Source organism: Variovorax sp. 05N34 (assembly GCF_056397405.1).
In genome coordinates this window covers 840,606-893,282 of record NZ_JBFTNI010000001.1, presented here as the reverse complement: position 1 = coordinate 893,282, position 52,677 = coordinate 840,606, and the positions used below count along the sequence as shown (strand labels likewise).

Below are 52,677 nucleotides of genomic sequence, written 5' to 3'. Positions count from 1 at the left end.
TTTCGCGCGGACCCCGCCTGAAGCGAGCACCGCAGGTTGCCCGAAGCGAAGCGCAGGGACGCGCACAGTGGGGTCGCCTTTCTTTTGCTTACTTTTCTTTGGCGACCCAAAGAAAAGTAAGTCGCCCGCCGGGGCGAGTCCCGGCCAACAGCCCAACCATTGACCACATTCACCATAAAGCCAGCACCTCCAAACACCGCCTCCGATGCCCTTCCCCCATAGAAGGCGCAACAACCACCCCGCCAACACGAACCCCGTACTCCACCCCCAGCCGATCAGCCATCAAAACCCAAGCACAAACCCGAGAAACCCGCCCCTCCAAATCAGCCACCCCCGCATGTTGCGCATCCAGCCAAAGCTCCTGCCTCTGCGCCTGCTGCGTATCCCGGCTCACCAACTCATCGGACCCCGCAGCCTGCGCCCGAGCCGCCCGCTTCCAGACAACCAGCTTCAACGAATCCCCCCGTCGATACCCGCGAACCCCGTCATATTCCCCCGCCACATGCGTCCGCACCAAAGCAGACGCAGCCTGCCCCGCAATCGGCTCCCCCACAGGCAGCGGCGGCGGATTCACTTCAGGCGCCGGATAAACCAGCACCTTCGACGCCGGCCGCCACACCGTCCAGACCCGAAACGTCCCCAGCGGAAATCGCGTTTCCGCCGTCAACGTCGGCACCTCGTGCAACCCACGCCGCTCAGGCCTGAACGCCACTTCCACAGTCGCAGTGCCTTGCGCAGGCACATCGCTCCAGGACCATTGCCCACTGCGATGAACCGCCAGCCCGATGCCATAACGCGTGCTGCGTCGCGTGTTGTGCAAGACCACACGGAACACAGCCGCCGACCCGGCGTACTGCGCCTCGGGTGGCATGAGGTGCATCGCAAGGCCTCGCAAGGTCCCGTGGCACACATGCATGCCGACGGCCACGCACCCCGCCAGCAGGAAAGTCAGCAGATAGCCAAGGTTGAGCTGATAGTTGATCGACGCGACCAGAAGCAGCAGCAGCGTCGCAGCCAACATCCACCCCGCCACTGTCGGCACGATGTAGACATTCCGCTGCGTCAGCTCGAGCGTGTCCGAAGGCGGACGACGCGACACGAACCACCGGTCGATACGGGAACGGAGCGGCGCAAAGGAGCGCGCGACTCCGACACGAGCCGGCGCAGACTGCTTCACGGCAGTGGCACCGCCGCAAGCATCGCGCGCACTTGCTCGACCGCGCCGCGGCCGGCGTCACCCACCGGCGTGAGCCGGTGCGCGATGGTCTGCGGCAGAACGGCCTGGACGTCATCCGGCGCGACGTAGTCCCGATTGGCCAGCAGCGCCTGCGCCTTGGCGGCGCGGAGCACGGCAATGCCCGCGCGCGGCGAAAGTCCCTGCAGAAACCAGCGCCCGGAACGCGTGGCGGCGATCAGGTCCTGAACATAGTTCAACAAGGGTTCGGACGCATGGACCTGCAGCACGCGCTGCTGCAAGGCGGTCAGTTCGCCCGCGGTCAGAAGTGCCGGAAGGCTGGCGAGCAGGTCACGCCGGTCGGCGCCGGCAAGCAACTCGCGCTCCGCGGCGCGATCCGGATAGCCGAGCGAGATGCGCATCAGGAAGCGGTCGAGTTGCGACTCAGGCAGCGCGAAGGTGCCGAGTTGCTCATGGGGGTTCTGGGTGGCGATGACGAAGAAGGGCGTCGGCAGGGGGCGGGTCTCGCCTTCGACGGTGACCTGCTTTTCTTCCATCGCTTCGAGAAGGGCGCTTTGCGTCTTGGGGCTTGCACGGTTGATCTCGTCGGCCAGCAAGACCTGGGCAAAGATCGGCCCGGGATGGAAGACGAAAGCCTGCTGGCCGCGGTCATAGATCGCCACGCCGGACAGGTCGCCCGGCATCAGGTCCGCCGTGAATTGAACGCGCGAAAACTGCAGGCCGAAGGTGTGAGAGAGAGCGTGCGCCAAGGTCGTCTTGCCGACGCCCGGCACGTCCTCGATGAGCAGGTGCCCGCCCGCAAGCAGACAGGCCACGCAATCGCGTACCTGCGCCTCTTTGCCCACGATCACCGTGGTAAGCTGACCGAGCAAACTGGCGAGCTTCGCGGCAACGTCCATTTTTGTATCCATATGCAAACAATACCTTAAGCCTCGTGGCATGGGCAAAACCGGCTATTTCACACACCGCGACTGCTGGAAACACGACATGGGGCGCGGCCATCCCGAATGCCCCGGGAGGCTCGATGCCATCGAGGATCGGCTGCTCGTCACCGGCGTTGGCGATGCACTGCAAAAGGGCGATGTTCCACTCGCTACATTGCCTCAGATCACGCGCGCGCACAGCGTCGCGCACATGGAGCACCTCGAAACGCTGAGCCAAAGGCTTGTCGAGGACGCGCCGGCCGGCGGTCCGGACCATGCGCAGATCGATCCGGATACCTCTCTCAATCGCTTTACCCTGCTCGCCGCGCGACGCGCCGCCGGCGCAGCCATCGCAGCCACCGACGCCGTGATCGCAGGCGAAGTCGACAACGCCTTCTGCGCCGTGCGGCCTCCAGGACACCACGCCTGCCGCGACAAGGCGATGGGCTTCTGTTTCTTCAACAACGTTGCCATCGCCGCTCGCCACGCGATCGAACAGCACGGGCTCGAACGCGTCGCCATCGTCGATTTCGACGTGCACCACGGCAACGGCACGGAAGACATTCTGAGCAACGACCCCCGCGTGCTGATGGTCGGGATCTTCCAGCATCCGTTCTATCCATACAGCGGCACGGAGCACCCGGCACCGAACATGCTCAACCTGCCGGTGCCCGCCTATACCAAGGGGATGGACGTGCGCGAGCTGATCGAGGCGTGCTGGATGCCGCGGCTCGAAGAATTCCGGCCGCAGATGATCTTCGTGAGCGCCGGTTTCGACGCCCATCGCGACGACGATCTCGGCCAGCTCAGGCTCAACGAACACGACTTCGGCTGGATCACCGGGCGAATCGTCGATGTGGCCCGCCGCCATGCCGGTGGGCGCATCGTCTCCATGCTCGAAGGTGGCTACAACCTCGACGCCCTCGCACGCAGTGTCGAAGAGCATCTGCGGGTGCTCGCTGATTTATAGCGTCGGCTTCGACTGATGGATTTCAGCGCTTTCAACGAGACGCTCGGGCAGGTTCATGCGCAAAACGTGTGGATCCAGCTTGGCGTGCTGGCAGGCTGCATCGTCTTGGCGTGGGCCGTCTGCAAATGGTTCGGGCGCGATCAGCCCAAGGGCTCGATCTGGTTCGGCGACCGCATCTTCGACGGACTGTTGTTCCCGTTGCTGGCGCTGATGCTGGCCGAGATCGCCAGGCGCGCGGCGCTCGCGCTGGGCTTCCAGCCTGCCTTGGTGTTGCGGATCGCGGTTTCCGTGTTCGTCTCGCTCGCGGTGATCCGTTTTTTCGCTCGGGTGTTGCGCGCCGTGTTTCCGGCTTCGGCGATGGCCCGTCTGGTCGAGCGCACGATTTCGTGGATCGCATGGATCGGCGCGATCCTCTGGATCGTCGGGCTCTTGCCGCCAGTGCTTGCGGAACTCGATCAGATCACGCTGGCATTCGGGCGCACGCGCGTCAGTTTGCGAACCATCCTCGACGGCCTGCTGTCGGCGGGGCTGGTGCTTGTGATCGCGCTGTGGATTTCATCGACCATCGAAAAGCGCATCCTGCGCGAGGCCGTGCACGATTTGTCGATGCGCAAGGTCGCGTCGAATGCCGTGCGCGCATTCCTGCTGTTGATTGGCCTGCTGTTTGCGTTGTCGGCAGTCGGGGTCGATCTGACGGCGCTCTCGGTTCTCGGCGGCGCGGTAGGCGTCGGGCTGGGCTTCGGGCTTCAGAAGCTGGCGGCCAACTACATCAGTGGTTTCGTGATTTTGCTGGAGCGGTCCATACGCATCGGCGACAACGTCAAGGTCGATGGTTTCGAAGGCCGCATCACGGACATCAAGACGCGCTACACGCTCGTGAGGGCGGGCAACGGTCGCGAGTCGATCGTGCCGAACGAATCGCTCATCACGAGCCGTGTCGAGAATCTGTCGCTGGCGGATCTGAAGTTCGGCATCTCGACGAACATCATCGTCGGCTACGAAAGCGATGTGTCACAGGTGCAGGCGATCTTGTGCAACGCAGCGGTAGCGCAAGCTCGCGTGATGACCGATCCGGCGCCAATTGCTTTTTTGCTCAACTTCGTTCCCGACGGCCTGGAGTTCAGCCTCAACTTCTGGGTGTCCGATCCTGAGAAGGGGCGGGACAATCTTCGCTCAGCGATCAACATCGCGATTCTCGAAGGCTTGCGCAGTGCGGGCATTGTCATCGCCAATCCGCAGCGTGTCGTCCGTGTTGAATCGTTACCTTCTGGCATTGGGCCAGCGGATGTCGCTCATCTATAATCTCGAAAAAGCACGACCGTTCGTTTTTGCACTTCAAAGACGGACGCTCCCTGATTGAAATGGACAGTTCGCGCGGAGGCCGGCGCCTAAAATCCCCGGCAGTTCTGCATACCCCCGGTTTCGCAAATCAATGGAGTCAAGCCAATGAAGATTCTGGTCCCCGTCAAGCGGGTCGTCGACTACAACGTCAAGGTCCGCGTCAAGTCTGACGGCACGGGCGTTGACATCGCCAACGTCAAGATGAGCATGAACCCCTTCGACGAGATCGCCGTCGAAGAGGCGGTTCGGTTGAAGGAGAAGGGTGCTGCCACGGAAATCATCGCCGTGTCCTGCGGCGATGCGAAGTGCCAGGAAACGCTGCGTACCGCGATGGCCATCGGTGCCGATCGCGGCATCCTGGTCGAGACGACCGAAGAGCTGCAGCCGCTCGCGGTGGCCAAGCTGCTCAAGGCGCTGGTCGACAAGGAGCAGCCCCAGCTCATCATCCTTGGCAAGCAAGCCATCGATGACGACGCCAATCAAACGGGACAGATGCTCGCAGCATTGGCCGATCTTCCCCAGGCGACCTTCGCCAGCAAGGTCGAAATCGCAGGTGACAAGGTCAACGTGACCCGCGAAGTCGACGGCGGCCTGGAAACCATCTCGCTGAGCCTCCCGGCAGTCATCACCACCGACCTGCGCCTGAACGAGCCACGTTACGTCACCTTGCCCAACATCATGAAGGCCAAGAAGAAGCAGCTCGACGTGGTCAAGCCCGAAGACATCGGCGTGGACGTCAAGCCGCGCCTGAAGACCCTGAAAGTGGTCGAGCCCCCGAAGCGCGGCGCCGGCATCAAGGTGCCCGATGTCGCCACGCTGGTGGACAAGCTGAAGAACGAAGCGAAGGTGATCTGATCATGACCGTACTTGTTATTGCCGAACACGACCACGCCACCCTCAAGCCGGCGACCCTGAATACCGTGACCGCAGGCATCGCCTGTGCAAGCGGCGATGTCCATGTGCTGGTAGCGGGCGCCAATGCTGCCGAAGCGGGCAAGGCTGCGAGCCAAGTCGCTGGTGTTGCCAAGGTCATTGTGGCCGACAGCCCGAGCCTTGCGGACAATCTCGCGGAGAACGTCGCCGCGCAGATCCTGGCCATCGCCAAGAACTACAGCCACATCCTGTTCCCGGCCACGGCCAACGGCAAGAACGTCGCGCCTCGCGTGGCTGCCAAGCTCGACGTCGCCCAGATCAGCGACATCACCAAGGTCGACAGCCCCGACACCTTCGAGCGTCCGATCTACGCAGGCAATGCGATCGCGACCGTGCAGAGCGCCGATGCCATCAAGGTGATCACCGTGCGCACGACGGGGTTCGATGCCGCAGCGGCCACTGGCGGCAGCGCAGCGGTCGAGAACGCCGAAGGCGTGGCCGACAGCGGCAAGTCCAGCTTCGTGGGCCGCGAAGTCACCAAGAGCGAGCGCCCTGAACTCACTGCCGCGAAGATCATCGTGTCGGGCGGCCGCGCCCTGGGCAGTGCAGAGAAGTTCCAGGAAGTGATGGCCCCCCTGGCCGACAAGCTCAATGCAGGCCTCGGTGCCAGCCGCGCCGCTGTGGATGCCGGCTACGCCCCGAACGACTGGCAAGTGGGCCAGACGGGCAAGATCGTCGCACCGCAGCTCTACATCGCAGCAGGCATCTCCGGCGCGATCCAGCATCTGGCCGGCATGAAGGACTCCAAGGTGATCGTCGCGATCAACAAGGACGAAGAAGCGCCCATCTTCTCGGTGGCCGACTACGGCCTCGTCGCCGACTTGTTCGTGGCTGTGCCTGAACTCGTCAAGGCGCTCTGATCGGCGCATCTTTCGATGATTGAGCCAAAGGGCATCGTTCGCGATGCCCTTTTTCACATCGGTTCACATCAGGCCGCAACGGCCCACAGGAGACTCTCATGAGCTACACCGCCCCCATCAAGGACATGCTGTTCGACATGGAACATCTCGCGAACATTTCGCAGGTGTCCCAAATGCCGGGCCTCGAAGAGGCCGGACTCGAAACCGCGCAAGCCGTGCTCGAAGAGTGCGCGCGATTCAACCAGGACGTCATCGCTCCTCTCAATGTGGCCGGCGATCGCGAGCCGTCTTCGTTCAAGGATGGCGAAGTTACGACCACGCCCGGGTTCAAGCAAGCCTTCGCGCAATACGTGGCGGGTGGCTGGCAAGGACTGCAGCATCCTGCCGAATTCGGTGGCCAAGGACTGCCGAAAGTCATTGGCGCTGCCTGTGTCGAAATGCTGAACTCGGCCAACATGAGCTTTGCGCTGTGCCCGCTCCTGACCGATGGGGCGACCGAGGCATTGCTGACCGCGGGTTCCGACGAGCTCAAGGCCGTCTACCTCGAAAAGCTCGTGAGCGGCCAATGGACTGGCACGATGAACCTGACGGAACCGCAAGCCGGGAGCGATCTGTCGCTGGTGCGCAGCCGCGCCGAACCGCAAGCCGACGGCACCTACAAGGTCTTCGGCACCAAGATCTTCATCACCTACGGTGAGCACGACATGGCCGAGAACATCGTGCATCTCGTGCTGGCGCGCGTGACCGGCGCGCCCGAAGGCGTAAAGGGCATCAGCTTGTTCGTGGTGCCGAAGTTCCTCGTCAACAAGGACGGATCACTGGGCGAGCGCAATGACGTGCATTGCGTGAGCATCGAGCACAAGCTCGGCATCAAGGCCAGTCCGACCGCCGTCCTGCAATACGGCGACCATGGCGGTGCGGTGGGTTACCTGGTCGGCCAGGAGAACCGCGGCCTCGAATACATGTTCATCATGATGAACTCGGCCCGCTATGCCGTGGGCATGCAGGGCATCGCGATTGCCGAGCGCGCCTATCAGCACGCAGTCGCCTATGCCAAGGACCGCGTGCAGAGCCGACCGGTCGATGGATCGATGAACGCCAGCGCGCCGATCATTCATCACCCGGACGTGAAGCGCATGCTGATGATGATGCGCGCATACACCGAAGGCTGCCGCGCGATGGCAACGGTCGCAGCGGCCGCTTACGACGCCGCGCACCATCATGCGGATGCGGACACCCGCAAGCAGAACCAGGCTTTCTACGAATTCATGGTGCCGCTGGTCAAGGGCTACAGCACGGAGATGAGCCTGGAAGTGGCTTCTCTGGGGGTGCAGGTGCATGGCGGCATGGGCTTCATCGAGGAAACCGGTGCGGCCCAGTACCTGCGCGACGCCAAGATCCTCACGATCTACGAAGGCACGACGGCCATCCAGGCCAATGACCTGGTCGGGCGCAAGACCGCGCGCGATGGCGGCCAGACTGCCAAGGCAGTGGCTGCCCAGATAGAGGCGACCGAAGCTGAACTCGCAAAGCGGGACAGTGCCGAAGCGCAGGCCGTCTGCAAGCGCCTGAAGGCCGCCCGCGAAGCGTTCGTCGACGTGGTCGAATTCGTTGCCGGGCAGACCAAGGCGTCGCCCAACGCGGTCTTCGCGGGCAGCGTGCCTTATCTGATGCTCGCAGGCAATGTGGTCGCGGGCTGGCAGCTTGCACGCTCGTTGCTGATCGCTGAAGACTTGGCGAAGGCGGGTACCGATGTGGCGTTCATGAAGGCCAAGATCGCGACGGCGCGCTTTTACGCGGAGCACATCCTGAACAAGGCGCCAGGGATTCGCGACAGCATCGTCGAAGGCGCCGACAGCGTGACGGCCCTCGCTGTTGAAGCTTTTTGAGCCCCCAGGCTGGCTCACTTCTTATCTTTAATGTTTCGGAGATCTCATGTCCAAGTTACCTTCCGTGCTTGCCAACCTGCCGCTGCCCATCATCGGCTCGCCGCTGTTCATCATCAGCAATCCCAAGCTGGTGATCGCGCAGTGCAAGGCTGGTGTCGTCGGTGCGATGCCCGCACTCAACGCGCGGCCCGCAGCGCAGCTCGAAGACTGGCTGGCGGAGATCACCGAGGAGCTGGCCGCCTACAACAAGGCCAATCCCGACAAGCCGGCCGCGCCCTTTGCCATCAACCAGATCGTGCACAAGAGCAATGACCGGCTGGAGCACGACATGGAAATGGTCGTGAAATACAAGGTGCCGATCGTGATCACTTCGCTGGGCGCGCGCACCGATGTCAACGACGCGGTACACAGCTATGGCGGCGTGACGCTGCACGACATCATCAACAACGCCTTTGCACGAAAGGCCGTCGAAAAGGGCGCTGACGGGATCATTGCCGTGGCTGCAGGGGCGGGCGGGCATGCGGGCGTGAAAAGCCCGTTCGCGCTCATCCAGGAAATTCGCCAGTGGTTCGATGGGCCCATTGCGCTCTCGGGTTCGATTGCCACCGGCGGTGCGGTGCTCGCCGCACAGGCGATGGGCGCGGACTTCGCCTACATCGGCACGGCTTTCATCGCGACCGAAGAGGCGCGGGCGAGCGACGAGTACAAGCGGGCCATCGTCGACGGCACTTCGGACGACATCGTCTATTCGAATCTGTTCACCGGCGTACACGGCAACTACCTCGCTCCGAGCATCGTCGCGGCGGGGATGGACCCTGCCAATCTGCCCCAAGGCGACCTGAAGACGATGAACTTCGGCGGTGGCGAAGGCAGCAAGGCCAAGGCGTGGAAGGACATCTGGGGCTCGGGCCAGGGCATCGGTGCCGTGACCGAGGTCGCGACGGCCGCAGCCTTCATCGAGAAACTCAAGCGCGAGTACCAGGAAGCGCGCGCCCGCCTTGCCCTCTGAGAGCTTGACCGCAGGAACTGCAAGCACTGCGGCGCCGGCCTCGGTCGGTCGCCTGCCGTTGTTCGATGCGGTGAAGGGTGTCGCCTGCCTGTTGATCGTTGGCCATCACCTCTCGCGCTACGGGCCGCTTCCGGCGGGTGCTTCTTCGCTCGCGCCCGAAATCTTCGATTGGCTTTCGCAGAACGGACGGCTCGCGGTGCAGGTGTTCCTGGTGCTGGCCGGTTTTCTGGCTGCGGGGAGTCTCGCGCCCGACGGCATCCTGCGCATCGACCGGCCCTTGGCGCGGATTTTCCAGCGCTACGGCCGGCTGGTCATGCCGTATCTTGCGGCGTTGACTTTCAGCATCGTCGTAGCGGCGCTGGTGAGGCCATGGCTCGACGACGAAGCCGTGCCGGGGCCACCGGGGCTGGCGCAATTGCTCGCGCACGGGCTGCTGTTGCAGGACCTGCTCGGCTACGATGCGCTCTCGACCGGTGTCTGGTATGTGGCGATCGACTTCCAGCTCTTCGTGCTTGCCTTCGCTGCGATCGGGCTGTCCGAACTGATGCAGCGGCGCTGGTCAGTCCGTCCTGAAAAGTCTCGGTGGGTGATGCTGGCGCTCGTGCTGACGCTGGTTGTCTCTTCGCTGATCGTGTTCAATCGCAACGCCGAACTCGACACGACGGCGCTGTATTTCTTCGGCTCATATGGCCTCGGCTTGCTGGTTTTCTGGATCGGGCGTGCCACGCGCACCAGCACATGGCGCTTTGCGGTATTGATGCTCCTGTTGATGGGCGGTGCCGCTCTGGCGGTCGAGTGGCGCAGCCGCATCGCAATCGCGCTGGTCACCGCGGTAGCCGTCGCGGTCATTCAGCATTTCAATGGATTGAAGCCGGCCGCATGGCCCGCGGTCGGCGAGCCGTTGGTGCGCTTGGGGCGGATTTCCTATTCGCTGTTCCTCATCCACTTTCCGGTGCTGCTGCTGGTGAGCGCCGTCGTGAGCCATTTCATGCCGGACACGCCCTGGATTGACCTGATGGGCCTGGCGCTGACCGTCGCTCTGTCGATCGCGGCAGCGATGCTGCTGCACCGATGGGTCGAATCGCGTCCGGCCACCTGGCGTGCGGTGCTGGGGCTCTTCGCGGGTTTGCTGGTGTGCGGACTGATCGTCTCGGCCTAGGAAGGCCGGCGCTTGTAGATTTCGGTGTATTTCAGGCCCAGCACCTGGGATGAGTTGACGGCCCGGTGAAATTTGAAGAAGCGGCGGCCTTCTTCGGCAACCGCCGCCGGGTCGGCGAACCAGGCCGCCAGCGCTTCGGCCAACGCGCCGGCGTCGCCGTAGGGCAGGCCGTTCGGGAGTTGGCGCTCCTGGGGCAGGCAATCGCGCGATCCGTCCACGTCGGTCAGCAACGAGGCACGCCCTGCAGCGGCGGCTTCGATCGTGACGATGCCTTGACCTTCGATGGAACTGACGAGCACTGCAAACAACGACCGTGCGTATTCCCCGGCGACGTCGGCCACGTAGCCACGGAACACGACCCGATCACCGAGCCCCAGCGCCTTGCACTGCTGCTCGAGCGTCTCGCGAAGCGGGCCTTCGCCGATCAGCACGAGTTCGGCATCGATGCCGCGATCCCGCAACAGGCCCCAAGCCTCGATCAGCGTCTGGTGCCCTTTGACCGGCACCAACCGCGCGACGCAAACGGCGCGCCGGCTGACTTGCGCGAGGTCTATACCGGGACATTGATCGGGAAAAGGCGTCGGGTTGCCGAGGATCTCGACGTCGCGCGTGCGGGTGGTGGAAAGAATGTTGTCCCTGACAGAAGGCGTGACCGCGATGGCGCGGCGCGGGCTCATCAGCCAGAACGGAGCGGAAAAGCCGTAGGTGAGATTGCCCGAATAGAGCACCGGCCGCCGCAGCAAGGGCTGGAGCGCGCTCAGCACCATCGACAGCCGTCGGTGGTGCACATGGATCATGTCGATGTTCCATTGATCGAGCAGCCGCTTGAGTTGACGGACGCTCCGCCAGAAGACCAGCGGATGCGCCGACATCAGGTTCAGGCGTCGTAGTCGATCGGGCGATATCCACGACACATCTTCTTCCTCGTCGCCATAGCCACAGCTGATGAAGCTGTTCCGGACGCCATGGGGCTGGACTGCCTCATGGATGCGCCGGATGGCCACGGTGACGCCGCTACTGCGGTAGTAGTTAGGGTTGATGACGCAGATGTTCATGGACTGGGCGAGCCTAGTGCCGCAGCCAGGCGCGCCCGTGAAGTCTATGGCGCCGATCCGTTGCCAGACGTCGGCCAACGCCTACGGATCTATCTCCAGGGCGTGGGCGCCGGGACTTCGCAGGCCGGTTCGACGTCGATGCTCTTGAAGTCCGCGGGCGAGACGATTTCCAGGTACTCCATGTCCGGCGAATAGTCGAAGAGGTAGTGCCGGATGCCCGGGCGCTGGTGGACGACGTCGCCGGCTTCCACGAGAGTTTCCTTGTCCTCATACATGAAGCGCGCCCAGCCCTTCACCATGATGACGATCTGGAAATCCGCCTCATGGCGGTGCCAGCCGGTGCCCGTTTCCGGTGCCATGTTGGCCTTGACCAGGTGCGCGATCACCTTCCCATGCGTGGCGTCGGCAATGCCGAGATCGCGATAGAGGAAGAAGTCGCGCAATCCGCCGGAGACGTACCCGGTGTCCGCCGGCTTGACGTGGGAAAACTTGGTGTCGGTTCGATCCAGCATGTGCGTTCCTGTCAGGTTGGGAGTGGCTGAAGAGCGATGCTGCGGCGCAGCATGCAGGAAACAAGCCAACCCCCAGCCTTGCCCACTGCGTGTGGCTTCTGCACCCCCTTTGCTAGGGGGCAACACCGGCGGGCCGGCGGAGCCGGACCCGCGGTGTTCGCGGGGCGGCGGATAATGCGGCGCCATGAGCGGCAATACTTTTGGCACCCTTTTCGCAGTCACCAACTTTGGCGAGTCTCATGGGCCGGCGATCGGGTGCGTCATCGACGGCTGCCCGCCGGGCTTGGCGCTCAGCGAAGCGGACATTCAGGGGGACCTGGATCGGCGTCGGCCGGGGACCAGCCGGCACGTGACGCAGCGCAACGAGCCCGATGCCGTTCAGATCCTGAGCGGGGTTTATGAAGGCAAAACCACCGGCACGCCCATTGCGCTGCTGATCCAGAACACCGACCAGCGCAGCAAGGACTACGGGCAGATCGCCCAGCAGTTTCGGCCGGGGCACGCCGACTTCACTTATTGGAAGAAGTACGGCATTCGCGACCCGCGCGGTGGGGGAAGGTCGTCCGCCCGTCTGACGGCTCCGATGGTTGCCGCCGGCGCCGTCGCCAAGAAATGGCTGTTCGAGAAGTACGGCACCGTCTTTCGCGGTTGCATGACCCAGATCGGGGAGATGGCCGTTCCGTTCGAAGGCTGGGAGCACGTGCCGAACAACCCGTTCTTTGCACCGGTCGCTGACGTCTCGCAACTCGAGGCGTACATGGACGCGCTGCGCAAGGCGGGCGATTCTTGTGGCGCGCGCATCCGGGTGACGGCGTCGAACGTCCCCGTGGGCCTTGGCGAGCCACTCTTCGACAAGATGGACGCCGACATTGCTTGGGCGATGATGGGCATCAACGCCGTCAAGGGCGTGGAGATCGGCGCTGGATTTGCCAGCGTCACCCAGCGCGGCACCACGCACGGCGATTCGATCACGCCTGAAGGATTCCTCAGCAACAACGCCGGTGGCGTGCTCGGCGGCATCACGACGGGGCAGGACCTGGAAGTGAGCATTGCGATCAAACCGACCAGTTCGATCATCAGCCCGCGGCAGTCGATCGACGTGAACAACCAGCCGGTCGAGGTCGTCACCAAGGGGCGGCACGACCCCTGCGTCGGCATTCGCGCAACGCCGATCGCCGAGGCGATGCTGGCGCTGGTGGTGATGGAGCACGCCTTGCGGCATCGCGCGCAATGCTGCGACGTGCTGAAGAGCGAAGCGGCCACCGCAGCCGCAGCCGCGGCCGCTGCGGAGTCGCCGAAGGCGTCCTTCCTCTAGCTCCCTTCGGCCGTATTCAGTCGAGTTCGGCGCGCCGAGGCATGTCCGCCCCGCGGCGCGAACATGTGACGGCCGCTGCGCGGGCTGCAAACCCGAGCAATGTGTCGAGCGCCGTCGAATCGAGCTTTGCCAGCGCTTCAGGCGTCAGCGCGTCATGCTCGTCGAGCCATGTCAGCAACGCCGCCTGAAACGTGTCGCCCGCGCCAACCGTGTCGATGACCTGAATGTCGGGTGAGGGCACAGTCGCCTGGCCACTGCGCGTCCATGCGCTCGCGCCGTGCCGGCCGCGCGTCACCGCAACCAGCGCGGCGCCCTGCGCGAGCCAGCGCGAAGCCACCTGCTCGGGCGTTTCGGCCGCATAGAGCAGGCCAAGGTCCTCGTCGCTCACCTTCACCAGATGCGCGATCGACACCATCTGCTCCACGATGGCCCGCCAGTGCGCCAGATCGGGCTCGACATTGAGGCGCACGTTGGGGTCGTAGGCGATCAGCCGCCGGTCCCGCTCGCGCGCCGCCAATGCACGCAGCGCACTGCCGACCGGCTCGACCGCCAAGGCATAAGAGCCGAACTGAAGCACGCGCGCAGCCGGCGGCAGGGCGGGAAGGGTGTCGTGCGTGATCTGGCGGTCAGCCGCGCCGTTGCCATGGAAGGCATAGCGAGGTACCCCGCTCGCGTCCAGGCTCACGACGCTAAGCGTGCTCGGCGCGTCGCTGCGCAGGATCAGCGAAGTGTCGACGCCTTCCGCCCGCAGCGACGCCAGCAATCGCTCGCCGAGCGCATCCGTCGACAGCCCGGTCAGGAACGCGGCTGGCCGGCCCAGCCTGGCGAGGCCTTGCGCGACGTTGAGCGGCGACCCGCCGATGCGTGCATCGAGCGTCATGCCCGCGGGCGTGGCTTCGCCCATGTAGACGTCCATCAGGGCTTCGCCGCAGACCACGAACATGACAGTTCTCCTCTTCGGAATCAGCGCGGTGCTTGCCAGCCCTTGTAATCCTTGACGTTCGCTCGCGTGATCAACGTCGAAGGCAGCAGCGTCATGGTTGCTTCGGGCTTCTTGCCGTTCAGGATCTCATGTCCGATCTCCACTGCCTTCTGCGCGATCATGTACGGGTCCTGGCTCGCGGACGCCTGCACCTGCGTGTCGCTCTTGAGCGCGGTTTCGATGTCGGGCGCACCGTCGACCGAAGTGATGACGATGTTCTTGCGATTGAGCTGCTTGGCTGCGAGATCGGCGCCGATGGCTTGCGGATCGTTGATGGCGAACACCGCGTCGATTTTTGGAAAGCGCGTCAGGTGGTTCTGCATGACGTTCAGTCCGCCTTCGCGAGAACCCTTCGCGTCCTGGTCGTCTGAGAGCACCTTGATGTCGGGGCTCTTCTTGAGCACCGTCTTGCAGCCGTTGACGCGATCGATCACGGCCGACACCTGCGGGCCGTTCTGGATGATCACGTTGCCCTTGCCGCCAAGCTTGTCGACGATGAACTGGCACGCGATTTCGCCGGCCTGCACGTTGTTTGTCTGCACGGTGGCGTCCGCGCCGTTGGCCGCCACGTCGACACCGATCACGACGATGCCGGCCTTCTTGGCCTTCATCAGCGCCGGCTCGATCGCCTTGGCGTCCACCGCATTGACCAGGATCAAGTCCGACCCTGCCGAAATGAAGCCATCGATTTGCGAGAACTGCTTGTTGAGGTCGTAGTCCGCCGATAGCGCCGTCACCTTCACGTTAGGGTTGTACTGCTTGGCCTTCGCTTCCGCGCCCTTGGCGAGCGAGACGAAGAAGGGATTGCCCATCGACCCGAGCGTGATGCCTACGTTCTTGAATTCCTTCTGCTGGGCGTGCGCCATGGGCATGGCGAGCGCTGCGGCAATGGCGGCGAGAGCAAAAAACTTGTTGCGCATGAAAAGTCTCCTGGTTGGTGGTGGTTGAGGCAAATCGATGATTGAGTAACGGATGGTGTGGAACACCGCGGAACCGGCTCCGCCGGGCCGCCGGTGTTGCCCCCTGCAAGGGGGTTGGCGCAGTGACACGAAGTGCGCGAAGCCTGGGGGTGTGCTATGTCCTTGCAGAATCCTTGCGGCGATAGCGATCGAGAGCGACAGCGCCGATGATCACCAGCCCTTTGACGATGTACTGCCAGATGTCGGACACGCCCATCAGGATCAGCCCATTGGTCAGCACCGCGATGATCAAAGCGCCGATCAGCGTGCCCAGGATCGATCCCGTGCCGCCGACGAAACTGGTGCCGCCGAGAATCACGGCCGCGATCGCATCGAGTTCATACGATGCGCCAAGCTGCAATCCATTGGCCGCATAGAGCCGCGCCGAGGCCATCACGCCGCCAAGGCCCGAGAGCAGGCCCGAGGTGCAATAGACGAACAGCAGCACCGCCCACACCTTGATGCCCGCGAGCCGCGCAGCTTCCGCGTTGCCTCCGACCGAGTAGATGTTCAGTCCCAGCACCGTGCGCCGCAGGATGAACCACGACAGCGCCACCACCGCGAAGGCGATGATCACGAGCCAGGGCACGCCAAGCACTTCGCCGTTGCCGATGAAGGCGAAGGGCAACTGAGGATTGAACACCGTGGTGTCGTGGCCGATGAGTCGCGCGATGCCGCGCACCGCCGTGAGCGAGCCCAGCGTGACGATGAAGGGCGGCAGCTTGATGAAGGCGATCAGCACGCCATTGATCAAGCCGAAGAGCAGCCCGCAAGCCAGTCCCGCAGCGATCCCGAGCATGCCGAACTGCGGCACGTTCGACACCAGCATCGCGACCACGGCGGACGCGGCGAGGATCGAGCCTACCGACAGGTCGATCCCGCCCGTGAGAATCACGAAAGTCATGCCCGCCGCGAGCACGATGTTGATCGACGCCTGCTGCGTCATGATCGACAGGTTCTGCAGGCTGAAGAAGTTGTCGCTTGCAAAGCTGAAGCCGATGCACAGCAGGATGAGCACCGGCAGCATGCCGAGTGCGCGGATGATCTCCTTGCCCGTCGCGCCACGCAATGCGGGTGGCAAGGCAGGGCTTTCCGATACCGGGATTGCCGGGGATGTCTGCTTGGTCATGTCTGGTCTCCTGGGGCTGCCTGGCTGTTTCAGTGCAGAGTCGGCGTATGGGATGGAACCGCGCCAGTGGCGAGGGCGACGATGTTTTCCTGCGTGATGGCCTGGCCGCTGCCGCCGCCGACTTCACCGACCAGGTGTCCCTCGCGCATCACGATCACGCGGTCGCAGATGCCCACCACCTCGGCCAGCTCGCTCGAGATGACGAGCACCGCGACGCCACGCCGCGCGAGTTCGTCGATGAGGCGGTAGATCTCGCTCTTGGCACCGATGTCGACGCCGCGGGTCGGCTCGTCGAGGATGAGCACGCGCGGTGCCAGTTCGAGCAAGCGCGCCAGCAGCACCTTCTGCTGGTTGCCGCCGGAGAGCGATCCGACGTTGACGCGCGCCGAAGGCACACGGATGGACAACTGCGCGATCGCATCCCGCGCCCGCTGCGCTGCCCGCTTGCCGTCCATCACGCCGCCGGCCTTGGCATCGAGAGGGGAGACCATCACGTTGATGTTGTCCTTCACCGAAAGATCGAGGAAGAGGCCCTGGCCCTTGCGGTCTTCAGTCAAATAGAGGATGCCGGAGCGGATGGCGTCGATGGGCTTCTCGATCTTCAGCGGCCCGCCGAGGTCATCGAGCGACACCTCGCCGCCGGTGCGCGGATCGGCGCCAAAGATCAGCCGTGCCAGCTCGGTGCGGCCCGCGCCCACCAGGCCGGCGAGTCCGAGCACTTCGCCGGAGTGCAGCTCGAAGCTGCAGTCGTGAACGCGGCGTCCGTCGCGCAGGCCGCGCACCGACAGCGCCTTCGCCCCGGTGTGCATGCCGTGATGCTCCTTGCGATAGAAGCCCGACAGATCGCGCCCGACCATCATCTTCACCAGTTTGTCGCGCGAAAGCTCGGCGCGCTCCAGGGTGCCGACGTAAGTGCCGTCACGCAGCACCGTGACCTCGTCGGCAAGTTCGTCGATCTCGTCCATGCGGTGGCTGATGTAGAGGATCGCCATGCCTTCGTTGCGCAAGCGCTTGATGAGCGCGAAGAGCCGATCGGTTTCGTGCGTGGACAGCGGTGTCGTCGGCTCGTCCATCACCAGAATGCGGCAATCGAAGTGCACCGCGCGCGCGATTTCGACGAGTTGGCGCTGCGCGATCGACAGCATCGCCACGCGTGTAAGAGGCCCGAAGTCGGCGCCGAGGCGCTGCAGAGTGGCCTCGCAGGCGGCCGTCATTCCGGCGCGGTCCACCAAGCCGCCGCGTCGCAAGGGCCGGCCCATGTAGATGTTCTCGGCGACCGTGAGATTCGGCGCAAGGCTCAGTTCCTGATAGATAACGGACACGCCGAGGTTCTTGGCGGCGAGCGGACCGTCGATGTGAACCACCCGTCCATCGATCAGGATTTCCGCGCCCGGGTCCGGCATGTACGCACCCGAGAGCACCTTCATCAGCGTCGACTTGCCGGCGCCGTTCTCGCCCATGAGCGCATGCACATGGCCTGCTCGGGCGCGCAGGCGAACGTCCTGAAGCGCTTTCACGCCGGGAAATGTCTTCGATATCTTGCGCAGTTCGAGCAGCGCGGTGGCTGCGTTGGGATCAGGCATGTGTTGTCTCCGTATGGGCGCGGTGCGGGCGACCGCGCAAGACGTCGGCGCGGGGCGAAAAGTTGAAGAACATTGGCAGGCTGGCTGCGCCGATGGCGCCGGCATCAGCGCGGAAGCTGCCGCGCAGCAGCCGCGGCGTCTGCCGGGCCTCCGGCGCGATCAGACGCAGGCCGGCATCGATGCGCGTGATCAATTGACCGATCAAGCCGCTGTCGATGTCGCAGTCGATCACCACTGCGGGCAGGTCGAGCACGGCGAGCGATGCCCGCAGCGAAGGCACCAGTGCGTCCACGCAGTCGTCGAGCCATTCGCCAACATGTGCGTTGCCTTCCTTGACACGGGCTTCGAGGTCCGCATGACCCCGCACCGCGATTCCGTGGTAGCGCAAGTGACGGGCGAGCGAATTCAACGACGCGCGGGAAAGAAGGATGTCCCAGCGCCGGTCCAGCATGGGCGCCGAGGGCAGGGTGCTCGGCGGCACCGGCATCAAGCCAAGGTCCGCCGCGTTGCCGCTGCTGCCGCGCAAGCTCTCCCCGCCGATCACCGCGCCCGCGCCGAGTGCCGCGCCGACGAAGACGTAGAGGAAATCGTCTTCCTCGCGCCCGACGCCAAAGAACATCTCGGCAATCGCAGCCGCGTTGCCGTCGTTTTCCTTGAATACCGGCTGTCCGACTGCCTCCGCAAGCAACTGGCCGAAGTCCACTTCGTCCCAGATGCGGAAGTCGGCCTTCAGGTCGAGTTCGCGCAACCAACTGCCAAGGTTGTAAGGCTGCGCGAGGCCCACGCCCATCAGCCGTCGACGTTGCGGACCTTCCAGCGCGGTCAGCACGCGGGCGACGTCCTTGCGGACCAGCGACAGGGCATGTTCCGGCTGGGGCAGGAGCACGTCATGCGCCTCTCGCGCCAGAATCTTGCCGCCGAGATCGATCAGCACCGTTTCGATACTCGTGCGATCGAGGCGCACGCCGATTCCGTAGGCACCCTCGGGATTGATGCGGTAGAGCCCGGCAGGTTGACCCCGCTGGCCTTCCTGCCGCCGACCGGCCGGCTCGATCAGGCGTGACTCCTCCAGCGTCTGGACGATGCTGCCCACCGCTGTGTTGGTCAGCTGCGCCCAGCGCGCCAGATCGGCCTTCGACGCTTCACCTGCGCGGCGCAGACGCTGCAACAGCGTGCGCTCGTTGTAGAGGCGCAGGTTCGCCGAATTGGTGCCCCTGCCGGGACCGGCTGATTTCACCGACTGTCTCCTGTTGATTAATTAATTCAAGTTGAATAAATGGTAGGAGCGCCGGTTCACACCGCCGCGAGGGTTTTCCCGGGAAAGTGCAAGAAAGTATTTGTTCCTTGCCGCGGCCGCCCGACGGGACGTGCGGACAGGAATTTCAGGGAATCTGAGTATGGAAGGCGCGTTCATCGGGCCGCGCGCACGCGTGAACGGTTCGGTGTAAACCCGCGTAGCGATCGATCATCGATCAAAGCAGATCGTTAATCGCATAGTTGGCGGAGTTTTCGCTGTGAGGAAAGTCCGGCGGCCCCTACATTGGCGGCGTGCCTTCCCTCATTGCGCGATAGCCGAACGTTTCCAGACTCACACGACCCATCCATCGGAGAGACAAATGAGCAACCCCAAGGACCACGAGCCTCAAGGCCGACACCAGTCGAAGAAGGCCGCAGCCAGCGGCTGGATCGGCTCGGCGCTCGAGTACTACGACTTCTTCATCTATGCGACAGCAGCGTCGCTGATCTTCCCGCAGATATTCTTCCCGTCGGGCAACCCGCGGATAGCGATCATCGCGTCGCTGGCGACCTACGGTGTCGGCTATGTCGCCCGGCCCATCGGCGCCTTCGTGCTCGGCCATTGGGGCGACACGCGAGGACGAAAGCATGTGCTGCTCGTCTGCATGTTCCTCATGGGCTTTTCGACCATCGCCGTCGGGCTCTTGCCGACGTACCACCAAGTCGGCTTGCTGGCGCCAGCGCTTCTCGTAGTGCTGCGCCTGATCCAGGGCTTTGCGGTCGCGGGTGAAATCTCGGGCGCCAGCTCGATGATCCTGGAGCACGCGCCTTTCGGGCGCCGCGGCTTCTTTGCGAGCTTCAGCCTGCAGGGCGTGCAAGCAGGGCAGATCCTTGCAGCGGCCGTGTTCCTGCCGCTGGCACACTACATGCCTGAAGACGCATTCCTTTCGTGGGGATGGCGAATTCCGTTCCTGTTGAGCTTCGTCGTGATCATCGCGGGCTACATCATTCGCCGCGAAGTCGACGAAACCCCCGCCTTCGCAGAAGAAGCGCGCCAGGGCGAATTGCAGAAGGCGCCCATCGTCGAGGCTTTCACGAACAGTTGGCGCGACATGGTGCGCGTCATTTGCGCGGCGCTGATGAACGTCATCCCCGTGGTCGCCACCGTGTTCGGCGCTGCTTATGCGGTGCAGCCGGCGTACGGCATCGGGTTCCAGAAAGACATCTACCTGTGGATTCCGGTGCTCGGCAATATCCTTGCGGTAGCCGTCATTCCGTTCGTCGGCAATCTTTCGGACAAGGTCGGCCGCAAGCCCCCGATCGTCATCGGTGCTCTTGGTGCGGGGTTGCTGTCATTCGGCTATCTGTACGCAATCAGCATCCACAACGTGCCGCTGGCCATAGTGATGTCGCTGCTCATGTGGGGCATCGTGTACCAGGGCTACAACGCCGTCTTCCCGAGCTTCTACCCGGAACTGTTCCCGACGCGTTCGCGCTGCTCGGCGATGGCGATCTCGCAGAACATCGGCACCACCATCACCGCATTGCTGCCGGCGCTGTTCGTCGCTGTGGCGCCCCCCGGTGCCGCGAACATCCCGCTGACCATCGGTGCGCTCACCTTTGGCATCACGGTCATCTCGGCGATCGCCGTGCTGAGTGCCCGGGAGACCTACCGCATTCACCTGAACGACCTGGGCAATCCGAACGCAGTGCCGGTACCCAAGCAGGACTACGAGAGGATGCGTGCGCAGACCTTGGCGGATGCGCGGCTGACGAAGGCCGCTGCCTGACCTGCCCAACCCGCTTGGCCTGACTCGCCCGCCAGTTCACGGACACCTCGTCGCGAAGGCGCTCAGCCTTTGCGACGTGTCCGCTTCAGCGCTTGTATTCCGCTTCACGCTGGTGGCGAAAAGCCAGCACAAAGACCGCGTCGATGTCGGCAACGTAGCGGTAGAGCGCGATATACGCGCGCGATCCTCGGCCGATGAGCAGTTCCCGTTTGGCGCCTTTGACCGACCTTCCGATCAAGGGACTGTGGGCGAGGATATCGATGGCCTGCATGATCTCGCCCAATCGTTGCGGGATGTCCGCAACCTCGAAGCGCGCCAGGTGTTCGATAAATCGATTGAAATCGTCGAGAACCTCGGGAGCAAGTTCGATTCGCGTCATCCGGGGGTCAGCGCCCCAGCTTTCGTGCCGCTGGCTTCGCAGGCTTTTCGCCTCGGGCCTGGGCAGCGAGATAGTCTTTTGCCTGGTCCCATCTGACGGTCCTTCCAGTCGCCAGCACTTTGGACCAGCGCTCGTCGGCAATGCGGTGGATTTCGTCCTCTGCTTCCAGACGTTCAACGGTCTGCGCGATCGCGTCGACGATGAATGCGTGAGCAGTCTTGCCCGCCCTGTCCGCTGCGGCAGCGACCCGGTCCTTGAGCTTGTCGTCGATGCGAATGGTGGTGGTCGGCATTTGAGTCTCGCGGTTTGCCGCACTGTAGCACTGCTGTGCTACAGGCCAAGAAACGTGCGCGTCAGATCAAGCCTCGCATCGCCTGCGCGGTTTCGCGCAACACAGGCAGGACGCGGGCGACCGCGTCCTCGCTGCTTTCGTGGCCCATGGGCATGGTCACGTTGAGCGCGCCGACCAGGTCGCCGTGCCGGTCGCGCAGCGGCACAGCAATGCCCCGTGAATTCAGATCCAACTGCTGCTCCGACAAAGCCCAACCCTGGGCGCGGATGCGAGCCAGTTCGAGCTTCATCCGTTCCTTGCTCGAAATCGTGTGCGACGTAAAGACTGCCAACTGACGCGCCTCGAGCCAGGCGCTGCGTTCCTCATCGGTTCGCATCGCCAGCATCAGCATCCCGGCGGCCGTGACCTGCGCCGGCACGCGCGCGCCGAGCACGTAGCCCGTGCTCATGCTGCGATTCGGCCCGTTGCGCGCGATGTAGACCACCTCGTCGCCATCCATCACGCTGAGGTAGGCGATCTCGTGTGTGCCGGCTGCAACGCGCTGCAGAAAGGGCTGCACGATGCGCGGCAACCGCGCCGATTCGAGATACGACTGCCCGAGCCGCAGCACGCGCGGCGTCAGCCAGAAGAGCTTGCCGTCGCCCGCCACATAGCCCATGTGCTGCAACGTGAGAAGGTATCGGCGGGCGGCGGTGCGTGTCATGCCGGTCCGCTGGCCGGCTTCGCTCGCGGTCATGCGCGGGTGCGCGTCGTCGAAGGCTTCGATGATCGAGACGCCGCGCTCGAGCCCCGCGATCCAGTCGCGCTTGTCCAGGCCGGCAGGGACGATGGATGTTTCTTCGGCAGTCATACGGTGTGCGCTTGGGAGAAACCCTGAAATCGTTCGATGATCGATCAGTGTAGTTCGGTGATCGAATTTACGCGCGTTCCATTCGGACGAATCTCACAAACGCACGACTACATTAGCAGCGCTTCCGTGGCATTTCGAGCGATAGTCGAACATTCCAAAGCTGAAGCGAGGCACGATTCCATGTTCCCTTCCATCGTCGGCAGCACGTCTCTCTACCTTCTTCCCGGTGACCCGGTGACGAACGTCCGCCTTCCGCGCATGTTCAACGCCGCCTTCGAGCATTGCGGCATCGATGCCGTGATGGCGCCTGTGCAAGTTGCAAGGCGCGATCTGGCGGTGTTCGTGAAGGCGGCTTTCCTCGCGAGGAACGTGCGGGGAATGGCGATTGCGCCGCCGCACAAGCCGCTGTTGGTCGACCTGCTCGACGGCTGCGGGCTCTTCGGCCGCGTGGCGGGCTCGGTCAACGTGGTGCGTCGCATCGACAACGGCGAACTCGAAGGCGACTTGTTCGACGGCGAGGGGCTCCTGGGGGCGCTCGACCGCTACAACATCCCGTTTCGCGGCAAGCGCGTGCTGATTCTCGGCGCGGGCGTGAGCGCCGCAGCCATCGGTGTCGCGCTGGCCGAAGGCGGCACTGTCAATGGCGCGGAGCACATTGCCTTCTATGACGTCGCAGCCGGCAAGGCGGCCGGTGTAGCGGCCAAGATCGACTCGTTCTTCGATGCGACGAGCGTTGCGGTCGAAAGCAGCGATCCGGCCGGCTACGACCTCGTGATCAACGCCACTTCGCTCGGCCTGAAGCCCGAGGACCCGCTGCCTGTCGACGTGGCACGCATGGAGTTTCATGCCGCGCTGTTCGACATCCTCTTGCGCAACCAGCCGACGCCGCTGGTGCGTGCCGCGCGCGAGCGCGGCCTCAACGCCCAAGCCGGCTTCGAGATGCTGGTCCAGCAGATGCCGCACTACCTCGACTTTTTCGGCCACAAGGAAGCCGCGAACACGGTTCGCCACAACGCGGATTTCCTTCGCGAACTGATCTATCCCGCCGCAATGGCGAACGAAATCCATCAACCGCTGCGATATCACTCGGCCAGCGTTGCCTAGCAACTTCCACAGAGAAAACAACCCATGGCCATCGCCCTTGACCGCTTCGGCTTCAACACTGTCACGATGGGCGGAGAACTCGGCCACAAGCTCGACTGCATGAAGGCAGCCGGCTTCGCGGGCGTCGAGTTGTGGGCGCGCGACCTGATCAACCATCCGGCCGGTGTCGAGAAGGCCGCACAGCTCGTCAAGGAAAGCGGACTCAAGGTCACTGATTTCCAGCCGCTGCGCGACTTCGAATGCGCGCCGGACGCCATGCGTCCGCACCGGCTCGAAATGGCGCGCGAGCAATTGCGGCAGATGGCGCTGGTCGATACCGATCTGCTGCTGTGCTGTTCGACCACCTCGCCGCTCGCCATCGACGACCCCGACCGTGCCGCCGAGGATCTGCGCACGCTCGCCACATTGGCAACGCCGCTCGGTATCCGCATCTGCTATGAGGCGCTTTCGTGGGGGCGCCACACCAATCGCTGGCATCAGGCGTGGGACATCGTGCGTCGCTGCGACCGCGAGAACGTCGGCCTCAACCTGGATTTCTTCCACATGTCCGTGCACGGCGACGACACGGCCGAAACGCTCGCTCAACTGGCCGACGTGCCGGTCGAAAAGATCTTCCTGGTGCAGCTTGCAGACTATTTTTTCGAGTACAGCGACCGCCAGGCCGACATGATCGAGCTGGCGCGCCACCAGCGGTTGTTTCCCGGAGAGGGCCTGCACGACGTGCGCGACCTCGTGCAGTTGCTCGAAGACAAAGGCTACCGCGGCCACTACACCTTCGAAGTGTTCAACGACGACTACGTCAATTCCGACCCGATGGTGATTGGCGAGCGCGCCATGAAGAGCGCGCGCTGGATCAGCGAATCGCATGTCGCCGGCGGAAGCGCGGCGCGGTCGACGTGACCGCTTTTTCTGATTGACCCAAAGGATTCCCCATGATCTCCGGCAAGACCACGCTCATCGCCCACCTCGGCTATCCGACGGAGAGCTTCAAGGCTCCGATGATCTACAACCCCTGGTTCGACAAGCAGGGCATCGATGCGGTGGTGATGCCGATGGGCGTCAAGCCCGAGGTGTATCCCAGCGTGTTCGAGGCGCTCTTCCACCTGACCAACATCCGCGGCGCGCTGGTGACCATGCCGCACAAGATCACGACGATGTCGCTGGTCGACGAGGTGACGCCCACGGCCAAAATCGCGGGCGCCTGCAACGCCGTGTTGAAGCGGCCTGACGGCACGCTGCTGGGCGACCAGTTCGATGGCGCCGGCTTCGTGCGCGGCGTGCAGCGAAAGGGCCGTTCGCTCGAAGGCGCGCGCGTGCTGGTGTCGGGCAGCGGCGGCGTGGGCTCGGCCATTGCCGCGTCGCTGGCTGCAGCGGGCGTCGCCGAAATGGCGCTCTTCGACGCCAGCGCTGCTTCGGCCGAAGGGCTTGCCCAACGTCTGCGCGCGCACTACCCGGCCATGAAGGTCAGCACCGGCTCCAACGACCCGGCGGGTTTCGATCTGGTCGTCAACGCCACGCCGCTGGGCATGAAGGAGGGTGACCCGCTCCCCTTCGACGTCAGCCGCATCGCGCCATCGACCTTTGTCGGCGAAGTCGTGATGAAGAGCGAATACACGCCACTGCTGCGGGCCGCGCGCGAAAAAGGTTGCTCGGTGCAAGTCGGCACCGACATGCTGTTCGAGATGATCCCGGCCTACCTCGAATTCTTCGGCTACGGCACAGCCACGCCCGAAGACCTGCGCGCGGTTGCTACGCTCGCCTACTGATCGACCACAGACCCATCACAGCATTCGCCATGAGCATCTTCGAGGGCTTCCTCTCCACATCCGAAACGTTGGCGGCCTTCAGCGACCGCAATTTCGTCGACGCGATGCTTCGCTTCGAAGCGGCACTCGCGCGCGCGCAGGCGCAGATCGGGCTCATTCCCGAATCGGCCGCGCATTCCATCATCGGCAGCTGCAAGGTCGAACTGTTCGACGTCGCCAAGATCGTGCGCGAAAGCGGCCGGGCGGGCAGTGTCGCGATACCGCTGGTCAAGAGCCTGAAAGAGGCGGTGAGCCTTTTCAACGCCGACGCCTTGCCTTACGTGCATTTCGGCAGCACCAGCCAGGATGTGATCGACACCGCGATGGCGCTGGTCACGCGCGAGGCGATGACGCTGATCGAGACCGACCTCACGCGCGCCGCGCAGGCGTTGTTGCGCCAGGCTGAGCAGCACGCGACCACGCCCATCCTCGCGCGGACGCTGATGCAGCCGGCCTCGGTGACGAGCTTCGGCTTCAAGTGCGTCGGCTGGGCGGCGCCGCTCGTGCGCGGCCGCACGCGCATCGCCAAGGCCTCGCGCAACGCACTGCACGTACAGCTCGGTGGCGCCGTGGGCACCTTGGCGCAAATGAAGGGCGAGGGCCCGCAGGTGCGCCGGCTCATGGCCGAGGAACTGGGGCTCGGCGATCCGGGTGCGACATGGCATACGCAGCGCGACGAATGGATCGCGCTGGGTTGCGAGCTCGGCCTCATGGTCGGCAGCCTCGGCAAGATCGGCAGGGACATCGCGCTCATGGGCCAGTACGAGGTCGCCGAAGTGGCGGAGCCCAGCGAGCCCGGCCGCGGCGGCTCGTCGGCGATGCCGCACAAGCGAAACCCGGTGGCATCGATGGTTGCCATTGCCGCTGCGCAGCGCGCGCCGCAACGCGTGGCGGCATTGCTGCAGGCGATGCCGCAGGAGCATGAGCGCGCGCTCGGCGCCTGGCAGGCCGAATTGGCCGAATGGCCTCAGTTGCTGATGTCGGCGCATGGCAGCGTGCGTGCGCTGGCCGGGGCACTGCCTGGCCTGCAGGTGGACGAAGCGCGGATGCGTTCCAATATCGACCGGCTGCGCGCCGAACTGCCGCGCGATGCCGCAGACCAATGGTTCGATCCGGCGCTGGCCGGGCCGGCCGGCGAGACGGCACTGGCACAGGTGTTGGTGTTGCAGGCTGAACTCAACTCTTCCCAATCTTCAAGATGACCACTCCTTCCACTCCGGCCGGCGACTATGAATCCGGCCTCGTCAATCGTCGCCGCGTGCTCGGCGACGCCTGGGTCGACAAGTCGCTCGCGAATCGCAATGAATTCAACAGCGAGTTCCAGGCGCTGATCACGCGCCACGCCTGGAATGACATCTGGGGACGTCCGGCGCTCGGAGACAAGACCCGCAGATTCATGGTGCTGTCGATGATGCTCGGCATCCACGCCTACGAGGAGTTCGCGATGCACGTGCGCGCGGCGCTCGATGGGCCGCCCGAGTCGCGCCTCACGCCCGATGACATCAAGGAAGTCATCATGATGGCCGCCATCTACTGCGGCGTTCCCGTCGCCAACCATGCGTTCGGCATTGCAACGGGGATCCTGCGCGAAAAAGGTCTGCTCGCAGACGCCTCGAAGTGAACGGAGCCGCCGCGCGCAGCGGCATCTCCTTCGCGCTGCTGTTGCCCTTGCTGCTGGCGGCCCAGCCGGTGGCCACGGACAGCTACTTGCCGGCATTGCCGGCGATTGCCCAGGACCTGGGCTCGGCCAGTTCGAGCCTGACGGTCTTCGTGCTCGCCTTCGGGCTGGGCCAGTTGCCCTGCGGCCCACTGTCCGACCACTTCGGTCGCCGCCCCGTGCTGCTGACCGGCCTTGCGCTCTACGCGTTGGCGGCGCTCGGTTGCGTGCTGTCGCCCGATATTCCGATGCTGGTCACCTGTCGTGCGGTACAGGGCTTTTCGATGGCGGCCATCCTCGTGTGCTCGCGCGCGGCGGTGCGTGACTTGTATCCGGCGCATGAGGGCCCGCATGTGATGGCGCGCGGGTTGACCGGTCTGGGTGTGGTCGCACTCGCAGCGCCAGTTCTGGGCGCGTATGCCGTGCAGGGGCTGGGCTGGCGCTGGGTGCTGGGTGGCATGGCCGTATATGCGCTGATCCTGTTCGCGATGTGTTTTCACGGCTTCAGTGAAACGAGGGTGAAGGCAGCGGGCCCAAACGCGGCAAAGGGCAGTGTGCGCGAGGTCTTTGCCAGCCAGAGCTTTCGCGCGTGGGCATCGCTCGCTGCCGCCACCTACGGCGGGCTGTTCTGCTTCCTGCTGCTGTCGCCGATGGTCTACATCAGCTATCTCGGGCTTTCGCCCGCGTTGTACGGATGGATTCCGGCGGGCGGATCGCTCGTCTACATCTTCAGCACCACGCTGTGCCGCCGTTTGCTGACGCGCAGGGGAGCGGTGCGCACGGTGCAGCTCGGATCGCTGCTCAGCCTCGCCGGCCCCCTGGTGCAAGCGCTGGGTTGCTGGCTGCTGCCGTTGTCGGCTTGGCCGCTCCTGCTGGGGCACGCAATCTATTGCATCGGGCACGGCATTCACCAACCTTGCGGACAGGCCGGCGCTGTCGGCGACTTGCCGCATCTGGCCGGTCGCGCCGTCTCGTGGTCGGGTTTTGCGATGATGGCGGTTGCATTCATCGTGGGCCAGATCGCCGCAAGCTTCGTCAATCCGCAATTCAGCCATGGCGCCTGGCCCATGGTGGTGCCGATGGCGCTCGCGGGCGTCGTGCTGGTGCTGATCGCCCATGCCTGGCTGCCGCGCTTGCCCTTGCCCACCCATCCACATCGAAAGGAAACACCATGACCCGCTTGAATATCGTCCGCGAGGGCAGCGGCCCCATCGTCGTGCTGAGCCACGCTCTGGGTTGCGACCTGCGCATGTGGGACGGCGTGGCCGCGCAGCTCGCCCGCGCGCACACGGTCGTGCGATACGACCATCGCAACCACGGCGGCTCCGAAGTGGTTGCCGGTCCGCTAACGATCGAGGACCTCGCCGACGATACGGCCGAACTGATTGCGCGGGAAGCGTCGGGCGAGCCCGTGCACTTCGTCGGGCTGTCCATGGGCGGCATGACGGCGCAGGCGCTGGCTCCCAGGCATCCGAGGCTGCTCAAGAGCGTGGTCATTGCCAACTCGGCCGGGCACTATCCGGACTCCGCCCCCTGGCGCGCGCGCGTCGAGATGGTGGAAGCGCAGGGCATTGCGGCGATCGCTCCTGGCGCGGTGGCGCGCTGGCTCACGCCCGAGTTCGTATCGACGCCAGAGGGCGCGGAAGCCGGCCGCGCCCTGAATCAGACGCTGCTGGCCTGCGATGCCAAGGGCTACATCGCGAGCTGCAACGCGGTCGCCGCCATCGACTTTCGCGAGAGCAACCGGCGCATTGCCGTGCCGACGCTGGTGATCGCCGGCACGCGCGACGAGGCCACGCCGCTCGCGCTGTCCGAAGACATGGTTGCAGCCATTCCAGGTGCGCGTCTCGCGACGATCGATGCGGCCCACCTGAGCGCGGTGGAGCGGCCGGTCGAGTTCACGCAACTGCTGGTGGATTTCTGGCGCAGCCTTTGATTTCCGCCCGCGCCGGAAGCACGCCGGGCGATCAGCTCCCGCGATAGGTCGAGCAACTCCAGGGCGTACACAGCATCGGCACGTGGTAGTGCTGCTGCGCGTCGAAGATCGCGAAGCGCACCGGCACCGTGTCCAGAAATTGAGGATCGCTTTCGGCCCCCGGCTGGCGCCGGAAATATTCGCCCACGTGAAAGACCAGTTCGTATTGCCCGACGCGAGCCGCGTCGGGCGCGAGCACCGGCTGGTCGGTGCGGCCATCGCTGTTGGTGGTGATGCTCTTCACGAGTTTCCAGCCGTCGCCGTCGCGTACCGAAAAGTCGATACGCATGCCGGCGCCGGGTCGACCGGTGCCGCTGTTGAGTACATGGGTGGAGATGCCGGCCATGATCGTTTCCTTTGATGGGTTTGAGCGGCTGGCAGCTGCTTAGCTGCCGCGGTAATACGAGTAGCCCCAGGGAGTGAACAGGATCGCGAGGTGGATCCGTTCCGCCGGGTCGACGATCTGAAAGCGCACCGGCACTTGCGACAGAAAGTTCGGCTTCGGCAGCGTTGTTCCGCGCGCCGCAAAGTAGTCGTCCAACTGCAGCAGCAGTTCGTAGCGTCCGGGCTTGTAGCTTTGGTCGACAAGCAACGGGTCGTCTGTGCGGCCGCCGCGGTTGGTTTCGAATTTGCGCAGCACGCGGTAGTCACTCCCGTCGTGCATCCACAACTGCACCTTCATGCCGGCCCCGGGCGAACCATTGTGCGTGTCGATAGCATGCATCGTCAGCCGCGGGCTCAATGCACTTTGCGACACGGGGGCGGTGGTCAACCCAGCCGGCGCGTTCTGGGCGACGGCGCTCGTGGCGAGGCTGCCTAGCACGAGTCCTGCGGGCAGGAAGGCGCGGCGGGTGAGGATGGGGGAGGGAGAGGTCATGGTGTCGTGTCTCCTAGGCGAGAGGCGCCGCCAGCAGCCTGCCGAGACGCAGCCGCGTGATGATGGCGATCTGGTCCAGCGCGGCTTCGATTTCGGTATCGGTGTCGCGCTCGGTGCGTGCGCGCAGCGCATCGAAAATCTGCGCACGGGTGTTCGCAAGCACGGCGATCACGAACGGAAAGCCGTGCTTCGCGGCATAGGCGGCATTGAGAGCGCGCAGCGTATGCAACTGCTCCCGGCTGAGCGCATTCAGCCCTGCCTGTTCGGCCGTCGAATGCCCGGTCATGGTGCCGGCCTGGGCTTCCTTGCCGGCAAGCTCAGGGTGCATGCGCAAGAAATCGATACGCACTTCGCGCGATGTCGCCCGCACGACGCGAATCATTGCGCGATGCAGTTCGTCGATGCTCGCGAACGGGAGCTCGGCCCATGCGCTGGCCGCGACCCAGGGCGAATGCTCGAATATGCCGCCCAGCGCGGCGACGAAGCGCACGCGGTCGAGTTGATTGATGTCGCCGAGCGTGAACGCCTGCGCACCGGCGGAAACCAGCACGGCGCTCATGCGGCCACCGCCTTCTTCGCGAAGCGCGGGACGAACGCAATGATGAGGATCGCAGCGCAGATCTCGACTGCCGCGACGATGTAGAGCCCCGGCGAGAGCAGCCCGGTCGATGTCTTGATGGCGCCCAGCATCGACGGCGCGCCGAAGCCTGCGAGATTGGCGATCGAGTTGATCAGCGCCACGCCGCCCGCCGCTGCTGCGCCGGCCAGGAAGCGGCCGGGCAACTGCCAGAACACAGGGATGGCGCTCATCGTGCCGACGATGGCGAGCGTCTGCGCGGCCAGCGTGATCATCGGGCTCTGCTTCATGAACAGTGCGGTGAGCGCAAGCCCGACCGCGCCGAGCGTGGCCGCAAATGCGCAGTGCAGCCGGCTTTCCTGGTGCCGGTCGGAATGCAGGCCGTTGTAGACCATGCCGACTGCGCCGCACAAGTACGAAAAAGCCATGATCCAGCCCACTGTCGCCGGGTTGGTGAAGCCCACCTCCTTGACCACCGAAGGGCCGAAGAAGGTCAGCGACGAATTGGCCGCGATGATGCAGAAGAAGATCAAGATCAGCAGCCACATCCGGCGGTCCTTCAGCGAGGCGATGAGGCTCTCTTCGCGATGGCCGAGCGCCTTGTTGTCGCGCGCCATGTCTTCATGCACGAGGCGCCGCTGTTCGGCCGTGAGCCACTTGGCTTGCTCGGGGCGGTCGGTCAGGTAGAACCAGGTCACGAAGCCGGCGATCACCGAAGGAACGCCTTCGATCAGGAACACCCATTGCCAGCCCGACCAGCCGTTCAGGCCGTGCAGGTTGTTCATGATGCTGCCGGCCAACGGGCCGCCGATCACGCCTGCAATCGCCGATGCCGACATGAAGATGCCGAAGGCCTTGGCGCGCCGTTCGCTCGGGTACCAGTAGGTCAGGTAAAGAATGATCCCGGGATAGAAACCGGCCTCGAACACGCCCATCAGGAAGCGCAGGAAATAGAACATTGCCGGCGTGCGCACGAACATCGTGGCCACGCAGACCACGCCCCAGCCGATGGTGATGCGCATGAGCGTCTTCTTGGCACCAATGCGCTGCAACAGCAGGTTGGACGGCACTTCGAAGAAGAAGTAGCCGAGAAAGAAGATGCCCGCGCCAAGCCCGTAGACCGCCTCGCTCCAGCCCAGTTCGTCGAGCATGGTGAGCTTGACGAAGCCGACGTTGACGCGATCGACCCAGGCTAGCACCCAGAGCGCGAAGATGAAGGGAATGATGCGCCATGTGATGCGGCTATATGCCGCATCGAGCGCGCTGGCCGGCGCACTCGGCGCGGCGTGTTGCGGGACTTCCAGGGTGGCCATGAACGAACTCCTTGGCGGGTCAATCGGAACAATCGGATCGATGAGCGACATCGAAGGGGCGTTGATGGATTGGGCCAGCCGGCACCCCCGCGTGTCGATACCGCCGCGGCATGCGAATCGCTATAGACTGCATCGGACATATCGATAGACAGGGACTACGGGAAAACACCATGCAACGTGGCGTCGATCTGCTCGACGGTCATCTGCTGCGCGTGCTCGCCACGGTCGTGGAAGAGCGAAGCGTGTCGCGCGCCGCGGCCCGCCTGCGCCAGACGCAACCGGCGGTGAGCGGATCGCTCAAGCGCCTGCGCGAAATCTTCGGGGACGCGCTCCTGGTTCGCGATGGCACGGCGATGGTTCCGACAGCCCGCGCCGCCGGTCTTGCCGCGCAGGCTCGCCGCGCGCTCGGCGAACTCGAAGCGCTGCTGGTCGAGCCCGAAACTTTCGTGCCTGCGCATGCCGAGCAGCGCTTCAGGATCGCTTCGCCCGACTACATCGCACCGTCCTGGATCTCGCGGCTCGCGCAACATCTGAGCATCGAGGCGCCGCGCTGCCGCATCGAGCTGCGGGCGCTGGGGCCGACCTTCGATTTCGAGCGTGCGCTCGGCGACGACGAGCTCGATCTCGTCATCGGCAACTGGCCGTCACCGCCCGAGCACCTGCACATTTCGCTGTTGCTCGAAGACGATCTGGTCTGCCTCGTGGCGCGCGACCATCCGCTGGCGCAAGGGGCCACACAACTGAGCGAAGCCGACTACCTGGCTGCCGGCCACGTCGTGCCGGTGCCTTACGCGCTGGCGCAGCGCGGCGTCGTGGAGACGTACCTGGCCGAACGCCGGCTCGGGCGCGACGCCCGCGTGCAGGTGCCGTACTTCGGGCTCGCCCCTTCGATTGCGGCGAGCACGCAATTGATCTTCACGACCGCGCGCCACTTCGCCGAATACCACGCCAGGCTTCTGCCGCTGGCGCTCCTGAAGGCGCCAGAGGGATTTCCGCGCATGCGCTTCTATCAACTCTGGCACGACCGCGCTCACCATTCGGCGGCGCATCGCTGGCTGCGCGGGCTGGTCGCGCAATTCGGGCGCGAACTGGCAGCGCCTGCGACGGCGCAACATCGGGAGGGTGATCCCGCACCCGAAGGTTGAAAAGCCGCGCGGGCGGCCGCATCATCGGGGGATGCCTACCCGACTCCACATCGATTTCGTGTCCGACATCTCGTGCCCTTGGTGCGCGGTCGGGCTTGGCGCGCTCGAAGCCGCTCTCAAGAAAGTTGCCCCCGAAGTGACCGCCGAACTGCACTTCCAGCCTTTCGAGCTGAACCCGCAGATGCCGCGCGAAGGGCAGGACGCCTTCGAACACCTCCACGAGAAGTACGGCTCCAGCCGCGAGCAGCAGGCGCAGTCGCGAGAAGCGATCCGGGCGCGCGGCGCCGCGGTCGGCTTCGAGTTCCGAGCCGAGGGTCGCGCCCGGGTCTACAACACCTTCGATGCGCACCGGCTGCTCCATTGGGCCGAGCTCGAAGACGTGGCGAAGCAGGTCGCCTTGAAGAAGGCGCTGCTCAAGGCTTGCCACACCGACGGGGAGAACCCTTCGGATCCGGAATTGCTCGTGCGCCTCGCGGGCGAAGCCGGCCTCGATCGGGAGCGTGCCCGCGCCATCCTGCAAAGCGACGAGTTCGCAGCCCAAACCCGCGAACGCGAACGGCTCTACACCGACGCCGGCATTCATTCGGTGCCCGCCATCATCATCAACAACAAGCACCTGATCTCCGGCGGTCAGCCGGTGGAAGTGTTCGAGCGCGCCCTGCGGCAGATCGCCGGTGCGGTGCCGCCCAGTGTTGCGGTGGCCTGAGCGCGAGGGCGTCGTGTAAAGAAGGTCAACCGGCGACGGCGCCAGCCGGTTGAGTGAGGCAGCCCCGCTTCGAATGGGCATGGAGTCCGCATGAGGGTCGCCCGATCCGCCGCTTCCGCGCTGGTGCTCACAGGTGTGCTGGCACTCACAGGTGTGCTGGCGCTTGGCTCTTGTGCGATGCCATCGAGCCGCGGACCGTTGCCCAAGGTCAGCGCGCCTGACGAAGCCGCGCAACTGCGCTGGCTCGATCGCCTGACCTGGGGCGCTGACGCCGCCACCGAAAAGCAGCTCGCACATGCAGGCCTCCCCGCCTGGCTGCGAGACCAGTTGCACCCCGCGCCGGCCGCGCTGCCGCCCGAGGCTCAGGCGCGGATCGACGCGATGACGATTTCCCGGGTGCCCCTGGAGGAAACGGTCGCCTCTCTCGCCGCCCAGCGGCGCGCCCTCGACACGCTGGCCGACGACGACCAGCTGAAAGAAGCGCGACGGAGCTACCAGCAGGATCTGACACGCCTTGCACGCGAGGCCCAGGAGCGTTTTCTGCTGCGCGCGCTCTATTCGCCCAACCAGCTCCAGGAACAGATGACTTGGTTCTGGATGAACCATTTCAACGTGAACGCCCGCAAGAACAACCTTCGGGCGCTCGTGGGCGACTACGAAGAGACGGCGATCCGTCCCCACGCGCTGGGCAGGTTTCGCGACCTGCTGGGCGCAACGGCGCATCACCCCGCGATGCTCGGCTACCTGGACAACGCGCAGAACGCCGCAAACCGGATCAACGAAAACTACGCGCGTGAGCTGATGGAGCTGCACACCCTGGGCGTCGGCGGCGGCTATTCGCAGGTCGACGTGCAGGAACTGGCGCGCGTGCTGACGGGGGTCGGCGTGCGCAGGCGCGCACCTGACGCGCCCGCGCCGAACATCCGCCCCGAACTGCGCGGCGACTACGTCCAGCAAGGGCTTTTCGAGTTCAATCCCAACCGTCACGACTATGGCCCGAAAGTGCTGCTGGGCCAGCCGATGACCCAGCGCGCGCTTGCCGAAGTCGACGAGGCACTCGATCGACTGGCGCGGGCGCCCGCGACGGCGCGCTTCATCTCGCGCAAGCTGGCGATCTACTTCGTTGCCGACGATCCACCGCAAGCCTTGGTCGACCGCATGGCTGGCACCTTCCAGCGCACGGACGGAGATATTGCCGCCACGCTGCAGACGATGTTCGAGTCGCCCGAATTCACCGCATCTCTCGGCCAGAAGTTTCGCGATCCGGTGCACTACGTGATCGCGAGCGTGCGCCTGGCCGACGACGGACGGGTCGTGACCAACGTGAACCCGATGATCGGCTGGCTCAACCGGATGGGCGAGCCGCTGTACGCCCGCGAGACGCCGGACGGCTATTCGCTGACGCAGGACGCCTGGGCGAGCGCGGGGCAGATGACCACCCGCTTCGAGATCGCCCGTGCCATCGGTGCGATCGGCGCCGTGCTGTTCCGCGGCGATGACGGTGCAGCAGGCGAAAAGCCGAAGCCGCCCCGTCTGGCAGATTCGCCGACCGTGAAAGCGGCTTTGCCGTCGATGAGTGTTGACACGCGCGAAGCACTGGCGCAGGCGAAGTCTCCGCAGGAATGGAACACTTTCCTGCTCGCATCACCCGAGCTGATGCACCGTTGAAGGAGCCGACATGCAGCGACGCGATCTCCTCCAACTGCTCGCAGCGACATCGGCCTGCGCCTCGGCAGGCCGGCTGATGGCGGCGCCCGCGGCCGGCGGCGCGAAGCTGCTGATCGTCTTTTTGCGTGGCGCGTATGACTGCGCCAACGTGCTGGTGCCGGTGTCGAGCGATTTCTACTATGCGTCGCGCCCGAACATCGCCATTGCGCGGCCGGGCCAACCGAACGGCGCGGTTTCGGTCGACGCCGACTGGGGCCTGCATCCGGCGCTCTCCACCAGCGTGATGCCGCTGTTCCAGAAGAAGCAGGCCGCCTTCGTTGCTTTTGCCGGCACGGACGATCTCACGCGAAGCCATTTCGAAACGCAGGATTCGATCGAACTCGGACAGGCGCTGGACCGGCGCCGCGACTACCGCTCAGGCTTCCTGAATCGTCTGGCGGGTGTGCTGGGGGCAGGCCCGGTGACCGAGGTCGCGCCGATCGCCTTCACCAACCAGTTGCCGATCGCGCTACGCGGTGACGCCAAGGCGGCCAACATGGCGCTCGCCGGCGTCGGGCGCCAGGGCATCGACGAGAGCCAGAGCAAGGTGATCCAGGCCATGTACCGGAACACGGCGCTGGCGCAGCCCGTGGCGGAAGGGTTTCAGGTGCGCGACGAAGTGCAGCGCGCGGTACAGGCAGAAATGCAGGCGGCGAGCCGCGATGCAATGAGCGCCAGGGGCTTTGAACTCGTCGCGCGGCGCATGGCGCGGCTCATGCGCGAGCGCTTTGACGTGGGCTTCGTCGACGTGGGTGGTTGGGACACGCACGTGGGGCAGGGCGGTGCAACGGGCTATCTGGCGAATCGCCTGGACGAGCTCGGGCGCGGGCTGGCCGGCTTCGCAACGGAGATGGGTGACGACGCGTGGCGTGACTCGGTCGTCGTGGTCATCAGCGAATTCGGCCGTACCTTCCGCGAGAACGGCAACCGTGGCACCGATCACGGCCATGGCACTGTCTACTGGGTCATGGGCGGCGGACTTTCGGCGCAAGCAGGCGGTCGCGTGCTCGGCGAGCAGGTGGCGGTGACGCAGGATCGTCTCTTCCAGAACCGCGACTATCCCGTGCTCAACGAATACCGGGCAGTGTTCGGCGGCTTGTTCCGCAGGATGTACGGGCTCTCACCGGCGCAACTCGGGCGGGTCTTCGACGCGGTGCCGCCGAAGGACTTGGCACTCGTCTAGCGTCGACAGCCAGTCGCTAGTCCCGAAGCTCGACCTCACCCTCGACTTCGACCGGAATATCGAAAGGCAGCTCCGCCACCCCGATCGCACTGCGCGCATGAGCGCCGGCTTCCGGTCCGTAGAGCTGGATGATGAGGTCTGAGAACCCGTTGATCACAGCGGGCGTCCTGTTGAAGCCAGGCGCCACGTTGACCATGCCGAACACGCGCACCCACGTCGAGATGCGGTCCAGGTCGCCGAGCGCCCGCTGCAGGCTGCCAAGGACGGCCAGCGCCGTGAGTCGCGCCGCCTCGTAGCCCTGCTCGAGGGTGAGTTCTCGCCCGACCTTGCCCCGTGGCTCCGCCACGCTCCCCACGGGCGTTTGAGGCCCGTGCCCGGAGATCAGCACGCGGCGGCCCACGATGCGAACCCAAGGAAAAGGCAAGGCCACGCCCGGTGGCAGCGAGAGCGGCGGTGGCAATGACAGGCCGAGCGATTGGAGCTTCTGTTCGATGCGCGACATGGCCGCAGATGCTACGCCGCTCGGCGTCTCTTGGGATGGACCTGCCGACTACTTGTTGCTGAAGTTCAGTGCGGCCGTCAGGTCGCCCATCGGCTTGCCGCCGTTCTTCAGCAGCGCCGCGTCCCGTTCGACCAGCCCCGGCAGCGGCGGCAGCGACCAGCGGTGCGTGATGAAGCGCAGCGTCGACGCTGTGTCGTACTGCGTCTTGTCGACGAAGCCCTTCTTGGCATAGGGCGAGATGATCAACGCCGGGACGCGCGTGCCGGGACCCCAGCGGTCGCCCTTCGGCACGGTGGCGTGGTCATAGAAGCCGCCGTTTTCGTCGTATGTGACGACGACCAGCATGTTCTTCCATTGCGGGCTGGCCTGCAGCTTGGCGATCACGTCGGCGATGTGCGCGTCACCATCCGTGATGTTGGCGTAGCCATTGTGCTGGTTGAGATTGCCCTGCGGCTTGTAGAAGGCCACGGCAGGCAGCTTGCCGGCGGCGGCATCCTTCAGGAAGTCGGCGTCGAAATCCTTCAGGTGAGCCGCGCGCACGTCGGGGTGCGCGACCGGATCGAACTCGGCGTAGTAGTTGAAGGGCTGGTGGTGAAACTGGAAGTTCGGCGTCACCGCTGCCGCAGGCGCCGCCGGATCGGTGGAAGGGAACTTGCGGTCACCTTCGGCGGTGGCCGTGGTGCTGTTCCATGCGCCGCCGTACCAGGCCCAGCTCAGGCCCTTCTTGTCGAGCAGATCGCCGATGGTGGCCTGCGTCTGCGGCGGCAGCGTGTTGGCCTTGCTTGCATCGGCGTAGAGCTTGGTCGTGTCGCCCGCCGCGGGTGCGTTGCCGCTCGGCTGATAGGGCGGCTGCATGGTGTTGACGGCATAGAACATCCCGCTCGCATCCTTCGGCGTGAGCGTGTTGTCGTTCTTGTAGACGGGCGCGCCGCTGAGCACCGATGCCGGCGAAGTGGCTGCGGGCGTCAGCCGGACGAAGTTGCCGTTGGCATCGACGTCGATGGCCGAGATCGCGCCCTTGGCTGGCGACGTATCGGCATCGGCGTTGGGGTAGGTCGGCGCACAGGCGCAGACCAGGTACTGGTGGTTCAGGAACGAGCCGCCGAACGCCCCCATGAAGAAGTTGTCGGCCAGCGTGTATTGCTGAGCGATCTTCCACAACTGCATCTTGCTGCCGTCGAAGTAGCCCATGCTCAGGCCGCCCGCATCGGAATAGGCGGCGAACTTGTCGTTCTTGCCGCCGTTGATCTGCATCTGGTTGTTGTAGAACCGGTGGACCAGATCGCGCGTGATGGTCGATTGGCCGACCATGATCCCGGTGTTGAAGAAGCCGGCCGAATCGTCGATGCGGAACATCTTGTTCGGCATGCCGACGGTCTGCGCCTGCGTGATGGTGACCGCTTGGCCGGCGATCGTCACGCCGCTCCAGACTGGCGGCAGCGCGGGCAGGGCAGCGCCGTCGAAGTCCTTCTGGGGTTCCGGATTGCTCGGGGTAGAAGTCGGATTGACGCCCGGAATGCCGTTCGCGCCGCGATAGAGGCCGTAGAGATTGTCGAAGCCGCGGTTCTCGGCGTAGATGACGACCACGTTCTGGATCTTGTCGAGTGCAAGGCGGTTGCGCAGTGCCTGGACCACATCGCCGCCCGAGCCTGCTTCGGCAACGGCTTCGGCGATGCGTTCGATGGCTTGGTCGATCTCGGCCTGCAGCAGGCCCTTGACGCCCTTGTCGTCGATCTTGTTGTGGTCGGCCGTCAGTTGCGCTTCACTCACGCCCAGGCGCTTGGCGAGGGCGGTGCGCGCGGCGGCGAGGTCGCCGCCGTTGTCATCCATGATCGCGACCAATTCGGTGCTGATGGCGCTGATCACGTTGTTTGCGCCCGAAGGTGCGCGAAACACCAGGGGCTGCGTCACGGGGCTTTCTACGCCGCTCGCGGGGTCGAAGCGCTTGCTCGACGTACCGATCTCGGCCACGACAGCGCCTTGTCCGGTCAGCTTGAAAGCGCCGTTGGCATCCGTGGTCGTGCTGGCTTCGTTGCCGTCGCAGTGGCCGTTGTTGTTGGCGTCGATGCAGACCTTGGCATTGCGGTAGTAGCTGCCGGTGACCACGCCCGAAGTGGTGGCCGTGCCGCCCGTGCCGACCGGCGCGACGCCGAAGCCCGACCCTCCGCTGCCGCCACCGCACGCGGCGACGACTGCGGCCGCCACGATCGAGATGGGCCATGGAGAAAGGCGAACCATCGGGTTGCGCACGATTCGCGCCAAAGTGGCACGGGAAGTTGCAGAGCTTTTCATCATGTGTGGAGTTATGAGATGTCGATGAGTCCGGCGAACACCGGCGGCCGAGATGTTGGCCGCGCTGCATGACAGCTTGATTGCAGGCGAACGATGGCTTGCCGGTGAAGTCACGTGGCTGTCATGTTCGATGCCTAAGCTGCGCGCGGTCTGCCCCTGTTTCGCGGGGCCGCGTCTGCAATGCGCATTTCAAATCTGTTCCGGTCGATCCGAATCCGGCTGGGTGTTCTCACGCTGGCATGTGTCGCCCTTGCCGCCTGCGAGCGGGCTGCACCGACCGCTCCTGTTGCACATCCCGTGTCGCCGGTGCCCGCGTATGTCGGCGCAACTTACGCACCGGTGCCTGGCAAACCGCAGCCCACAGCCGCCCAACTGACGGCGCTTGGGCGCAGGATCTTCTTCGATCCGTCGCTGTCGGCATCGGGAGCGCAGTCGTGCGCCAGTTGCCACGATCCGCAACATGCGTTCGGTCCACCCAATGCGCTGTCGGTGCAATGGGGCGGCGCTGACGGCCGCACGCAAGGCCCGCGCGCTACGCCGTCGCTCCGCTACCTCGAGACGCTCACGGCGTTTTCGGAGCATCACCATGACAACGACGGCGACGACAGCATCGACGCCGGCCCGACGGGTGGGCACATGTGGGACGGCCGTGCCGGTTCGGCGCACGAACAGGCCGGGTTGCCGCTCCTGTCGCCGGCAGAGATGGGCAATGCCTCGATCGACGAGGTCTCTGGCAAGCTGATGCGCGGGGCCTATGCAGACGAGATGCGCACTGTCTTCGGCGCCGAAGTATTCCAGGAGCCAGGGGCGGCATTCCGCGCGGCGGGCTTGGCGCTTGAAGTCTTTCAGCAGTCGCCCGCCGAGTTCTACCCCTTCACGAGCAAGTACGACGCAGCCCTGCGCGGAGAGCAAAAGCTGAGCGCCGCCGAAACGCGCGGCCTCCGGCTCTTCAAGGCCGACGACAAAGGCAATTGCGCTTCATGCCACCTCAGCGACCGCACGGCGGACGGCGCGTTTCCCCTCTTCACCGACTTCGGCATGATCGCCATCGGCGTGCCGCGCCATCGAGGACTCGCAGCGAATGCCGACCCGAACTATCACGACCTCGGCCTGTGCGGGCCCATCCGAACCGACCTCAAGGACCATCCCGAATATTGCGGCTTGTTCCGCACGCCGAGCCTGCGCAATGTCGCGGTGCGCCAGGCGTTCTTTCATAACGGCGTCTTTCATTCGCTGGAAGACGCGGTGCGCTTCTATGCGCAGCGCGACACCACGCCGGAGCGCTGGTACGGGCGCGATGCCAAGGGCAAGACGCAGCCTTTCGACGACTTGCCGCCCGAATACCGCGGGAATATCAACACCGATCCCCCTTTCGGCCAGAAGCGCGGGGGCAAGCCGGCATTGACGGAAGCGGAGATTCGCGACGTGGTCGCTTTCCTGAAGACGTTGACGGATGCCGATTTGCTGCCCGCGGGCGATCATCCGGCGAAACCGTAGGCGTTTGGTTTAGATGTCCGTATCGTGGGCATCGTGGATGAGGCGGCGACCGAGGCTGACCGCATCGTCCTGCGTGTACCCCAGTTCGCGATAAAACGCGATCACGTCCGTGTTCGACGAGCGCACCAGCAGATTGATCTTGGGGCAACCGCGTTCCATGAGCAGCCTCTCGGCTTCGCGCATGAGCGCGCGGCCGATGGATCGTTTGCGGTGCAGTGGCGATACCGCCAGGTAGTAGACCCAGCCGCGGTGTCCGTCGAAGCCCACCATGGCCGTGCCGACCAGCGCATCATCGATCGTGGCAATCAAAAACAGCTCCGGCTGTTCGCTCAACTTGCGCTGGATATCCCGATGAGGATCGTTCCAGGGCCGGGTCAGGCCGCACTCGCGCCAGAGCGCAACGACAGTGCTTTCGTCCGCCGGCTCGAACGGGCGGATTCTCACGATTCACCTCTTTCCCTGACGTCCGCGACCACGCGCGCGTAACGCTGGAAGCTCCAGTACGCGCTGGCCCAATCCATCAGCACGACGATCCGATTGCGAAAGCCGATCAGGAAATACACGTGTGCAAAGAGCCAGAACAGCCACGCCATGCGCCCCGAGAAGCGCAAGGGACCAAAGGGTGTGCCCAGGTCGACGACAGCCGAGTTGCGCCCGATGGTGGCCAGATTGCCGTAGTCGCTGTAGCGGAAGGGCTCGGTCGGCTGGCCGGCAACGCGCCGAAGGACGTTCGACGCGGCGGCGCGGCCCATTTGCTTGGCGCCCGGGGAGACGCCGGGCACGGGCGTGGGCTCCTTGCCCGGCCTGTAGCTCATCGCGGCCGCAAGATCGCCCACCACGCTGATGTCCGGATAGCCCGGCAAGCTCAGGTCAGGCAACACCTTGATGCGGCCCGCGCGGTCCGTTTCGGAACCGGTGACGCTCGCCAGCAAACGGCCCAGCGGCGATGCGGCAACCCCTGCGGCCCAGATGACGCAGTTGCACGCGATGCGATGGCTGCCGACGCCTGCGCCGCCGTCGCTGAAGGGCGATTCGACCTGCAATCCTCCGGCGTCGACCGACGTGACCCTTGCGTTGAGGCGCACCTGCACGCCGAGCTTTTGGAGTTGTTCGAGTGCACGTTGACTCAGCGACTCCGGCATGGCCTGCAGCACGCGCGGACCACCTTCGATCAACAGAATTTCCGCGCTGCCCGGATCGAAGTGCCGGAATTCGCCCGACAACGTGTGGCGGGCGATCTCGGCAAGCGTGCCCGCCATCTCGACGCCGGTCGGCCCCGCGCCAATCACCGCGAAAGTCAAGAGCGCGCGGCGGCGTTCGGGGTCGCTTTCGACTTCGGCCGCCTCGAAGCTCAGCAGGATCCGGCGACGGATCTCGAAGGCATCGGCAAGCGTCTTGAGACCGGGCGCCATCTTTTCCCACTCATCGTGGCCGAAATAGCTGTGCGTCGCGCCTGCCGCAACAATGAGGTGATCCCATGCAATGCGCGTGCCGTCCGCCAACTGGACTTCGTGCGCTGCCGGGTCGATGTGCATGACTTCTCCGAGCAATGTCGTGACGTTCGACTGTTCCCTGAAGAGCAGTCGCACAGGCGCCGCAATGGCCGGCGCGGCCAGTCCCGCCGTAGCGACCTGGTAGAGCAAGGGTTGGAAGAGGTGATGGTTGGTCTTGTCGATCACCGTGATGTCCACTTCGGCCTTCTGCAGCTTGCGTGCAGCCTCCAGGCCACCGAAGCCACAGCCGACGATCACGACATGAGGGCGGCCGGTGTTTGTAGTGGTGCTCATGCGCCGGATGATACGCAGCGCGGGGTCATGCAAGCGTTCCCGACTTGTGCGACATTGGCGTGTTCCGCTGTGCCTGGTCATGGTTCGCCTGCAGCTTTGAGCGAGCCCTTGTCCTACGGCGCATTCCTCCGTGCGTGGGCTAAAACCCGTCAAGACGAATCTTGGAGATTCCATGAACCTGATCCGGCCGGCCGCGCCCGCGGCGGACGAACTGCGCGAGCGTTTCCAGTCGGTGCGTGCCCACAGCCTCTCGCTGGCGGCGCCACTTTCGGCCGAAGACCAGTGCATCCAGTCGATGCCCGATGCCAGCCCCACCAAATGGCATCTCGCGCACACCAGCTGGTTCTTCGAGACCGTGTTGCTCCAGGCACACGCGAGTGGTTACCGCGTGTTCGATCCGCGGTTTCAGTACCTCTTCAATTCCTACTATGAAGCCTTGGGGCCGCGCCATCCGCGTCCGCAGCGCGGCTTGCTGACGCGCCCGTCGCTCGAGGAGGTGCGTGCCTATCGCCGCCATGTGGACGAGGCGGTGTGTGCGCTGCTCGGCAGCGCGAGCGACACGGACTGGCATGCGATCGAGAGCATCGTCACGCTGGGGCTTCATCATGAGCAGCAGCATCAGGAACTCATCGTCACCGACATCCTGCATGCGCTGTCGTGCAATCCCTTGCTGCCGGCCTACCGCCCAGCGCCGGGTCCTTCGTTGCGCCTGGCTTCGGTCGCACGGCCGATGCAATGGTTGTCCAGGCCCGGCGGGCTGGTCGAAGTGGGCCACGACGCACCCGGCTTCGCCTTCGACAACGAGACGCCGCGCCACGCCGCGCTCCTGCGGCCCTATGCCATTGCCGACCGCCTTGTGAACTGCAGCGATTACGCGCAGTTCATTGCCGATGGTGGCTACGAGCGGCCCGAGCTGTGGCTTTCCGACGGCTGGGCGACAGTGCAGGCGCAGGGATGGCGTTGCCCGGCGTACTGGATCGCTGCCGGTGATCAGAAGCTGATGCACCAAGGCCCCAATCAAGGCTCGAACGGAGGCACCTCGGCTTGGCAGATCTTCGGCCTGCACGGCGTCCGGCCGCTGGAGCCGGAGGCGCCTGTCGCGCAGTTGAGCTTCTATGAAGCCGCCGCCTATGCGGAGTGGGCGGGCGCGAGGCTACCGACCGAATTCGAATGGGAAGCGGCGTACGACGCTCCGGGCATCTCCCAGATGACCGGGCACGTCTGGCAGTGGACACGTTCTTCCTACGATCCTTATCCTGGCTTTCGGCCGCTCGCGGGCATCGCGGCGGAATACAACGGGAAGTTCATGGTGGGCCAACTCGTGTTGCGAGGCAGCAGCATTGCCACGCCGCCAGGGCACGCACGGGCCAGCTATCGCAACTTCTTTCCGCCGGCGGCACGCTGGCAGTTCTCGGGGCTGCGGCTCGCGAAAGACCTCTGATGGGCACTCCAGCATTCAATCTCCATGCATTCCGTGCGGCACAACGGGCTGCGCCACTGTCCGACTTCGCCCGCGAGATGCACGCCGGCCTGAGTCTCGATGCGCGCAGTATTTCGCCGAAGTTCTTCTACGACGTCGCGGGTTCGGCGCTGTTCGATCGCATCTGCGAACTGCCCGAGTACTACCCGACACGCACGGAGGTCCGCATCCTGACCGAATGCGCGCCGGAGATCGCCGCGCAGATCGGACCCAATGCCGAGATCGTGGAATTCGGTGCGGGCTCCCTCACCAAGGTGCGGCTGTTGCTCGACGCGCTCGAAGCGCCCAAGCGCTATGTGCCCATCGACATCTCGGGGGAACACCTCGAAGCCGCGGCCGAACGTCTGCGCAAGGACTATCCGCACCTTGCGGTGCAGCCGATGGTGGCCGACTACACGATGCCATTGGTGCTGCCTTCGCGCGAGAAGGGCTTGGGGCAGCGCGTCGGGTTCTTTCCCGGTTCCACGCTGGGCAACTTCAGCCCTGACGAAGCTCTGGCCTTTCTGCAGCTTGCGCGGCGGCTGCTTCGTGGTGGCGGGCTGTTGCTGGGGGTCGATCTCGTGAAAGATCCGGCGCTGCTGCACGCGGCCTACAACGATGCGCAAGGCGTGACGGCGGCCTTCAATCTCAACCTGCTGCGGCGCGCCAACGCCGAGCTGGACATGGATTTCGATCTCGACGGCTTCACGCATGGCGCCTTCTACAACTCGCCGCTTCGGCGCATCGAGATGCATCTCGTGAGCCGCCGCGCCCAGACGGTGAAGCTGGACGGCCATTCTTTCAGCTTCGAGGAAGGCGAGACGATCCACACCGAGAACTCGCACAAGTTCACCATCGATGGACTGCGCGCCCTGGCCGTGAAAGCGGGCTTCAGTCCGGCGGCAGTCTGGACGGATCCGGAGCACCTGTTCAGCGTGCATTGGCTCCAGGCGAAGGATTGATCATCGGGGGAGGGGGCGCCGTATCATTTGCCCGCCATGAACTTCCGGTGAGCCAAGGTTGACGCAGGACCCCAAGCTGTTGCGCCGTCTGCTGCGCGCCAAGGATCGCATGGACGCCGCCTCGCACGAGGACTGGCCTGTTCGGCGGCTGGCGGAAGTAAGCGGCGTCTCCGAAGCGCACTTCGCACGATCCTTCAAGCTAGCCTTCGGCCTCCCGCCGCATCGCTATCTGCTCACGCGGCGCATTGAGCGAGCGACGACATTGCTGCGCGACACCGAACTGTCAGTGACCGAGATCGCTTTTCACACCGGCTGGGGCAGCCTCGGCACGTTCGGCCGCATCTTTCGCGACATCACCGGCGAAAGCCCCGGCGAGATCCGGACGCGGAGAAGGGCCGCCGCGCAAGAACTCGGCCGCGTGCCCGCGTGCATCCTCAGCGCGGCGCATCGGCCCGATCTCACGATGGCAGTTTTGGAGAAGCGCCGCCGCATCGCGGCCGATATAAACGGGTCTCGATAAAAGGAGATCCCATGAGTCAAGGTGTTGAAGTTGCTGGTTTGTACGTGCGCGATCAGGATGAGGCGCTCACGTTCTATGTCGAGAAGCTCGGATTCAAGGTCCATACGGACGTGAAGAACGGCGACTATCGCTGGCTCACGATCCAGCATCCGGACCAGCCGACGTTCCAGCTCGGCCTGTTCAAGCCCGGCCCGCCGATGCTGGACGCCGCCACCGCGCAAGCACTGAGCGCGATCGTTGCGAAAGGTGCGATGCCGCCACTGGTGCTGGTCGTGAACGACTGCCGCGCGGCGTATGACCAGATGAGTGCGCGGGGCGTGGAGTTCACCCAGGAGCCGGTCGAGCGCTATGGCTCCATCGACGCCGGCTTCCGCGATCCTTCGGGCAACGGCTGGAAGATGATCCAGGCGCGCCGCTGAAGCCTTGCCGAACCCCTGTCGACAGCCTACGCCTTCGACTTCGCCGCTTCCGCCCGGAATGCCGCTTCACCAGCGTCCGACACCTCGACCCACCTCTTGTCGGGCGCCGCCTCTTCGGCGTAGTTGTCGTGCCAGTTCCACCACTTGTAGGTCGGCGTCTGCGGATAGCCCTCGGGTGAGTCTTCCCAGACTTCCTGCCGGCCCAGAGGCGTGATGTCGAGGTAGTTCCAAGTACCGCCCATCTGCTCGTCGCCGCGGTTGTTGACGAAGTAGGTCCTGAATGCGCGATCGCCATCACGGTAGAACACGTTGGTGCCATGCCATTGGTCGACGTCGAAATCGGCGTCGAAGTCGTCGGTGATGGTGTACCAAGGCATCTTCCAATCCATGCGCTCCTTCAGCTTCGCGATGTCCGCCTGGGGAGCGCGCGAGACGAAGACGAGGGTGGTGTCGCGGGCGTTCAGGTGGGCGACGTGGGCCACTTGGTCGGCCACCATCGAGCAGCCGCGGCAGGCGTGCTCGGGCCAACCGAAGACGCCTGGTTCATAGAAGGCGCGATAGACGATCAACTGACGCCGCCCGTCGAACAGGTCGAGCAGGCCCACCTTGCCCTGCGGCCCTTCGAACGCATACGACGTCTTCACCTCCATCCACGGCATTCGCCGGCGCTCGGCGGCCAAGGCGTCGCGTGCGCGGCTTTGGGCCTTTTCCTTGACCAGCATTTCAGCGTGGGCCGCTTTCCATGCCTGCGCCGATACGACCGGCGGCGTTTGCATGGCCGGCGCTCCGGGCTTGCCTTGGTTCTCGATGGGTGCACTCATGGCGAATCTCCTGATGTTTGCATACGGAAAGTCAAAGTCTGGCAGCGAACATCGAAGGCGGGGAGTAACAAGTGTGGCGGTATTCGGTTGCCGGACCGCTGGCTTCGGGTGCTGGGCGCACGCACCGGCGAGGCGCAGTCCGACATGAATTCGGGCGGGGTTGTGCATCGTCGAAGGGTTTTGCCCTTTTGCGCTCGAACCCAGCACTCATGAAGCCACAGGCAACGATCGACACCGAGGATTTCCAGCGCCTGCTCAATCCCAACCTGAAATTGCCCCTCGTCCGCGGCGTGGTCGGCGCCGCAAAGCCAGTGGACCTCGATCGGCTGTTCTCTCTCCTGCGCGTGTGGATGCCGAAGATGGAGCGCCTGTGACAGCCGGCAAACCTTCCGCCCCACTGCGTCCGCCCTCGCACGTCGACATCGAGGTGCGGCTGCTGATGGAGGCCATCTATCTCAAGTACAGCTACGACTTTCGCAACTACACCGGCGCATCGCAGAAGCGGCGAGTGCTCTATGCGCTGGACCAGCTCAAGATGTCGAGCATCTCCGCGCTGCAGGACAAGGTGCTGCGCGAACCGGCCACCTTTGCGCTGCTGCTGCAGTTCCTGACGATTCCGGCGAGCGAGATGTTCCGCGACCCGGCCTACTTTCTCGCCTTGCGCCGGCAGGTCATTCCGCACCTGCTCACCTATCCCTCGCTGAAGATTTGGGTCGCTGGTTGCAGCACCGGCGAAGAGGTGTTTTCGCTCGCCATCCTGCTGCGCGAGGAAGGGCTCCTGGAGCGCACGCTGATCTATGCGACGGACATCAACCCGGCGTCGCTGGAGAAGGCGCGCAAGGGGATCTTCCCGATCGATTCGATCAAGGGCTACACGGCCAACTACCAGCGCGCCGGCGGCCGGCGCTCCTTTTCGGATTACTACACCGCCGCCTATGACGCGGCGGGTCGCTTCGATCCTTCGCTGTGCGCGGGTGTGATTTTTGCCGACCACAGCCTGTCGACCGACAGCGTCTTCGCGGAGACGCATCTGGTGTCGTGCCGCAACGTACTCATCTACTTCAATCGGGAGTTGCAGGACCGCGCCCTCGGGCTGTTCCACGAGTCGCTTTGCCATCGCGGCTTTCTCGGACTCGGCGCCAAGGAGAGCATCGATTTCTCAGGCTATGCAGGCGCATTCGAAGTGCTGTCCCGCAGCGAGCGCATCTACAGGAAGGGCACATGACCCCATGACAAGTACGCCGGGCGATTCATCGGTCGAGCACGAGGGACGGGACCTGCGCGCCGTGGTCATCGGCGCCTCGGCGGGCGGCGTGGATGCGTTGTTGACGCTGCTGTCGGACCTTCCGTCCGGCTGGCGGCTCCCGATCGTCGTGGTCATCCATCTTCCGGACCCACACGACAGCAGACTGGCGGAGGTGTTCGCCCAGCGCCTTTCGATCGAGGTCCGGGAGGCGGAGGACAAGGTGCCCATCGAGGACGGTGCGCTCTATTTCGCGCCTTCGGGCTATCACCTGTCGATCGAGTCCGACCTCTGCTTCTCTCTGAGCTGCGAGCCGCCGGTGTTGTTCTCGCGCCCCGCGATCGACGTCCTGATGAGCTCCGCCGCGGACGCCTACGGCCCTGCGCTCGTCGGCATTCTGCTGACGGGTGCGAACGAAGACGGCGCCGCCGGGCTGCTGCAGATTCACGAGGCCGGTGGCCTGACGATCGTCCAGGACCCGGACGAAGCCCTTGCACCGATGATGCCGCTCTCGGCGCTCGCGCTTCATGTGCCCGACCACGTCTTGCCCCTCCGCGAGATTCGCGCGCTCCTGATGCAGCTGGATTCCCGCCATCCACATTGAATGTGCTACTTTCGTGGATGTAAATCGAAATAGCGATCGGCGCAACCTGGCGCCTTGGAGTCATATGAAATGAAAGCAACCTGGAACGGCGTCACCATCGCCGAGAGCGACGACACAGTGCTCGTCGAAGGTAATCACTATTTCCCCATGGAATCGCTCAACCGCGACCATGTCACGTTCAGCAACCACAAGACCACCTGCGCCTGGAAGGGCACCGCAAGCTATTACTCGCTGCTGGTCAACGGCGAACTCAACACCGACGCCGCCTGGTACTACGCCGATCCCAAGCCGGAAGCCGAAATGGTCAAGGACCGCGTCGCCTTCTGGAAGGGCGTGAAGGTGACGGAGTGAACGCGGCCTTCAGTCCGCCATTCACACCGCCCGATCGCCTCGTCTCCACACTGCGCCAGGACGGCTATGCCGTGCTGAGCCCGCAAGGCGTCGCCGAATGGCTGGACGCACCGCTGGCCGAACTCGACGCGCTGCACGGCGACTGGTTCCAACTGCCGCCCGACGACTACCTCAAGGACGGCGGCCGTTATCGCACCCGGCGGCACGCCTGCTTCACCGTCGACGGCGCAGCGCTCATTCAGGTGCCGCATCGCGCGCACTGGCAGCCGGTCGAATACAACGCGCTGCATGGCGGCATGCAGCGGTGGTTCGCGCCGATGGAAGAAAAAACCGTGGCGCAGCCGGTGTGGCGACGCATGATGCTTGCGCTGGGCGACGTCGCCAGCGGCCTGCGCGGGATGCAGCCCTGGTTTGTCGAGGCACACCAGTTTCGCATCGACACGGCGGACGGTATCGGTCGGCCGACGCCCGAGGGCGCACACCGGGACGGCGTCGACGTGGTGGCGGTGGCGCTGGTCGGCCGGCACAACATCAAGGGCGGCGAAACCCGCGTCTTCGAGGCCACGGGCCGGCGTGGCGAACGCTTCACGATGACGGAACCCTGGACCTTGCTGCTGCTGGATGACGCGCGCGTCATCCACGAATCGACGCCGATCCAGCCCCTGGTGGAAGGCGAGCCGGGCTGGCGCGACACCCTGGTCGTGACTTGCCGGGCGGGCAGTTTCCAAGGCGATTAGCGCTGCGCCAAGCACCATAGAAAGTCCTACATGCGCAGTGCATGGTTGGATGTAAATTCGGGGCCCGGTGCGCCCGCACACCCTTCTGTGTATGAAAGAGGTCTCGCATGTTCAATCACATCCTCGTGCCCATCGACGGCTCCGAAACGTCGATGCTGGCCGTCAGCAAGGCCAGCGGGCTGGCTCTTGCCTTCGGCAGTCGGATCACGCTCATTCATGTGGTGGACAACTACCCCTTCATCGGGGTTGGCGCTGATTACGCGCTCGGCCAGAACGAATACCTCGCAGCCGCGACGAGCAGCGCCAATGCCGCGCTGGCGCGCGGTGTGGCGGCGCTGGCCGCCGAAGGCCTGCACAGCGATCAGCGTGTGATCGACGGCCACGTGGTCCACGAAGGCATCGTCGACACCGCCATAGCGATCGGCGCCGACCTGATCGTGATGGGTTCGCATGGCCGAACCGGCATCGAGAAGCTGCTGCTCGGCAGCGTGACGCAGCGCGTGCTGCAAGACGCCAAGGTACCCGTGCTCGTCGTGAAGGGCGAACTCTGAGGCCGCTTTAGAAGGGGAAGGGCGGCGGGCTTTCGAATCGGCACAGTCGCCGTTCAACCGGGTGCACGAATTCGAGCGCCGTGGCGTGCAGCAACAATCTCGGCGCGCGTTGGCGGACATCCTCGTCGCCATACAGTGCATCGCCGAGGATGGGATGGCCGATCGACAGAAGATGCACCCGCAGTTGATGGCTTCTCCCGGTGAGCGGTTCCAGCCACAAATGACTTGCATGGCGATCGGGCAGCTGCCGCTTGACGCGCCAGCGTGTCTGGCTCGGCTTTCCGGCCGCGTCGACTTTCTGTAGCGGTCTGCGCGGCCAGTCGGCCATCAGCGGAGCGTCGATCAAAGACCATTCATTGCTGACAGGCAGCAGGCCGTCGACGATCGCCTCATAGCGCTTCCCGATCTGCCTTGCCGCGAATGCATCTCCCAGCGCGCGCTGCACCTCCAGGCTGCGGGCCATCAGCACCAGGCCGCTGGTTGCCATGTCCAGGCGATGCACGATGAGCGCATCGGGCCAGCGCGATGTGGCGCGCGCGCTCAGGCAATCCTGCTTGTCATCGCCGCGGCCGGGCACGCAGAGCAGGCCCGCGGGTTTGTCGAAGACCAGCAGATGCGCGTCTTCGTGGATCAGGTGCAGGTGCGTCTCGGTGGTCATGGTTGCGGTGGGCCAAGTCTAGAAGACCAGCCTCGGCTATCCTCGCGGCGATGTCCGTTCGCGCTCCCGTTCCCGCCCCCGCCCCTGCAGCTTCGTCCTCCCGATCTTCGAGTTTTTCCGACCTGACGCGCGAGCGGCCCTTCATGCAGTTCTGGCTGGGGCGGCTGTTCGGCACCGCCGCGAGCCAGATGCTGATGGTCGCCATCGGCTGGCACATGTACGACATCACGCACAGCGCCTGGGATCTCGGGCTGGTCGGGCTCTATCAGTTCGTGCCGGCCTTGTTGCTGGCGCTGGTCGCGGGGCACGTGGTGGACAACCATCATCGCGGGCGCATCGTCGCCGCCTGTTTCGCGGTGCAAGGGGCGGTTGCGCTCGTGCTGCTGCTGGCGGTGCACGGCGCACACGATTCGCGCGCGCTGCTGCTGGGGTTGTCGCTGGTGCTCGGCGCCGTCCGTGCCTTTCAGATGCCCGCGCAGCAGGCGCTGACTCCATTGCTCGTGGCGCCGATGATGCTGCCGCGCGCGATGGCCTTCAGTTCGGCAGGCATGCAGGGCGCCATCATCGGCGGGCCTGCCTTGGGCGGGCTCCTTTTCGTCGCGGGCATGGGCGTGGTGTACGGCGCCGCCGTGGCCTTTTTTGCCATGGCTTCGGCGCTGGTGCTGCGTCTGAAGTACGTCTACACGCTGCCGCCGCGCGAGCCTGTGACGCTCAAGACGGTGCTGGCCGGCGTCGATTTCATCTGGAACCGCAAGACGGTGCTGGGCGCGGTTTCGCTCGATCTTTTCGCGGTGCTACTGGGCGGTGCCGTCGCGCTGCTGCCGATCTACGCCAAGGAGATTCTGCATACGGGGCCGTGGGGTCTCGGACTGTTGCGCGGCGCCCCGGCGGTCGGCGCACTGTTCATGTCGATCATGCTCACCCGCCGGCCGGTGGAGCGCCGCGTCGGCCGCACGCTGCTACTCGCGGTGGCGATGTTCGGCGTGTGCATGGTCGTCTTCGGCATTTCGCGCAGCTTCGTCGTGTCGATGATTGCGTTGGCGGTTTCGGGCGGCGCGGACATGGTGAATGTCGTGATCCGGCAGACGCTGGTTCAGCTCGAAACGCCCGATGCGATGCGCGGCCGGGTGAGCGCCGTCAATTCGATCTTCATTGGCGCGAGCAATCAGTTGGGTGAATTCGAATCCGGCGCCACGGCGGCGCTGCTGGGGCCGGTGGGCTCGGTCGTGGCGGGCGGCATCGGCACCGTGCTGGTGGCCGCCGCATGGTTCAGGCTTTTTCCCTCGCTCGCGCGGAGGGACCGGCTCGTCAGGCTAGAAGGCTGAGAAAGCGCAGGGCACGTCGAGCGTGACGTCGCCCAGCGGCTCCGCAACGCAAGGCAGGATCCAGCCCTCGGCCTTTTCTTCGGAGCTGACGCCGGGCCATTCGATGCGATAGCGGATCTCGCCCGCCACCAGCTTGCAGATGCAGGTGCGGCAGGTGCCGTTGCGGCATGAACTGGGCAGCTCGACGCCGGCGGCATCGGCGGATTGAAGGAGCGTGCGGTCCGGTTCGGTCTCGAAGCTGAATCCGCCCGGTTGCACCAGGGCCTTCATCACGGCGGGGAATCGGAAGATTGCTGTCGCCGCTGGTCGCGCAGCATGAAGAGATAGAGGCTTTCGACCTTCTCGCGCGCCCAGGGCGTCTTGCGAAGGAACTTGAGGCTGGACGACACGCTCGGGTCGCTCGTGAAGCAGCGCAACGGGATGCGCTCGCCCAGCCCTTGCCAACCGTAGTGCGCCTGGAGCGCGGTGACGATCGCTTCCAGCGTGAGGCCGTGCAGCGGGTTGCGGGCCTGCTTCTGCGCTGCCGGGGGCTGCGCGCC

General features: G+C 64.8%; 56 protein-coding genes (1 of these 56 cut by a window edge). 32 read left to right on the top strand and 24 right to left on the bottom strand.

All coding sequences use genetic code 11. The features are described 5' to 3' along the window. Nucleotides 1–169: 169 nt before the first annotated feature. Nucleotides 170–1,021: a DUF58 domain-containing protein gene (locus AC1DMA_RS04305; protein WP_478143334.1), complete on the bottom strand. Its 852-nt coding sequence runs from the start codon at nucleotides 1,019–1,021 to the stop codon at nucleotides 170–172. Between the two features lie 152 nt (nucleotides 1,022–1,173). Beyond that, nucleotides 1,174–2,094, bottom strand: a complete 921-nt coding sequence (locus tag AC1DMA_RS04300) for an AAA family ATPase (RefSeq protein WP_478126744.1) — start codon at nucleotides 2,092–2,094, stop codon at nucleotides 1,174–1,176. Nucleotides 2,095–2,134: 40 nt separating this feature from the next. Between AC1DMA_RS04300 and AC1DMA_RS04295 the strand changes: the two genes are divergently transcribed. The 7 genes from AC1DMA_RS04295 to AC1DMA_RS04265 all read left to right on the top strand — a co-directional run bounded on the left by AC1DMA_RS04295 (nucleotide 2,135) and on the right by AC1DMA_RS04265 (nucleotide 10,279). After that, complete coding sequence (locus AC1DMA_RS04295; RefSeq protein ID WP_478143333.1) at nucleotides 2,135–3,088, top strand: histone deacetylase family protein; 954 nt, start codon at nucleotides 2,135–2,137, stop codon at nucleotides 3,086–3,088. Between the two features lie 15 nt (nucleotides 3,089–3,103). Next, a complete protein-coding gene (locus AC1DMA_RS04290) occupies nucleotides 3,104–4,390 on the top strand; it encodes a mechanosensitive ion channel family protein (RefSeq protein WP_478143332.1) in 1,287 nt (428 codons plus the stop codon). A gap of 144 nt (nucleotides 4,391–4,534) precedes the next feature. Continuing rightward, the gene (locus AC1DMA_RS04285) at nucleotides 4,535–5,284 is read left to right on the top strand and encodes an electron transfer flavoprotein subunit beta/FixA family protein (RefSeq protein ID WP_478126741.1); all 750 of its coding nucleotides are present in this window, start codon (nucleotides 4,535–4,537) and stop codon (nucleotides 5,282–5,284) included. 2 nt (nucleotides 5,285–5,286) lie between these two features. Then, nucleotides 5,287–6,222 (top strand): electron transfer flavoprotein subunit alpha/FixB family protein, encoded by a 936-nt coding sequence (locus AC1DMA_RS04280; protein ID WP_478143331.1) that lies wholly within the window; start codon nucleotides 5,287–5,289, stop codon nucleotides 6,220–6,222. A gap of 98 nt (nucleotides 6,223–6,320) precedes the next feature. Then, nucleotides 6,321–8,111, top strand: coding sequence for an acyl-CoA dehydrogenase (locus AC1DMA_RS04275; RefSeq protein ID WP_478143330.1), 1,791 nt, complete (start codon nucleotides 6,321–6,323; stop codon nucleotides 8,109–8,111). Between the two features lie 46 nt (nucleotides 8,112–8,157). Continuing rightward, nucleotides 8,158–9,120, top strand: a complete 963-nt coding sequence (locus tag AC1DMA_RS04270; protein WP_478143329.1) for an NAD(P)H-dependent flavin oxidoreductase — start codon at nucleotides 8,158–8,160, stop codon at nucleotides 9,118–9,120. Nucleotides 9,121–9,124: 4 nt separating this feature from the next. Next, a complete protein-coding gene (locus AC1DMA_RS04265; protein WP_478143328.1) occupies nucleotides 9,125–10,279 on the top strand; it encodes an acyltransferase family protein in 1,155 nt (384 codons plus the stop codon). On the opposite strand, the gene AC1DMA_RS04260 is transcribed toward AC1DMA_RS04265, so the two are convergent. Next, nucleotides 10,276–11,334: a glycosyltransferase gene (locus AC1DMA_RS04260; protein ID WP_478143327.1), complete on the bottom strand. Its 1,059-nt coding sequence runs from the start codon at nucleotides 11,332–11,334 to the stop codon at nucleotides 10,276–10,278. The genes AC1DMA_RS04265 and AC1DMA_RS04260 overlap by 4 nt on opposite strands. A gap of 89 nt (nucleotides 11,335–11,423) precedes the next feature. Continuing rightward, on the bottom strand, nucleotides 11,424–11,846 hold the full coding sequence (locus tag AC1DMA_RS04255; RefSeq protein WP_478126735.1) for a cupin domain-containing protein: 423 nt from the start codon (nucleotides 11,844–11,846) through the stop codon (nucleotides 11,424–11,426). Nucleotides 11,847–12,030: 184 nt separating this feature from the next. Here AC1DMA_RS04255 and aroC point away from each other — a divergent pair, with 184 nt between their 5' ends. Continuing rightward, nucleotides 12,031–13,161 carry a chorismate synthase gene (gene aroC / locus AC1DMA_RS04250; protein ID WP_478143326.1) on the top strand — a complete coding sequence of 377 codons (1,131 nt, stop codon included), beginning with the start codon at nucleotides 12,031–12,033 and terminating at the stop codon, nucleotides 13,159–13,161. A gap of 16 nt (nucleotides 13,162–13,177) precedes the next feature. Here the strand turns inward: aroC and AC1DMA_RS04245 are convergent, their stop codons facing one another. The 5 genes from AC1DMA_RS04245 to AC1DMA_RS04225 form a co-directional block, all read right to left on the bottom strand. Beyond that, a complete protein-coding gene (locus tag AC1DMA_RS04245; RefSeq protein ID WP_478143325.1) occupies nucleotides 13,178–14,104 on the bottom strand; it encodes a carbohydrate kinase family protein in 927 nt (308 codons plus the stop codon). A gap of 20 nt (nucleotides 14,105–14,124) precedes the next feature. Further along, nucleotides 14,125–15,063 carry an ABC transporter substrate-binding protein gene (locus tag AC1DMA_RS04240; protein ID WP_478126732.1) on the bottom strand — a complete coding sequence of 313 codons (939 nt, stop codon included), beginning with the start codon at nucleotides 15,061–15,063 and terminating at the stop codon, nucleotides 14,125–14,127. 154 nt (nucleotides 15,064–15,217) lie between these two features. Beyond that, entirely contained in the window at nucleotides 15,218–16,231 is a 1,014-nt protein-coding gene (locus AC1DMA_RS04235; protein WP_478126731.1) for an ABC transporter permease subunit, read from the bottom strand. 29 nt (nucleotides 16,232–16,260) lie between these two features. Beyond that, nucleotides 16,261–17,814 (bottom strand): sugar ABC transporter ATP-binding protein, encoded by a 1,554-nt coding sequence (locus tag AC1DMA_RS04230; RefSeq protein ID WP_478126730.1) that lies wholly within the window; start codon nucleotides 17,812–17,814, stop codon nucleotides 16,261–16,263. Beyond that, a complete protein-coding gene (locus AC1DMA_RS04225; RefSeq protein ID WP_478143324.1) occupies nucleotides 17,807–19,051 on the bottom strand; it encodes an ROK family protein in 1,245 nt (414 codons plus the stop codon). The genes AC1DMA_RS04230 and AC1DMA_RS04225 overlap by 8 nt, the downstream gene beginning before the upstream one ends. 379 nt (nucleotides 19,052–19,430) lie before the next feature. Here AC1DMA_RS04225 and AC1DMA_RS04220 point away from each other — a divergent pair, with 379 nt between their 5' ends. Next, a complete protein-coding gene (locus AC1DMA_RS04220; RefSeq protein WP_478126728.1) occupies nucleotides 19,431–20,840 on the top strand; it encodes an MFS transporter in 1,410 nt (469 codons plus the stop codon). Nucleotides 20,841–20,925: 85 nt separating this feature from the next. On the opposite strand, the gene AC1DMA_RS04215 is transcribed toward AC1DMA_RS04220, so the two are convergent. The 3 genes from AC1DMA_RS04215 to AC1DMA_RS04205 all read right to left on the bottom strand — a co-directional run bounded on the left by AC1DMA_RS04215 (nucleotide 20,926) and on the right by AC1DMA_RS04205 (nucleotide 22,361). After that, complete coding sequence (locus AC1DMA_RS04215; RefSeq protein ID WP_478126727.1) at nucleotides 20,926–21,219, bottom strand: type II toxin-antitoxin system RelE/ParE family toxin; 294 nt, start codon at nucleotides 21,217–21,219, stop codon at nucleotides 20,926–20,928. Nucleotides 21,220–21,226: 7 nt separating this feature from the next. Continuing rightward, entirely contained in the window at nucleotides 21,227–21,511 is a 285-nt protein-coding gene (locus AC1DMA_RS04210; RefSeq protein ID WP_478126726.1) for a CopG family transcriptional regulator, read from the bottom strand. Nucleotides 21,512–21,572: 61 nt separating this feature from the next. Beyond that, the gene (locus tag AC1DMA_RS04205) at nucleotides 21,573–22,361 is read right to left on the bottom strand and encodes an IclR family transcriptional regulator domain-containing protein (RefSeq protein ID WP_478126725.1); all 789 of its coding nucleotides are present in this window, start codon (nucleotides 22,359–22,361) and stop codon (nucleotides 21,573–21,575) included. Between the two features lie 180 nt (nucleotides 22,362–22,541). On the opposite strand from AC1DMA_RS04205, the gene AC1DMA_RS04200 reads away from it, so the two are divergent. From AC1DMA_RS04200 to AC1DMA_RS04170, 7 genes are read left to right on the top strand one after another with little or no spacing between them, the layout of a single operon-like run. Beyond that, on the top strand, nucleotides 22,542–23,465 hold the full coding sequence (locus tag AC1DMA_RS04200; protein ID WP_478143323.1) for a shikimate dehydrogenase family protein: 924 nt from the start codon (nucleotides 22,542–22,544) through the stop codon (nucleotides 23,463–23,465). Nucleotides 23,466–23,489: 24 nt separating this feature from the next. Continuing rightward, nucleotides 23,490–24,365, top strand: coding sequence for a sugar phosphate isomerase/epimerase family protein (locus AC1DMA_RS04195; protein ID WP_478126723.1), 876 nt, complete (start codon nucleotides 23,490–23,492; stop codon nucleotides 24,363–24,365). Nucleotides 24,366–24,397: 32 nt separating this feature from the next. Then, nucleotides 24,398–25,231, top strand: a complete 834-nt coding sequence (locus AC1DMA_RS04190; protein ID WP_478143322.1) for a shikimate dehydrogenase family protein — start codon at nucleotides 24,398–24,400, stop codon at nucleotides 25,229–25,231. Nucleotides 25,232–25,260: 29 nt separating this feature from the next. Then, nucleotides 25,261–26,472 (top strand): 3-carboxy-cis,cis-muconate cycloisomerase, encoded by a 1,212-nt coding sequence (gene pcaB, locus AC1DMA_RS04185; RefSeq protein ID WP_478143321.1) that lies wholly within the window; start codon nucleotides 25,261–25,263, stop codon nucleotides 26,470–26,472. After that, nucleotides 26,469–26,891, top strand: coding sequence for a carboxymuconolactone decarboxylase family protein (locus AC1DMA_RS04180; RefSeq protein ID WP_478126720.1), 423 nt, complete (start codon nucleotides 26,469–26,471; stop codon nucleotides 26,889–26,891). The genes pcaB and AC1DMA_RS04180 overlap by 4 nt, the downstream gene beginning before the upstream one ends. After that, nucleotides 26,888–28,102 carry a Bcr/CflA family efflux MFS transporter gene (locus tag AC1DMA_RS04175; RefSeq protein ID WP_478126719.1) on the top strand — a complete coding sequence of 405 codons (1,215 nt, stop codon included), beginning with the start codon at nucleotides 26,888–26,890 and terminating at the stop codon, nucleotides 28,100–28,102. Before AC1DMA_RS04180 ends, AC1DMA_RS04175 begins: the two co-directional genes overlap by 4 nt. Continuing rightward, nucleotides 28,099–28,863 (top strand): alpha/beta fold hydrolase, encoded by a 765-nt coding sequence (locus AC1DMA_RS04170; protein WP_478143320.1) that lies wholly within the window; start codon nucleotides 28,099–28,101, stop codon nucleotides 28,861–28,863. The genes AC1DMA_RS04175 and AC1DMA_RS04170 overlap by 4 nt, the downstream gene beginning before the upstream one ends. 31 nt (nucleotides 28,864–28,894) lie before the next feature. Here the strand turns inward: AC1DMA_RS04170 and uraH (AC1DMA_RS04165) are convergent, their stop codons facing one another. Genes uraH (AC1DMA_RS04165) through AC1DMA_RS04150 form a run of 4 tightly spaced genes read right to left on the bottom strand, consistent with a single transcriptional unit; the run spans nucleotide 28,895 to nucleotide 31,669 of the window. Then, complete coding sequence (gene uraH, locus AC1DMA_RS04165; protein ID WP_478143319.1) at nucleotides 28,895–29,248, bottom strand: hydroxyisourate hydrolase; 354 nt, start codon at nucleotides 29,246–29,248, stop codon at nucleotides 28,895–28,897. Between the two features lie 39 nt (nucleotides 29,249–29,287). Beyond that, entirely contained in the window at nucleotides 29,288–29,779 is a 492-nt protein-coding gene (gene uraH, locus AC1DMA_RS04160) for a hydroxyisourate hydrolase (protein ID WP_478143318.1), read from the bottom strand. A 13-nt stretch (nucleotides 29,780–29,792) separates the two neighbouring features. Beyond that, nucleotides 29,793–30,338, bottom strand: a complete 546-nt coding sequence (gene uraD, locus AC1DMA_RS04155) for a 2-oxo-4-hydroxy-4-carboxy-5-ureidoimidazoline decarboxylase (RefSeq protein ID WP_478143317.1) — start codon at nucleotides 30,336–30,338, stop codon at nucleotides 29,793–29,795. Further along, the gene (locus tag AC1DMA_RS04150; RefSeq protein WP_478143316.1) at nucleotides 30,335–31,669 is read right to left on the bottom strand and encodes an MFS transporter; all 1,335 of its coding nucleotides are present in this window, start codon (nucleotides 31,667–31,669) and stop codon (nucleotides 30,335–30,337) included. Before AC1DMA_RS04150 ends, uraD begins: the two co-directional genes overlap by 4 nt. Nucleotides 31,670–31,839: 170 nt before the next feature. Between AC1DMA_RS04150 and AC1DMA_RS04145 the strand changes: the two genes are divergently transcribed. The 4 genes from AC1DMA_RS04145 to AC1DMA_RS04130 all read left to right on the top strand — a co-directional run bounded on the left by AC1DMA_RS04145 (nucleotide 31,840) and on the right by AC1DMA_RS04130 (nucleotide 36,410). Continuing rightward, nucleotides 31,840–32,814, top strand: a complete 975-nt coding sequence (locus tag AC1DMA_RS04145; protein ID WP_478143315.1) for a LysR family transcriptional regulator — start codon at nucleotides 31,840–31,842, stop codon at nucleotides 32,812–32,814. A gap of 31 nt (nucleotides 32,815–32,845) precedes the next feature. Beyond that, a complete protein-coding gene (locus AC1DMA_RS04140) occupies nucleotides 32,846–33,520 on the top strand; it encodes a DsbA family oxidoreductase (protein WP_478143314.1) in 675 nt (224 codons plus the stop codon). A gap of 90 nt (nucleotides 33,521–33,610) precedes the next feature. After that, complete coding sequence (locus AC1DMA_RS04135) at nucleotides 33,611–35,188, top strand: DUF1800 domain-containing protein (protein WP_478143313.1); 1,578 nt, start codon at nucleotides 33,611–33,613, stop codon at nucleotides 35,186–35,188. 10 nt (nucleotides 35,189–35,198) lie between these two features. Further along, the gene (locus tag AC1DMA_RS04130; protein ID WP_478143312.1) at nucleotides 35,199–36,410 is read left to right on the top strand and encodes a DUF1501 domain-containing protein; all 1,212 of its coding nucleotides are present in this window, start codon (nucleotides 35,199–35,201) and stop codon (nucleotides 36,408–36,410) included. A gap of 16 nt (nucleotides 36,411–36,426) precedes the next feature. On the opposite strand, the gene AC1DMA_RS04125 is transcribed toward AC1DMA_RS04130, so the two are convergent. Together AC1DMA_RS04125 and acpA are read right to left on the bottom strand one after the other, a co-directional pair. Next, nucleotides 36,427–36,912: a RidA family protein gene (locus AC1DMA_RS04125; RefSeq protein ID WP_478143311.1), complete on the bottom strand. Its 486-nt coding sequence runs from the start codon at nucleotides 36,910–36,912 to the stop codon at nucleotides 36,427–36,429. Between the two features lie 48 nt (nucleotides 36,913–36,960). Then, the gene (gene acpA / locus AC1DMA_RS04120; protein WP_478143356.1) at nucleotides 36,961–39,150 is read right to left on the bottom strand and encodes an acid phosphatase; all 2,190 of its coding nucleotides are present in this window, start codon (nucleotides 39,148–39,150) and stop codon (nucleotides 36,961–36,963) included. Nucleotides 39,151–39,384: 234 nt separating this feature from the next. Between acpA and AC1DMA_RS04115 the strand changes: the two genes are divergently transcribed. Further along, nucleotides 39,385–40,701, top strand: a complete 1,317-nt coding sequence (locus AC1DMA_RS04115; protein WP_478143310.1) for a cytochrome-c peroxidase — start codon at nucleotides 39,385–39,387, stop codon at nucleotides 40,699–40,701. Nucleotides 40,702–40,710: 9 nt separating this feature from the next. Here the strand turns inward: AC1DMA_RS04115 and AC1DMA_RS04110 are convergent, their stop codons facing one another. Both AC1DMA_RS04110 and AC1DMA_RS04105 read right to left on the bottom strand, forming a co-directional pair. Then, nucleotides 40,711–41,145: a GNAT family acetyltransferase gene (locus AC1DMA_RS04110; protein ID WP_478143309.1), complete on the bottom strand. Its 435-nt coding sequence runs from the start codon at nucleotides 41,143–41,145 to the stop codon at nucleotides 40,711–40,713. Continuing rightward, entirely contained in the window at nucleotides 41,142–42,488 is a 1,347-nt protein-coding gene (locus AC1DMA_RS04105; RefSeq protein ID WP_478143308.1) for an NAD(P)/FAD-dependent oxidoreductase, read from the bottom strand. Before AC1DMA_RS04105 ends, AC1DMA_RS04110 begins: the two co-directional genes overlap by 4 nt. Nucleotides 42,489–42,660: 172 nt before the next feature. Between AC1DMA_RS04105 and egtB the strand changes: the two genes are divergently transcribed. Genes egtB through AC1DMA_RS04085 form a run of 4 tightly spaced genes read left to right on the top strand, consistent with a single transcriptional unit; the run spans nucleotide 42,661 to nucleotide 45,848 of the window. Then, complete coding sequence (gene egtB, locus AC1DMA_RS04100; RefSeq protein ID WP_478143307.1) at nucleotides 42,661–43,929, top strand: ergothioneine biosynthesis protein EgtB; 1,269 nt, start codon at nucleotides 42,661–42,663, stop codon at nucleotides 43,927–43,929. Beyond that, a complete protein-coding gene (egtD, locus tag AC1DMA_RS04095; RefSeq protein WP_478126710.1) occupies nucleotides 43,929–44,909 on the top strand; it encodes an L-histidine N(alpha)-methyltransferase in 981 nt (326 codons plus the stop codon). Before egtB ends, egtD begins: the two co-directional genes overlap by 1 nt. Before the next feature lie 58 nt (nucleotides 44,910–44,967). Next, on the top strand, nucleotides 44,968–45,429 hold the full coding sequence (locus AC1DMA_RS04090; protein WP_478126709.1) for a helix-turn-helix domain-containing protein: 462 nt from the start codon (nucleotides 44,968–44,970) through the stop codon (nucleotides 45,427–45,429). Nucleotides 45,430–45,440: 11 nt separating this feature from the next. After that, nucleotides 45,441–45,848, top strand: a complete 408-nt coding sequence (locus tag AC1DMA_RS04085) for a VOC family protein (protein ID WP_478126708.1) — start codon at nucleotides 45,441–45,443, stop codon at nucleotides 45,846–45,848. Between the two features lie 26 nt (nucleotides 45,849–45,874). Here the strand turns inward: AC1DMA_RS04085 and AC1DMA_RS04080 are convergent, their stop codons facing one another. Next, nucleotides 45,875–46,669 (bottom strand): DUF899 domain-containing protein, encoded by a 795-nt coding sequence (locus AC1DMA_RS04080; RefSeq protein WP_478143306.1) that lies wholly within the window; start codon nucleotides 46,667–46,669, stop codon nucleotides 45,875–45,877. 209 nt (nucleotides 46,670–46,878) lie between these two features. Here AC1DMA_RS04080 and AC1DMA_RS04075 point away from each other — a divergent pair, with 209 nt between their 5' ends. From AC1DMA_RS04075 to AC1DMA_RS04050, 6 genes are all read left to right on the top strand, one after another. Next, nucleotides 46,879–47,043: a hypothetical protein gene (locus tag AC1DMA_RS04075; RefSeq protein ID WP_478143357.1), complete on the top strand. Its 165-nt coding sequence runs from the start codon at nucleotides 46,879–46,881 to the stop codon at nucleotides 47,041–47,043. A gap of 65 nt (nucleotides 47,044–47,108) precedes the next feature. Then, nucleotides 47,109–47,894, top strand: a complete 786-nt coding sequence (locus tag AC1DMA_RS04070; RefSeq protein ID WP_478143355.1) for a CheR family methyltransferase — start codon at nucleotides 47,109–47,111, stop codon at nucleotides 47,892–47,894. A 4-nt stretch (nucleotides 47,895–47,898) separates the two neighbouring features. Then, nucleotides 47,899–48,516: a chemotaxis protein CheB gene (locus AC1DMA_RS04065; RefSeq protein ID WP_478143305.1), complete on the top strand. Its 618-nt coding sequence runs from the start codon at nucleotides 47,899–47,901 to the stop codon at nucleotides 48,514–48,516. A 69-nt stretch (nucleotides 48,517–48,585) separates the two neighbouring features. Then, entirely contained in the window at nucleotides 48,586–48,867 is a 282-nt protein-coding gene (locus AC1DMA_RS04060; RefSeq protein ID WP_478101006.1) for a DUF427 domain-containing protein, read from the top strand. Further along, nucleotides 48,864–49,604 (top strand): 2OG-Fe dioxygenase family protein, encoded by a 741-nt coding sequence (locus AC1DMA_RS04055; protein WP_478143304.1) that lies wholly within the window; start codon nucleotides 48,864–48,866, stop codon nucleotides 49,602–49,604. The genes AC1DMA_RS04060 and AC1DMA_RS04055 overlap by 4 nt, the downstream gene beginning before the upstream one ends. A gap of 107 nt (nucleotides 49,605–49,711) precedes the next feature. After that, the gene (locus AC1DMA_RS04050) at nucleotides 49,712–50,155 is read left to right on the top strand and encodes a universal stress protein (RefSeq protein WP_478126704.1); all 444 of its coding nucleotides are present in this window, start codon (nucleotides 49,712–49,714) and stop codon (nucleotides 50,153–50,155) included. Between the two features lie 7 nt (nucleotides 50,156–50,162). Here AC1DMA_RS04050 and AC1DMA_RS04045 read toward each other — a convergent pair whose 3' ends face one another. Next, nucleotides 50,163–50,813, bottom strand: a complete 651-nt coding sequence (locus tag AC1DMA_RS04045) for an RluA family pseudouridine synthase (RefSeq protein ID WP_478143303.1) — start codon at nucleotides 50,811–50,813, stop codon at nucleotides 50,163–50,165. 143 nt (nucleotides 50,814–50,956) lie between these two features. Between AC1DMA_RS04045 and AC1DMA_RS04040 the strand changes: the two genes are divergently transcribed. Next, nucleotides 50,957–52,138: an MFS transporter gene (locus AC1DMA_RS04040; protein WP_478143302.1), complete on the top strand. Its 1,182-nt coding sequence runs from the start codon at nucleotides 50,957–50,959 to the stop codon at nucleotides 52,136–52,138. Here AC1DMA_RS04040 and AC1DMA_RS04035 read toward each other — a convergent pair. Both AC1DMA_RS04035 and AC1DMA_RS04030 read right to left on the bottom strand, forming a co-directional pair. After that, nucleotides 52,127–52,408, bottom strand: coding sequence for a 2Fe-2S iron-sulfur cluster-binding protein (locus AC1DMA_RS04035; RefSeq protein ID WP_478143354.1), 282 nt, complete (start codon nucleotides 52,406–52,408; stop codon nucleotides 52,127–52,129). The two genes, AC1DMA_RS04040 and AC1DMA_RS04035, sit on opposite strands and share 12 nt — an antisense overlap. Beyond that, nucleotides 52,408–52,677 carry the 3' portion of a VF530 family protein gene (locus AC1DMA_RS04030; RefSeq protein ID WP_478126701.1) on the bottom strand. 9 nt of this gene lie beyond the right edge of the window, so only the last 270 of its 279 coding nucleotides appear in the window; its start codon lies beyond the right edge, outside the window; its stop codon occupies nucleotides 52,408–52,410. The genes AC1DMA_RS04035 and AC1DMA_RS04030 overlap by 1 nt, the downstream gene beginning before the upstream one ends.

Coding starts and splice junctions, on each gene's coding strand:
- AC1DMA_RS04220 (WP_478126728.1), top strand. CDS start 19,431: ATGAGCAACCCCAAGGACCACGAGCCTCAAGGCCGACACCAGTCGAAG.
- uraH (WP_478143318.1), bottom strand. CDS start 29,779: ATGACCTCTCCCTCCCCCATCCTCACCCGCCGCGCCTTCCTGCCCGCA.
- AC1DMA_RS04270 (WP_478143329.1), top strand. CDS start 8,158: ATGTCCAAGTTACCTTCCGTGCTTGCCAACCTGCCGCTGCCCATCATC.
- AC1DMA_RS04080 (WP_478143306.1), bottom strand. CDS start 46,669: ATGAGTGCACCCATCGAGAACCAAGGCAAGCCCGGAGCGCCGGCCATG.
- AC1DMA_RS04260 (WP_478143327.1), bottom strand. CDS start 11,334: ATGAACATCTGCGTCATCAACCCTAACTACTACCGCAGTAGCGGCGTC.
- pcaB (WP_478143321.1), top strand. CDS start 25,261: ATGAGCATCTTCGAGGGCTTCCTCTCCACATCCGAAACGTTGGCGGCC.
- AC1DMA_RS04180 (WP_478126720.1), top strand. CDS start 26,469: ATGACCACTCCTTCCACTCCGGCCGGCGACTATGAATCCGGCCTCGTC.
- AC1DMA_RS04065 (WP_478143305.1), top strand. CDS start 47,899: ATGACAAGTACGCCGGGCGATTCATCGGTCGAGCACGAGGGACGGGAC.
- AC1DMA_RS04045 (WP_478143303.1), bottom strand. CDS start 50,813: ATGACCACCGAGACGCACCTGCACCTGATCCACGAAGACGCGCATCTG.
- AC1DMA_RS04145 (WP_478143315.1), top strand. CDS start 31,840: ATGCAACGTGGCGTCGATCTGCTCGACGGTCATCTGCTGCGCGTGCTC.
- AC1DMA_RS04245 (WP_478143325.1), bottom strand. CDS start 14,104: ATGTTCGTGGTCTGCGGCGAAGCCCTGATGGACGTCTACATGGGCGAA.
- AC1DMA_RS04130 (WP_478143312.1), top strand. CDS start 35,199: ATGCAGCGACGCGATCTCCTCCAACTGCTCGCAGCGACATCGGCCTGC.
- AC1DMA_RS04135 (WP_478143313.1), top strand. CDS start 33,611: ATGAGGGTCGCCCGATCCGCCGCTTCCGCGCTGGTGCTCACAGGTGTG.
- AC1DMA_RS04235 (WP_478126731.1), bottom strand. CDS start 16,231: ATGACCAAGCAGACATCCCCGGCAATCCCGGTATCGGAAAGCCCTGCC.
- AC1DMA_RS04140 (WP_478143314.1), top strand. CDS start 32,846: ATGCCTACCCGACTCCACATCGATTTCGTGTCCGACATCTCGTGCCCT.
- AC1DMA_RS04200 (WP_478143323.1), top strand. CDS start 22,542: ATGTTCCCTTCCATCGTCGGCAGCACGTCTCTCTACCTTCTTCCCGGT.
- AC1DMA_RS04205 (WP_478126725.1), bottom strand. CDS start 22,361: ATGACTGCCGAAGAAACATCCATCGTCCCTGCCGGCCTGGACAAGCGC.
- AC1DMA_RS04150 (WP_478143316.1), bottom strand. CDS start 31,669: ATGGCCACCCTGGAAGTCCCGCAACACGCCGCGCCGAGTGCGCCGGCC.
- aroC (WP_478143326.1), top strand. CDS start 12,031: ATGAGCGGCAATACTTTTGGCACCCTTTTCGCAGTCACCAACTTTGGC.
- AC1DMA_RS04210 (WP_478126726.1), bottom strand. CDS start 21,511: ATGCCGACCACCACCATTCGCATCGACGACAAGCTCAAGGACCGGGTC.
- egtD (WP_478126710.1), top strand. CDS start 43,929: ATGGGCACTCCAGCATTCAATCTCCATGCATTCCGTGCGGCACAACGG.
- AC1DMA_RS04230 (WP_478126730.1), bottom strand. CDS start 17,814: ATGCCTGATCCCAACGCAGCCACCGCGCTGCTCGAACTGCGCAAGATA.
- AC1DMA_RS04280 (WP_478143331.1), top strand. CDS start 5,287: ATGACCGTACTTGTTATTGCCGAACACGACCACGCCACCCTCAAGCCG.
- AC1DMA_RS04275 (WP_478143330.1), top strand. CDS start 6,321: ATGAGCTACACCGCCCCCATCAAGGACATGCTGTTCGACATGGAACAT.
- AC1DMA_RS04050 (WP_478126704.1), top strand. CDS start 49,712: ATGTTCAATCACATCCTCGTGCCCATCGACGGCTCCGAAACGTCGATG.
- AC1DMA_RS04190 (WP_478143322.1), top strand. CDS start 24,398: ATGATCTCCGGCAAGACCACGCTCATCGCCCACCTCGGCTATCCGACG.
- AC1DMA_RS04070 (WP_478143355.1), top strand. CDS start 47,109: ATGGAGGCCATCTATCTCAAGTACAGCTACGACTTTCGCAACTACACC.
- acpA (WP_478143356.1), bottom strand. CDS start 39,150: ATGGTTCGCCTTTCTCCATGGCCCATCTCGATCGTGGCGGCCGCAGTC.
- AC1DMA_RS04285 (WP_478126741.1), top strand. CDS start 4,535: ATGAAGATTCTGGTCCCCGTCAAGCGGGTCGTCGACTACAACGTCAAG.
- AC1DMA_RS04295 (WP_478143333.1), top strand. CDS start 2,135: ATGGGCAAAACCGGCTATTTCACACACCGCGACTGCTGGAAACACGAC.
- AC1DMA_RS04125 (WP_478143311.1), bottom strand. CDS start 36,912: ATGTCGCGCATCGAACAGAAGCTCCAATCGCTCGGCCTGTCATTGCCA.
- AC1DMA_RS04035 (WP_478143354.1), bottom strand. CDS start 52,408: ATGAAGGCCCTGGTGCAACCGGGCGGATTCAGCTTCGAGACCGAACCG.
- uraD (WP_478143317.1), bottom strand. CDS start 30,338: ATGAGCGCCGTGCTGGTTTCCGCCGGTGCGCAGGCGTTCACGCTCGGC.
- AC1DMA_RS04305 (WP_478143334.1), bottom strand. CDS start 1,021: ATGTTGGCTGCGACGCTGCTGCTGCTTCTGGTCGCGTCGATCAACTAT.
- AC1DMA_RS04115 (WP_478143310.1), top strand. CDS start 39,385: ATGCGCATTTCAAATCTGTTCCGGTCGATCCGAATCCGGCTGGGTGTT.
- AC1DMA_RS04240 (WP_478126732.1), bottom strand. CDS start 15,063: ATGCGCAACAAGTTTTTTGCTCTCGCCGCCATTGCCGCAGCGCTCGCC.
- AC1DMA_RS04105 (WP_478143308.1), bottom strand. CDS start 42,488: ATGAGCACCACTACAAACACCGGCCGCCCTCATGTCGTGATCGTCGGC.
- uraH (WP_478143319.1), bottom strand. CDS start 29,248: ATGGCCGGCATCTCCACCCATGTACTCAACAGCGGCACCGGTCGACCC.
- AC1DMA_RS04195 (WP_478126723.1), top strand. CDS start 23,490: ATGGCCATCGCCCTTGACCGCTTCGGCTTCAACACTGTCACGATGGGC.
- AC1DMA_RS04290 (WP_478143332.1), top strand. CDS start 3,104: ATGGATTTCAGCGCTTTCAACGAGACGCTCGGGCAGGTTCATGCGCAA.
- AC1DMA_RS04170 (WP_478143320.1), top strand. CDS start 28,099: ATGACCCGCTTGAATATCGTCCGCGAGGGCAGCGGCCCCATCGTCGTG.
- AC1DMA_RS04255 (WP_478126735.1), bottom strand. CDS start 11,846: ATGCTGGATCGAACCGACACCAAGTTTTCCCACGTCAAGCCGGCGGAC.
- egtB (WP_478143307.1), top strand. CDS start 42,661: ATGAACCTGATCCGGCCGGCCGCGCCCGCGGCGGACGAACTGCGCGAG.
- AC1DMA_RS04300 (WP_478126744.1), bottom strand. CDS start 2,094: ATGGACGTTGCCGCGAAGCTCGCCAGTTTGCTCGGTCAGCTTACCACG.
- AC1DMA_RS04060 (WP_478101006.1), top strand. CDS start 48,586: ATGAAAGCAACCTGGAACGGCGTCACCATCGCCGAGAGCGACGACACA.
- AC1DMA_RS04085 (WP_478126708.1), top strand. CDS start 45,441: ATGAGTCAAGGTGTTGAAGTTGCTGGTTTGTACGTGCGCGATCAGGAT.
- AC1DMA_RS04215 (WP_478126727.1), bottom strand. CDS start 21,219: ATGACGCGAATCGAACTTGCTCCCGAGGTTCTCGACGATTTCAATCGA.
- AC1DMA_RS04040 (WP_478143302.1), top strand. CDS start 50,957: ATGCAGTTCTGGCTGGGGCGGCTGTTCGGCACCGCCGCGAGCCAGATG.
- AC1DMA_RS04075 (WP_478143357.1), top strand. CDS start 46,879: ATGAAGCCACAGGCAACGATCGACACCGAGGATTTCCAGCGCCTGCTC.